Here is a 57,671-nt window from a genome sequence, read left to right on the forward strand (position 1 = left end):
GCCTCGTTGGTGATCACCACCGGACGCTCGAACAGCGTCGCATCCGAAACCCGCAGCAGCGTCTCCTGGAAGGTCGAGCGCGCCCCGAACAGCGACAGGAACTGCTTCGGATGCACCTCGCGCGAGGCCGGCCACAGCCGCGTGCCCGCGCCGCCACACATGATCAGGGGAATTATTCGCCGGTTCATCGATGCCTCAAGTCCTGTCGTGTCCGCAATCCTGGTTCAGCAAGAAGAGTGCCAAGACGACAACCGAAGTCCGCGCCCGAGCCCTTAACCCCTTCCAGTAAACACCATCGACTTCATCCGTGTGAAAGTGACCGAACGAGGACAAAGACACGGAATTCTCGGACGTAACATCTTCCTGATCGAAAGGACCGACTGTTGTGCGAACGGCAAGAACTCCACCGCGCAGGCGGATTGAAGCCGCCGCCCAGATCAGATCGCTGCATGACGCTCCGCTGGGAGGAACGAGGATGGAGCTGAACGGACCACGTGCCTCGGCGTACGCCTGCGCGCAGAAAAATTCACTCTCGGTGCCCGCCACAACCCACGGTAGGACGTTAGCAAACAGCTGAGGATATCCCAGAAATTGCTCAGCTTTCCGCCCGAGGGAAGCAGGTACGGGTACCAGCCGACTAGCCGACGCAGCCCGAAGGTGATATCTTTTCGACAGTTTCGTGGTGATAAAGCGGCGATATCCTCGGTCCGGGACGTCGCCAACACAAAGGCAGGAGGGACGGATCTTGATCTTGCTAATAATAGCAAGCGGCGTAGCCGGTCTTTTTCTTAGACGTTTTTTTCGCGCATATGCCCTTGTTCCAGCAACAGCTCTGTTGATGGTTCCGGCGTGGTATTTGGGCCTTCAGGGTGGTCTCGTGACCGGCGTGGCGGCATTCGTGGCCAGCGCTGTGGTGATGCAACTGTCTTATCTCGCGAGTCTGCTGACCTATCTCCTCGTCGAAAACCTTTCGCTGATCGAACAGGTGCAGTCGGAGGCATCCCCGCCACTGCCTGAAGCACGAGCCGTAATCTAGAATTTCCCGAGTTGCAGGACCGCTTGCGTGCTTGAGTCATCACGCTCTGATCCGGTCACTTGACCCCACCGTCCATCTTGCCGCCACTCGCGACGCACTTGGCGTAGTATGCGCGCTGATCGTGCCCCGATCCCTTGGCGCTTCCCGCTGCCGGATTTCCAGGCTCGCGCGGAGGAAATTGCTGGGCCATAAGGGCGCTGCATTTTCTGGCGAGTTCAGCCGTAAGCGCCAACGCACGATCCGGACATGAGCCGGTTGCGGTGCAGACGAGCGCAAGCAGCACGCATCCGTATTTCCAGTTGGCGAACATGATACCCTTCTTTGTCGGACCCGACTGATCGACGCGCCATTTCCCGCGTCGATGTTCCAATTATCTTAGCGGCTTTTGACCCGAGCGAAAGGCCGTGTTCTGATCCAAGCGGCCGGCGTGCGACGAAATCGATGAGTGTTCCGCACCGAAGCTGACACCGGACCGCTGGCACTGATTGTGAAGAACCATGCCACGACTTCACTGTCGACGGCGACGCAATCGATCCCAATAATGCATCGAGGGGATCGCTGCGGCCAACGGCAGCTTTTACGCCCGCCGCGGGAAACCTTGACCCTTTCCAAGAGAGAGTCGGAAACTCACTGGCAGACCAGACTTGTCACCTAGCTGCCCAAGGTTCTGCAGATGGAGGTACCTATGTTACCGCTCCTATTCTTGCTGATCGTTCCACTCCTTCTTGCTACGCCGGCGCTTGCACAAGGCACGCAGCAACAGCAGGGTGCTCAGCACCGCCAGAATGTCACGACGGGCTCGCGCAATCCTGTCGCAACCCAGCCGAGCAGCAATCCGTTCCGAAATCCCATCGGCCAAGGTGTGCCGCCAGCAGTATCGTCGAACCCCAACTTGAACAGCAACCGCACCAATCGTTAGGAGCGACGCTGCCGTCTTTCGCTCTTGCATTCGCGGCAGCGTGCACCATGGTGTCGGCGCCTGGCTAAAAGCTGTTCCGAGCCCTATTGGTGGAGCATGTAGTTGTGGAACTCCGCAAGATGAGCATCCACCGGTGCCGCGAAGTGGAGTAGCTCGGAATGATCCGCGGCCGCCAAGATTGCTTGGAGACTGTCGGATTGAGAAACTGCCGGACCATCCTGATGCGTGAAGGTATCAAGGGCGAGATGGACTGGGCTCGCCGATGGATTGGCGTGATCGAAGGCAAAGCCGTCGCCCGCCAGCCATGCAGCTGTCGGCGCCTGTGCGGCCGGCACCGGAATTGAGCCGAAATCAAATCCATCCTTGGGAGGATCGATGACCAGCGTGCCGCCGCTTCCGTCGCTCGAAAGATTGAACGCTGACTGAGTGTAATCGCCGACCAGCGACAGATGCGCAGCATGGTTTTGAGCATCGACCACGGTCAGCACGCCGCCAGATGTATCTCCCGCATAGGACGCCGACGTTCCGGCTCCGAAAGCGATATCCTTCAGGTCTATCTGGTTCGAGTTGGATGCGGTGCCATCGCCGCTCAGATGGTTCAATTTTCCCGTGAACTGGGACGCATGATCGAGCACCAACGTGCCGGTTGCGGCACTGAAGGTGATTGATCCGGAAGCGGCACCAGTCAATTCGAGCCTGGCGCCCGCCTCGATCGTGACCGACTGGCCCATATTGGCCAAGTCCAGGACGACCTTTCCGGAAATATCCAGGATTGTCGAAGGCGTGTTGATCACGCCGTCCCCGTTGAGGTCCTGATGGAAGACGGCTTCGGCTGACTTGAGTGACGCGTCGGTCCCCGATGCGCTATTCACCGGCTTGGACGAGAAGTTGCCGTTGTTATCCGTACTCCATACCGCGTACTGGCCGGAAACGGTATCCTTCCAGGCCACATGGTAGCCATCCGAAGTCGCTTCCGCACCGACCGGCGCCCAAGTGCCGAATTGCCCGGCAACGACGGGGGCACCGGCGTACTTCAACGATGGTCCCTGGCCGCCACCAATCGAGTCGAGCAAGTAGGTGTTGCCGAGTTTATCCAGGCTGGTCGCGCCGGATGCTTCGATCGATGTTGTCGATAGCATGCTTGGCGTCGTCAAGGTCGCCGGCGGCACGCCGATCACACCATCGCGATTCAAGTCCTGATGGAAGACGGTTTCGATCGATTCAAGTGATGAACTGGTTACCGACTCGTCGTTCAGTATCTTGGACGCAAAGTTGCCGTTGCTGTCGGTGGTCCAGACCGCGTAGTGACCAGTGACCGAATCCTTCCAGGCCACGTCGTAGCCGCTCGAGGTCGCCTCCGCAGCTACGGGCGACCATGTGCCGAACTGCCCCGCCGTGACCGTCGCACCGCCATATTTCAGCAGGACCGCCTTATCGGCGTTCGACATGTAATAGTTGCTTCCGACTCTGGTGAACGACGTTGTGCCGATCGCCTCGAGCGACGTACCGACCACCGCTGCAAGCACATTGGAGGACGAGCTTTGATTGCCGACCTCGTCTGTCGAGGTCGCGGAAAGCTTGTGCGCTCCTGTGGCGAGCGAGCCGGTGTTGATGCTCCAGCTACCGTTGGATGCCGCGACCGTAGTGCCGAGCAGAACCGCTCCGTCGTATAATTTAACGATGCTTCCGGCTTCCGCTGCACCGGACGCGGTGACGGTGCTCCCGGACGCGAGCATGGCCGAGACGAGGCTCGGCGCCACGGGTGCCTGCGTATCGACTGTCACGTTCAACGTCGCTGACGCGGCGCTGAGATTTCCGAGGGCATCGGCGGCCTTGCCGGTGAGGATATGGCTGCCGTCGGACAACGTTCCCGTCGCAAACGACCAAGCGCCTGTTGCGTCGGCGATCGTGGTTCCGATCAGGGTTGCCTGATCGAAAATTTCGACGGTGACGCCAGCCTGCGCGCTCCCCGTCAAGGTCAGCTGATTTACGGCGGTAAAGCCCGATGCGTCCACATGACTGCCGGCTGCGAACGAGGCCGTTGGAGCCGCGAGCCCCGTCATGGTCATCGGCGTATTCCAGTCGGTGACGAACGAGACGTCTGACGAGGTCAGCTGGCTGACGCCAACCAGTTTGAGCGTATCGGTCCCTCTTGCATAGTGGACGGTCCAGACGTCGCCGACATTCGTCAAGTAAGCGGAGGCGTCGTAGCCCTTTAGCGTCAGCTTGTCCTGCTCGGCACTGGTGGGCGTTAGAACATGGAAGTCGGCAATCGTGACGTTGCCGCTGCCCGGGGTGTAGACGAACGTGTCGTTGCCCGCGCCTCCGAAAATCCAGTCATTGCCACCGCCCCCGTTGAGCGTGTCGTCGCCGCTCGAGCCCACGATGCGGTTAGCCAACTGGTTGCCGGTGCCGGTGACCCCGCCCAGCATCATGGTCAGATTCTCGACGTTGTCCGGCAACGTATAGGACGACCAGGCTTCGACACTATCGATGCCGCCGCCGCGGTTCTCGACAATCTTCTGGTTCACGTTACTGACGCCGTAGGTGTCGTCGCCGGTCCATCCGACCATCGTGTCGTCGGTATTGAATGCCGTGATCTTGTCGTTAGCCGAGGTCCCATAGACCATGTGGCTGCTGGCGCTTCCGTTGATCCAGGATGTAATTATGCCGCCGACAGGGAGCGAACCGGGAAGCTGGAAATCGTCGCTGGTAAGCGACGAGATCATGGTGTTACGGAAAACAAGAGTGTCCTGGCTCGTCAGCGCCAGGTAGACGTCGTTCCCGACCTGGGTCATCGCCGCCTGGATGTCGCTGAACGAGGTGAATGCAAAGCCGTTGAGCTGAACCACGTCGTGCCCTGCCCCGGAACCCGGCGTGAAATCCGTTATGATGTCCGAACCGTCGCCGGCATTGATGACGAAGGTATCCGCGCCGCCGCCGCCGGTCAGGATGTCGTTGCCGAGCCCGCCGGTGATGACGTTTGCGCCGTCATTGCCGGTGATGATGTTGGACTGCGAGTTGCCGGTGGCGCCGATCGCAGCCGTTCCGGTCAGCGTCAGGTTCTCGACATAGTCGCGGAGCGTGTAGGTGACGGACGACTTCACCGTATCAATGCCGCCGCCATAGCCTTCCACGATCTTGGCGTTCGGATCGGAGACGAGATAGGTGTCGTCGCCGGCGCCGCCGGTCAAGGTGTCGGCCCCTCCTCCTCCGTCGATCAGATCGTTACCCGATGTGCCGGTCAGGGTGTCAGCGCTCGCGGTTCCTGTGATCATGCCGGTCGGAGTTGCACTGGCGAGCAGCGAATAATTCGCCAGCGTGTATTCCGGCAGTTGATACGCGGTAATTGAATCGATGCTCACGTTTGCCGTCGCGTCGGGGGTGGCATTGCCGGCCCAGCTCCCGCCCATGGCAAGGTTGGCGATCATGTACATCGCCGTGTTCATGTCGGAGGGAGTTGCTACCTGCCCTACCTCGGCGCCATCCACGAAAAAGGTCAGCGTGTACGGCGTCCACTCCACCGCGAACGTATGCTGGCCCGCAGTCAGGTTGGCCGTATTCGACCAATATCCCTGATCAGGCGTGGTCGAGGATCGGAGCCCCCAATGGGACTGGTCCGGATGCGTGCCGAGCCCCTCGAGCACGTCGAGCTCGGTGGCAAGGCCATGCGGGTTGGTGGGCAGCATCCAGAAGGCGGGCCATGCGCCGGGCGTGCCGGACAAGGTGGCTGTCATCTGAAAATAGCCATAGGTCTGGACGAAGCTGTTCTGGGTCGAGATCATGCCCGACGAGAACTGATGGCCGCCGACATAGGCCGCGTCGCTCGAAGGCAACGGCTGCGCGGTGATGACGAGATGGCCATCCTGGATCGAGAACGGATCAAGGCCGAGCGACGCCGGAGCCTGGCTTCCCGGCAATCCTGAAAAGCTCGGATCGACGTAGATCTGCTGCTCGCCGGCGAGCGAGTAGCTCGCCGCTCCACTCCAGGCATAGCTCGTGCGCCAGGTCATGTGCGGGTCCTGACCCGCGGAAAGCGTGTTGAAATCGTCGTTGAAGGTCTGCACCAGGTCGGTGCGGTGCGTGACTATGTTGACGTTTGCCGCGGTGAAGTCCGTGATCTTGGTATTGTTGAGTCTGAGGGTTTCGCCACTGCCGAGCGTGAGGACGGTATCGGTACCGACCTGCTTCATGGCAGCGATGACGTCCGATAGCGTCTGAAAGCCGGTATCGTTGAGTTGCAGGATGTCGCCGCCGACGCCGGCAGTGAATCCGCTAATGATATCGTTGCCGTTGCCAGGAGCGATAATGAAGGTGTCGATGCCGCCGAGGCCGTTGAGCACGTCATTGCCCTTGCCGCCATCCATGACGTTGTTGCCGGCATTGCCGACAATGATGTTGTCGAGGTCGTTGCCGGTCGCAGGCGATGCGTCGCTGCCACCGAGGATCAAGTTTTCGACATTCGGCGCATTGACGAGGCTGTAGCCGTCGATCATCCCGTCGTAGACGGTATCGATACCCTGGCCTGCCTGTTCGACGACCTTGGTGTTGTGGTCGAACATGAAGTAGCTATCGTCTCCCGTGCCCCCGATCAATGTGACGCCGGTTCCGGACGCTTGCAGCGAGTCATTCATCGCTCCGCCGGTCAACGTGCCGCCGGCCAGGACCGAGAGCGCCGCTGTGTTCGGCGAGGCGCTGCCCTGAAGCGGATTGTCGAGGACGACATTGGACGCGACGAGAGAAGATAGAGTGACATTCTGCAACGTCAGGGTTTCAGTGCTCGACAGCGAGACGACCGTGTCGGAACCTACCTGCCTGGCGGCCGCAAGGAAGGTCGCAAATGTTGCGAACCCGTAATTCTGAACACGCAGCACGTCACCGCCGACGCCGGTCTGAAAGTCGCTGATGGTGTCAGAGCCATAGCCCTTCGAAATTGCGAAGATGTCGTTGCCTGCTCCTCCGGTGAGAAGATCGTTTCCCGCGCCGCCGAAGAGAATGTCTGATCCGGAAGTTCCGGCGATGACGCTCGCATTGGTTGGGTTTGCTGTCATGATGGATTGTGCTCCTTTGACACCACAACCACCACGAAGGCGTTCAAGCCGACTTATGAATTTCGGGAAAAATTGAAGCGTGCGCGATGCTTGCTTCGAGGAACTCTCAACTGAGAGCTTTGATGCGCCACCGCGTGCCAACGAGTTCCGCGAAGGAACAGAGTGTGCAGTGACGAATCATAGCGTTTTCGAGCGAAACGGATGCCGGTTCGCATGAGGAAAATGCGTCGCAGTCAATTCGACGTGCGAATCCGTTACTCATCACAGGTTTCGCGAGCGCCTTCAGCTTTAAGTCTAAACCGTAATACTACGGTCGGAACTGAGCGCGCGCAGTCGCGGATTTCGAAATCCGATCCGCGCCGAACTGCCGCGAGACAGCGCAGGTTCAATGTCCGGCTCGAAGGGCTCCCACCCGAAGACTCCGGGCAAACAGACTGCTGGAATCCGCCTGCAGCATCGCCGGAGATCCCTCCGCGCAAACCCGGCCGGCCTCAAGGCACACCACGTGATCCGCGTCGAGCACTGACTCCAGGCGGTGCGTAATGAGCAGCAAGGTTCGCCCTTTGAGCTGCAGCTGGATTGCGCGCTTGATGCTCTCCTCCAGCGAGCGATCGAGCGCGCTCATGGCCTCGTCGAGGATCAAGAAATCCGGATTGCGGACGATCGCGCGGGCCAGTCCGATCCGCTGACGCTGTCCGCCCGAAAAGCGCATGCCGTGCTGTCCGATCCAGGTGTTGTACCTGTCGGGCAGCGCCTCGACGACTTCCGAAATGCCTGCCACGCGCAACGCGTGCAGGATCTCCTCCTCCGAGGCGTCGTTCTTGGACATGCGAACGTTGTCGATCACAGTGCCTTCCACAAGGTCGACGTCCTGGCCGGCAATCGCAAGCAGGCCAAGCCAATCGGTCCGGCGGAGATCTTCGATAGGACAGCCGTCCACCCTGATGCTTCCCTCGGTCGCCGAATAAAGTCCAAGCAGAAGGTTCACGATGGTGGTCTTTCCTGCCCCGCTCGCGCCGACGAGCGCGGTGATCTTGCCGGCCGGAATGTCAAAGGAGACATCGTGGAGCGCGCGCTCGGATTCCGCGTTGTAGCGGAAGGTCACGTTGCGGAACGAGACGTTGCCGCTCAGCCTGTTGATGGCGATGTGTCCGGGCTTCGGGTAATCCTTGCCGTCCTTCTCCAGCATGAGACGGATCGAACGCAGCTGCGGCTCGATTTGCGCCATATACAACAGGCTGGTCTCCAGCTCCCGCATATGCGGCTGCAATCGATAGAGCAAGGCTACCGCCGTAAGGCTGGTCGCAAACCCGATTCCCCACAAGTCGGCGGAAGCGATGACGAGGCAAAGCACCACCAGATAGCCAACTTCCGTGAGCGGGGAAACCAGCGCGGAAAGACGCGCGAGTCCCAGCGCGACCCGGCGCGCCTCCGCTGACGCACCCTCGAAGCGCTGCTGATGCACCCTCTCCTGGCCATACGCACGGATCGTACGCATGCCTTGAAGGGTCATCAGCATGTGTTCCCCCAGTCTCTGATGGACCACCTTCACCCCGCCGCCGAGTTCCTGCATCGGCCTGGAAAGGAGACGCAGCCCGGCCGACACGACCATCGAAGCGGCGATAGCCATCACCGTAATCTTCACCGAGAGCGCGAAGAGAAATGACACGAAGAGGAAGATCGAACAGGAGCTGACGATGATGCGGGTCAGGTTGCTGTAAGCCCCGGAGATCAACCATGTCTCGGTCCCCAGCACCTCCATGAGATAGGCCTCGTCATGGCGCTGAAAGAACGAATATGAGGTCGACAGATATTGTAAATGGACGCGGTTGCGCGCGACTTCGTTGATCTGCTCGCCGACGTGCGCGCTGATCAGCGTATTTGCAAAGGCCAGCGCGCCGCGAATCACGATGAGAAGAAGCACCACCAGCGCGGTTTCGGTCGAACTATGAAACCAGCCGGTCGCGTGCCGGAGCGCATCACCCAGGACGCCGCTCGTCGACGTGGCAAGCTCTACCTGCCCCATGGCGAGATAGAAGAAGAGCAGCACCAGTGTAATCCCGACCGTTTCCGCCAGCGACGAGGCAAGGCCAAGCACGATCAGCGTGGGCGTCGCCCAACGCGGTAGCGGAGCCACCTTGAGGAGCCGCCACAATTCGGCCAATGCGGCACGCCGCGCCGCTCTCGGCCTTGTCATGTCGTCTGCGTCTTCTGCCATCGAGATTGCTTGGGGTCGCCGATCAGGAACGACGGCGATGGCCGTCGCAGCTCTTTGTGTCGCATATTGCGGAAGGTCCAGCGCGTGGCCGAGGCAATATCCCGCGGCAAGTCAAGTGCGACAACCTTGACGGCCAGGGAAGGATTGCGCCGGGCCAACAGCACGATGACCGATGCAAAGTACCTCAATTGGCCGCCCATCAGCGCTCTTCGAAGCAGCCATCGGGCGTAGTTGCAGATCCCCCGGTCCAGCAAGGCGATACGATCGGGATGGCGAGCCGCCATCTCGTCCGCAACCAGCATCCAGGAACGGAACATCCGTGTCATGTCGCTGGACATGTTGTCCGGCAGATAGCGGTACCCGATCTCATAATCAGGAACCACCGCGAAGTGATACGCTTCCGCGACACGGCAATAGAACAGCAGATCCTCACAGCCCTGCGCGCCTGACGCCCGCAAGCCGCTCTCGAACCCGTTCGCAGCGACCAGGGCCTCTCTGCGCACCATCGCCGAACTTCCATTGCCGATGAAATTGCCTTCGAACAGATAGTCCAACACCTCGCCTGCATGAAACACCGGATCGGACTTGACGCTCACGCGGCTGTTCGCATCGATCCAGGCGTACCAACTGTAGACGAGGCCCGTCCGCTCTCCTCCGGCAATCATGGCCTGAAGCTGGCGCTCGACCTTGGAAGGCGCCCACAAGTCATCGGCATCGATGAAGGCGATGAATTCGGCGCTGGCGGCCCGCCATCCGGCATTGCGGGCGGCTGCCACGCCGGCGTTATCCTGCCTTATGATCGTGATACGGGGATCCCGATCCGCATGCAGCGCGGCGACGGCAACCGTGTCGTCAGTCGAGCCGTCGTCCACCACGATGATTTCGAGCCGTTCGTGCGACTGGGACCTTACGCTGCGAAGCGTTTCGTCGATCGTTGCTTCGGCGTTGAAGGCCGGAATGACCACACTGACCAGATGCGCACTTGTGCTCATTGATACTGCTCCAGACAGTGCACAAACGCTTCCAGACTGTGATCGCCCCTCACTTCGATGCGCGGAAGGTCGAGCAGATCATCTTTCAAGCCGGCGGCCCGGTCGACCGTGTTGAACACGGCCTTGTAGCCGCATTCCGCCGCGAGAATTCTGAACCGTTGATCGGTGCATCCAAATGGAGCCGCAAGCGACGTCGTCGGCCGCCCCAGCCACGTCTCCAGTTGGAGACGGGACCGCAGCAGTTCTTCGGCCAGCTCCGAGCTCGAAAGCCGATCGCTTCGCGGATGGCGCGCGAGGTGACTGCCAAACATCGCTCCTTCGCCGGCAAGCGCGACAATCCTGTCGGCATCCATCAGCGGCGCGGGTGTTCCGAACGATCTATCCCACTCCGCCCGCCCGCCCGCCAGATCGGTCACGATGAACACTTCTGCGGACAGATCATTGGCTTTCAAGATCGGCCAGGCCTGCTCGGCAAAATCCTCATATCCGTCGTCGAAGGTGATCAACAGCGGCCTGCCCTCGAACGAGTAGTCGTTGGCGACAAACCACGCCAGCTGCTCCGAGTTGATGGTGTGGTAGCCGTTCCTTCGCAACCACAGCATCTGCTCGGCAAACGTGTCCGGATTGACGCGGTAGCGCGCAAGCGCTTCCGGCCCATCGGTCGCAATGCGATGATACATCAGGACCGGAACGTGTGTGCGCCGCTCCGATTGCCGGACTTCCGACCGCCGCCTGACGGCGCCGTTCCGTACAATAAATCGTGCGACCTCTCTTTCAATCGGCGCCGCGATCGGTGCGAACGTCACCTGCGGATCCGGCGCGACCTCGCCAGGCTTCGGCCGCCTGTAGCGATCGACGCGATAGAGGTCGGTCTGTATCGATGATTCAAGCGCAAGATCCGGCAGTCTTGCCATTACCCGCGCAATCGTCCCGGCTCCGTACTGATTCTCCCAATCGAATCCGGTCCGGGATTTGTCGTCGTTCAAGACGAAACTGTGAGCCGTGATGAGATGACCGCCGGGACGCAAGGCCCGCGCGACTTTCTCTGCAACAAGCGCCAATTCGGTCTCGTCATTCAGGAAGTAAAGCACCTCGGAGCAGCAGATGAGATCCATCTCGCCGGGGAGAGGATCGGCCGATAGATCAAGCTTGTGAAACTCTACGTTGCGAATACCGCTGCATCGCAGGCCAGCCCGTTCGAGTGCCGTCGACGAAATATCGAATGCCAGGAGGTGCCCGACCTTCCCAGCCAGTTGCTGGCTGAAGTGTCCTTCCGCGCAGGCGAGTTCCATGGCACGTTCCGCCGGTTCAGGCGGCAGCAGTTCCAGTTGCCGCTGGTATTTCTCCTGCTCATAGGGCGAGCCGTAGTTCCAGGGATCCTCCTTTTGGAAGAACCGTTCCCAGAACAACTCACGCCCAATTTCGCTTGGACTATCTTCAAAGGCATGGTTCTGCCGGTTGCCCCACATCGGCGAACTCGAAGCGGGTCTTGACCGGACCCCACGCAACATGCGGTCTTGCAACACCTGCAGCCGATACTGGTGACTGTCCGGGTTGCTGCGGGCAAACTCTCGAAGCCGTCTTATCAACTTGGCAGGCCGGCTCTGACGTTGAAGTCCCCGGGGCCTATGTGCCGGAGGCTCCAAATGGCCGAGGTGCTCGTCAACAAGTTTTGTCCAAAAGTCGGAATCTACGGTGCCGAGCACTCCGACGTCGAACAAGGCCAGCACCTCTGGCCCATCGCAAATGTAGACGTAGAGTCGGTCAATATGACTGGGCGGGCATAGCTCCGGAAGCTGCCGCAGGTCGACCCGAAGGCCGAGTGTCAGCGCCAACTCCCGTGGAGCCGAAAGGTCATCGTAGTCCAGCAGCACGCGCTCAAATCGATACTGGACCTTTCGGGCTGCTGCCGGATCGCTCCAGGCTTGCCCGATTGCGGCGATCAATTCGGTCACACGCGCGCCAAACTGAGCCCAGCGGCCGGCCAGTCGTGCAGGCGTTGTTCGCGCCCCCACTGCGAGTGCGTCGAGCAGGCAAAAGGCGATCTGGTCCGCTGCTGTCTCCGATTGAGGTATGCCGGTCAACAATTCTGTTGAAGGAAGGCTCCACTTTCCGCGAGCGCAATCTATGCCGCAGCACCAAAGTGCAAAATAGGCGCGCGCTGCCGCCAGCGGTCTGCCGTGAGCGGCCGATGCTCCGTTTCGATACGTGGGCGCCGGATTTTGCACCCGCGCATCGGTGGAGAATCCGCGAGTGATAACGGCATTCCCATCGACAAGCATTTGCTGGACATCGCTGGACAGGGAATGCTCACTCGACCAGTAATAGCTGAGCAACTCGTCGACGTGAATCCAGCGGCCGCCGCTTCGCGCAATCCGCTGCCACAGATCCCATTCCTCGCAGGTGCGCAGATCGACGTCGAAGCCACCGACTTCCTGCACTGCGCTCTTTTTGACAAGGACACCGTGAACGGCCACCGGACAGCTGCGCGCAAAAGCTTCAAACGGATTGTTTGCAACGACTGCATTGCGATACCGGGGCGTTTGGCCGCCGTCCGGCATGACCCGACAATGATCGCAGCAGGCGGCGATCGCAGAGGGATTTTCATCCAGCGCCGCGTTCATTTTGGCCAGAAATTGCGCGTCGATCCAGTCGTCGCTATCGAGGAACAGAATCCGTTCTCCGTTTGCGCGGGACAGGCCGACATTGCGGGCTGTCGATACACCCCGCCCAATGGATTTCAGTGCAATGAAGCGGGCATCCCGCGCCGCATAGCCATCAACGATTGCCGGCGTTGCATCGACTGAGCCGTCGTCAACTATCAGCGCCTCCCATCTCGGGGCGCTTTGGGCCAGCAGGCTCTCAAGGGTTCGAGCAATGGTCTTCTCGGCATCGCGAGCGGCGATCACGATCGAAGTGAGCGAACCGGCCGTCATCTGCGCTTCCCCTCGCGATGATAGAAGCGGATGCCGGAGACGCAGCCGGCTATCTCCTCGTTGAGAAAGCGGTCTTCAATACGCTTGCGACCAAACGCTCTGCGAAGCAGCCGATACGAGTACCATTTCGGTAGATACAGATACGCACGCATGCGGTTTTCCGGGAGCCCGGTTCGCTCATATTGAACCAGCAGTGCCGCAACGTGGCCTCGCATGTAGTAGTAGATCTGGCTCGCGAGCCCCTCCACCGTCCGTCGGTGAGAGTGGAAAGCCACGGAGGATGGTACGTAGCGACACTCGTGGCCGCTTGCGAGCAACCGGTACCAATATTCCGAGTCTCCAGAACAGCCCGCCTGACCGACATCGAGACGGTCGTCAAACAGGCCGACTTTTTCAAACACGTCGCGGCGGAAAGCCATGCTGGCTCCGGCCCCGATCTCCCATGCCGGAAAAGCGCCGTTGAAGCACGAACTGTCGAAGTCCTGCTCGCGATAACCTCTGCCAAACCCCCAGTAGGTCTCGAAGTGCCGTTGCGCCTCTGTTGCGAGTTCTGCCGGGAGCACGAGCCCGGTCACGGCGGCGATCTGTGGCCGGTCGAACGCGGCTACCAGCCGTTCCAGCCAATGGGGATGAAGCAGCACGTCGTCGTCGGTGAAGGCGACGATGTCGCCGGTTGCGCGAAGCACGCCGGCATTACGCGCGACGTCGAGCCCCGGCCGGTCTTCGCGTATGTAAGTGACTCCCGCTGCCAATGCGACATCGCGCGTCCGCCGGTCCCGCGACGCGTTGTCGACCACGACGATCTCGCGCGGCCGGCAGCTCTGCCTCGGCAACGACGCAAGGCATGCAGCCAGTTCATCCGGCCGGTCTCGCGTGCAGATCACCACGCTGGCCGAGACAGTAGGCTTGACCTGTCTTTGCAGTTCGCCCTCGATCGCCAGAAGATAGTCGGAGTCGATATGATCGATGCTTGAGCCGATCCGTTGCCCCTGGTGCGCCAGCACATGGCCGATCGGACGGTCACCGTACCAGAACACGGTCATGCCCTCACGCGCTTCTGCTCCAGCAATGTCCGCCGGCGACGTCACGGAAATGTGGGTGACGCCCTCGCCTAACGGCAGGTCCGCGATGAAAGCGAGCATGGTCATTTCGTTGCCGTGTCAGACGGGCGGATGACGGTCGCGCCACTGCAGCGCGGTCTTGATGATAAAGTCGATACCGGAGTATTGTGGACGCCAGTCGAGTTCTCGCTCGGCCTTCCCGAACGATGCGACGAGCTTGGCGGGATCGCCCTCACGGCGCGGGCCGCGCCGCACGACCGGCTTCCTCCCGGCGACACGCTCCACCGCCTCGATCAACTCGAGCACGCTGGTGCCAACGCCGGTACCCAGATTGAACACATGTGTACCGCCCTGTCCGAGCAGCATTTCTCCCGCAACCAAGTGGGCCCGCGCAAGATCGTTGACATGGATGTAGTCCCTGATCGCGCTGCCATCAGGCGTTGGAAAATCGGTGCCCATGATCGTAAATGGGCGATCGGTTCGGCGCCCTGCTTCGATCGCCAGCGGGATGGCATGTGTTTCGGGCTCGTGTCGCTCGCCTATTTCGCCCTCCGGATCGGCACCTGCCGCGTTGAAGTAGCGCAAGGAGGTCGATCCAATGCCGTAGGCCCTCCCGAAATCCTCCAACATCCGCTCGATGATCATCTTAGACCAGCCATACGGGTTGATCGGCGCCTGCGGATGGCTTTCATCAATGGGGATTTGCTGGGGGATACCGTAACTGGCACACGTGCTGGAGAAGAGGATGTGGCGGCACCCCGCCGCGCGCATGCCATTCAGCAGCGCTAGCGTTCCGGCCGTATTGTTTTCGTAGTAGATCGCTGGATCTTCGACCGACTCGCCGACGTAGGCAAAGGCCGCGAAATGCGCAACCAGATCCGGCTTGTACTTTTCCAGCGCTTCACGCACGGCAATCGGGTCGCGGACATCCGATTCCACCAGGGGACCCCAGCGCACCGCGTCGCGCCAGCCGCGCGAGAGATTGTCGAGCGTCACTACATTCCAGCCAGCCCCGGCAAATGTTTTGCAGCAGTGGGAGCCCACATATCCCGCACCGCCGGTGACCAGTACCGTCCTGGTCATGCCGTCTCTCCGGCGCGGTGAGCGGTGGGTCGGCGGTCAACCTCGGGTCTTACAAATCGTCGACGCAAGCATGCGCACAGTGACCACGAGACACGTCTGCGTACATACATCATAATGGACGGGCTTTCGAAAGCTTGAAGCACCTGAACTTGATACTGAGACTTGCAGTCGAAATTCGATTGGTTCACTTGGGCAAAGTCGGCAGGGACTTCGAGGCTGAAGCGACCTGTCACAAAAGCTATCAATCTAATTGCGGCTTCTTCGCGATACAGTAAAAATGGAACAGCTGCGCCAGTTCCAAAGCACGGGATCTCACTGAAGGGCGTCGCTCACAATCGTTCGCCCAGCGAACGTCAGGGAACCGATGCGTCGTTGGCATCACTTCGCCGAATTCTCTTGCGGACGTCGCCTGAAAATCGAGCAGACCCGAACGCAGAGGGTGCCGACATGCGGAATCCGCAAATCAGGTTCGCGTTGCTAACGCATCTCTGGTGGAACACAGGCGCCGAACCGGCCTGAATCGATCATGCGACGAGCAAAGCAACAACCATAGCGGCTGGCCGATGCAACAGGAGCGGACGTCGCGCCCAACATCGTTGTACAACATGTCGGCCCAACGCTTTGCCAGACGTCATTGAAGCGCCGTTCCCGGCCGGGTCAGGGCTTATCCTGCGCCAGCTCATCGGTCGGATAGAAGCGCGCCTTATGCGCTTCGGACAGAACCTCTCCGGTCGCCGATTTGACCTGTGCCGTCCATTGATAAACGCCAGGAGTGCACGGAGCGAAGGTTCGGAATGTTCCCGACGGCAGAACGCCATTCTCCGGAACCGGAAGCTCCTGTCCGCCCATTTCCCTGACACCTTGCGTCAGCGTGAGTAAAAGGATTTTGGCGCCTGCCGGAATACCACGAAGATGGAATTCCGGGTTTGGAAACAGCGTGACGCAGCCCTTGGCGCCGCGCCAGGAAAAATCCAGAGTCATCGGATCGGCAATAGCCGCATGGCAAGTTGCAAACCATCCGACGAGTGCGGCAGCAATCAACCTGGACGACATGGGAACCCCACGAATCGGATCTGCTACAGCGGCGCGTTGCGGAGACGTCTGGTAGACCTGCCTATGTGGCCGCTTTGAGGCAAGAACGCCTGACGCGACGACTTTTGATTTCGAGCCGAGGGCTGCTCGCCACGACCGCCACTTGGCATCGAATTTGAATTCACAACCGACACAAGAATTTCTTACTCGTCGAATAGAAGCCGCGATCATGAACCACTCCGCTGATGACCTAGATTCGCGCAGGGTGCCTCCAAAACATAAAAGCACGCCTGCACACTAACTGTGCGGCGTTCAACAAGGTTCGAAATTGAGAATAGTGCAAACCGAGGACAGACAACTCCGTGCCGACGCGTGGCCAGCGGTCTCGCGTCACGCGCACTCTCATGACGGCCACGTTTTGGTTGTGAGAATGATGGGGCTGTCATGAAGATCCTTGTACACGACTACGCTGGTCACCCGTTCCAGGTCGATCTCAGCCGCGAGCTGGCCGTCCGGGGACACAAGGTAAGCCACGCCTACTTCCACGGCGATCTCGGGCCAAAGGGCAAGCTCGAGAGATCGCCCGCCGATCCCGATCACCTGTCCTTTACAGGCGTCAAGCTGTCGCGCCCTTACGACAAGGCGTCCTTCGTGCGCCGCAGGTTCGACGACGTGGCCTACGGAAAGGCGGTTGCGAAACTGGTGCATTCGGACAAGCCGGACGTCGTCATATCAGGCAATACGCCGACGGAGGCGCAATCGGCCATCGTCAACGCCTGCAAGCAGAACGGCTCGAAGTTCGTGTTCTGGGTCCAGGATTTCTACAGCGTCGCCGTATCGCAGCTATTGCGCAAGAAGCTGGGACCACCCGGCGCCATGGTCGGAGCCTACTACCGGTTTCTGGAGCGGCGGCAGTTTCAGAGCTCCGATGCAGTCGTCGTCATTACGAATGCCTTCTCGCCTCTCGCAAGCAAGTGGACCGGCACCGAGGACAATGTCTTTGTGATCGAGAACTGGGGTGCGCTGAACGATATCGCCCCCTATCCAAAAGACAACGAATGGGCACGCCGTCATGGGCTGCACAACTCGTTCAACTTTCTCTATTCGGGCACGCTTGGGCTGAAGCATAATCCCGATCTCCTTGTACAGCTTGCCAAGGCTGTGAAGGGGCGCGCCAAAGTCGTGACCGTCAGCCAGGGTGTTGGCGTCGCGCACCTCGAGCAGGCCAAGGCCGAATTCGGGCTGGACAATCTCGTCCTGCTGCCGCTGCAGCCTTTTGCAGATCTTCCCAAGGTATTAGCGACCTCCGATGTCGCTGTCGCGACGATCGAACCGGAAGCGGGAATATTCTCGGTGCCCTCCAAGGTGCAGTCCTACTTCTGCGCCGGGCGCCCAGTTCTGCTTGCGGCGCCCAGGGAAAATCTCGCTTCCGATGTGGTTCGCCGCAATGGCGCCGGATTGGTCGTTGATCCCGTCGATCAGCCGGCCTTCCTCGAAGCTGCCCTTCGGCTTCTCGATGATGGAGCTTTGAGAGCAAATGCCGCCGCCAAAGCGCGATCATTTGCGCTCGACAATTACGACATCAAAACGGTAACCGACCGATTCGAAGTCGTATTCGACTACGCTATCGGTGCGAAAACTGCGGAAAGGAAGATCTAATGGCGACGAAGAACATGTCCACCGCTCTTGTGTGCGGCGCGGGTGGTTTCATTGGCGGGCACCTGGTCAAGCGGCTCAAGCGTGAAGGCTTCTGGGTGCGTGGCGTCGACCTGAAATTTCCGCCGTTCGCGGAAACGGAGGCCGATGATTTCGTTGTCGGCGATCTTCGTGACCAGAATTTCTGCAGACAGATCACCGACCGCAAGTTCGACGAGGTGTATCAGCTCGCCGCCGACATGGGTGGCGCCGGCTACATTTTCACCGGCGAGCATGATGCCGACGTGATGCACAATTCGGCGACCATCAATCTCAACATGCTTGATGCCTGTCAGAAGCGCAACGTGCGCGGCATGTTCTATTCGTCGTCGGCTTGCATGTATCCGGAACATAACCAAAAGGATCCCGACAATCCGAATTGCGCCGAGGATTCCGCCTATCCTGCTGCTCCCGACAGCGAATATGGTTGGGAGAAGCTGTTTTCTGAGAGATTATACCTCGCCTACAACCGAAACCATGGAATGCGAAACCGCGTCGCACGCTACCACAACATCTTCGGGCCCGAGGGCACCTGGGAAGGCGGCAAGGAGAAGGCACCCGCCGCCGTGTGCCGCAAGGTTGCCCAGGCTTCCAACCATGGCGAAGTCGAGATTTGGGGCGACGGCACCCAAACACGCTCGTTTCTTTATATCGATGAGTGCCTGGAAGGCACCATCCGCCTGACGCGGTCGGACTTCGAAGGTCCGGTCAACGTCGGATCGGAGGAGATGGTCACGATCAACCAGCTCGTCGATCTCGTGTCCGACATCGCCGGCAAGAAGGTTGTCAAGAAGCACATCCCCGGCCCGCTCGGCGTGCGCGGCCGCAATTCGGACAACCGCCTGATCGGCCAGAAGCTCGGCTGGAAGCCGTCCGCGACGCTCCGCTCCGGTCTCGAGAAGACCTATGAATGGATCGAACGGCAGGTTCGCAGCAATACCAGGGCCGCCGCCTAAAGGACGTCCTAACCAGCCGGGTTCACAAGACAGGAGAACGTTCGCACAGCAGATCAGACAATGGCCGGAACGATCATTTGGAAGGCTCAATAGTTGTAGCCAGTAGGAGCTTCGCAATGGTTGGTGACTTGATCTACGACGTCGGCCTGCACAAGGGCGAAGATACGGCGTTTTATCTCAAAAAGGGCTTCAAGGTTCTCGGGATCGAGGCCAACCCGGAACTCGTGCAACACTGCCGGGCGCGATTTCGCAACGAAGTCGCGAGCGGGCAATTGCAGATCATCGAGGGAGCCATCGCACCGGAGTCCGAAGGACCCACGATCACCTTCTACAAGAATTCGGACTCCGTGCTGAGCACCATCAACAAGAACAGGGCCGAGCGCACCGGAAAGTTGGGCCACAAGAGTGAATGCATCGTGCTGCCGCGCATTGACGTTGCCGACATCTACTGCTCCTGCGGAGTGCCTTATTTCCTCAAGGTCGACGTCGAGGGAGCCGACCAGTTGGTATTGGAGGGACTGAAGCAGCAGCCCAACCGCCCTCAATACATTTCGGTCGAGTCCGACAAGGTCGACTTCGATGAGGTTGTGGCCCAGCTCGACCTGCTGCGCGAGCTTGGCTACCGGAAGTTCAAGGCCGTGCAGCAGCAGCGAATCCCGGGATCGCGGGTCGAAGCCAGGGCGCTTGACGGCTCAACTGTCGCGCATGTTTTCGAGGGCGGCGCCTCCGGTCCATTTGGCGAAGATCTCGGCGATGATTGGCTGGACTTTGACGGCATCGTCCGTCGCTACCGGTCGATATTCCGGGATTATCGGTACTTCGGCGACGATTCCTTGCTGGCGGGGTTTCCGATTTTGGCCTTGCCGTTCAAGGCGGCCTACAAGCTCTGCACGGGCCAACGCGGCTCGCTGCCCGGATGGTACGATACCCATGCGAGTTTGTAGGCGACGCTCCCGACCGGTATCACTACCTCCGCAGAACTGGCCTTCATCCCCGCCGCCCAGTGACAAGCACAGGACATGATGGTGGTCGCTGATCCAACCAGGGAAATCGAAGTATCGATCGTCATCTGCACGCGCAATCGAGCGAGCCGCCTGTCAGGGACACTGGGCGCGCTGCGGGCGCTGCGCACCGACCATCGCTACGAGGTGATCTGGGTGGACAACGCATCGACCGACGATACGGCAGAAGTGCTGCACCGTGAATTCGCCGACGACGCGGTTTCGAGGTACATCCTCGGCGAGCGGATAGGACTGGGCGCGGCCCGCAATCTCGGCTGGCAAAACGCACGCGGCGCGATCGTCGCCTTCACAGATGACGACTGCTACCCCGCGCCCGACTACGTGGATGCGATGGTCGCAGCGTTTGCCGATCATCCCGGCGCCGGCGCAATCGGAGGCCGTATTCTGCTCCACAATCCGAAACACGCCAGGATCACGATCGAGGAAAGCGAAGCGCCGCGCCTCTATCCGAAACGAACCTTCGTCAGGGCCGGGACGCTGCAGGGTGCGAACCTCGCGTTCCGGCGCGAGGCCCTGCAGGCCATCGGGGGCATCGATCCCGAACTCGGCGCGGGCACGCGCTTCCCCTGCGAGGACATCGATGCGGTGACCGCGGTGCTTTGGGCGGGATTCGATGCCTGCTTCGATCCCCGTCCGACTGTCCAGCACGATCATGGCCGGGCCGAAGCGGAGGTGCCGGCGTTGCTCAATTCCTATGATCGCGGCCGTGGCAGCTTTTACGCCAAGTACATCCTGCGGCCCGATACCCGCGCCACCTTTGTCCTGCGCTGGCTCAGCTCCACCTGGCGCCGGCGCGACTGGCAAGGGCTTCGTACACTGCGGACCGAACTGCGAACGGCTGCACAGTATGCTATCGCGAAGCGCCGATTTGGAGCGCTTGCCCTCGCCTTCCCTCTGGGCCTTGTCGCCCTGGCCGTGCAGTCCGCCGTCTCATTTGGTTTCTCATCCAGGCGCCGCCTTCGGGCGACCAAGAGTCGTTGATGGCGCCGAGCGCAAGCAAGTGTGAGTTTCCCAGGCCTGATTTTTCCAGCGTAAGAAAGCGGAGATGACGCAGGCGACGCGAAGAACATTGCTCAAGGGCTCGGCCGGACTTGCGTTGACGACGATCGGCCCGCTGACGGTCTTCGACACGCCGGCCGCGGCTGATGCCGCGCTGTTGATAGGCGACGCCACCATCGTGGTCGTGGGAACAACGGTCGGCCCCGGGGAGCTTTGGGCGGATTTGCCCGTCAGGCTCAACTCGCCGGCCACCTATACGATCGTGCTGGAATACGAAACGTTCAGCGGAAGCGAGACAATCGGGATATTGCCAGGCGAGGCAACCGCCGGCGCCGACTTCGTCCTGTCCAAAGGGTTTCTGATCTTTCAACCCGGCGAGCAGGTCAAATTTGTGAAGCTCCGTCTTGTACGCCCGCTTCAAGCGGGCAAGTCGATCGTCTTCCAGATTTCGGATTTTGGATATCCTCTGTTCGGTCGTGCGCGCGCTGGTGGCGAGGTGCGACCGCGTAGCCAACCCTCGATCGCCGGTGCCCGTGTCAGTGACGATGTCGCGCTGCCGTCGCTGCCTTCCCGTGGCTCTGTGATCTTTTCCGATCGTCTGCTCGGCCGCGATTTCGCCAGCGACGACGGATTCACCGCCGGCGGCGCGCCGTGCTGGCAAAGCCGTCTTGCCACCGGACGCCGCCAGGAGGGCAACAGGGAATTGGGTTACTATGCCGACCCCTCGCTCAATCCGGAAACGACCGTGTGGGGAATAGACCCGGCAACCGGCTGCCGCTTCATTCAGGCCGAGCATCACCCGGACGGACTTTCGGATGGGCAAGGTGGCCAACTGGCGCCGGGCTGGCGCAAAGAGACGCCGTTCAGATTTTCCTCGGCGATGGTGACATCGCGCACCCTCTTCAACCGCATCACGCTCGACAGCTATGTCGAGTTCAATGTCAGGCTGATGAAGGTACCGGGCAGTTGGCCGGCGTTGTGGCTGTTGCCGCTCAAGCCCGGCTGGCCGCCGGAGATCGATGTCCTCGAAGCCTACATCACCGCATCGCCGCGGTATCGGGACGATGTCATATTCTCCAGCATTCACTGGGAGGGCGAGAAGGGACCCGACGCCCGCGGCGCCGCGATGCCGCTTGGCCTGGTTGAAGAAGGCGTCGACCTGTTTTCGCGGTTCAACCGCTTCGGCTGCCTCATCGGGAAGCAGAAAATCGTCTACTACCTCAACGACAAGCCCTATTGTGCTATGCCGAACCTGGTCGGCGCCGGGCCGTGGTACATGCTGATGGACGTTGCCGTGGGCGGTCCGGCGGGTGAGCCGAGCGATCCCAGCGCATTTCCCGCCAGAATGTATATCGATGGCGTAAAGGTGGTCCAGTTCTGAAAATCCGCGAGAGGCGTCGCCTCGTTCAACGATGAAAATCCCGTCGGATCTGATCGGCGGCTTCCTCGAGCTTCGAGACGGCCTTTGCGAGTGCAAAGTCGGAGCTGAGCACGGGCTCCATTTCACTGAGCCGCCGCAGTCCGCGCGCCGCGATGTAAGGCAGCGTGTTGTTGGCTGCCCCGACAGCCAGCTGAATCAGACCATTGTCACTCGACATCCAGTTGCCGTTCCTGCCCGTCTTCGAGACCCAGAGGTCGTGCAACGTCGCGGGAAAGGTCGCGTAGGGTTTGAGATCGATCCTGAGCGCGCCGGCCCAATCCGACCATTTGAATCGGTGAGATCGGTGGAACGGAAGAACCGGCACCCACGGAACCCGCAACGCGTCCGCGACAATGGCGCCATGCATCGCCTCGGTGATGACCGTGTTTGATGCCTGGATCATTTCGAGGACCCGGTCAACCGGCCACCGCGGATCGATCAGTTCGACATTGGCCAATTCACAAGCCTTGGGCCAGTTGCCGTTCAACAGGCTCTGCCAATGCGGGATGTAGCTGAACTTGAAGCGTTTCGGGACAACTTCCCTCAAGTGGCGATTGACCAACACCGCGGCATCGGCCGCGATCAGGCGCGCGTCGAGTCCCAACGCTTCCGCGGTCAGCGGCCCGCGCACGCAATAGACCTTCCAACGATCATCGAGTCGAGGGGGCGCAGTGTACTGCCCAAATCCCGAGCCAAAGACCACTTTCAAGGACTGCTGCGGATGATGGTCGAACAGGACTGACCCAATCGCGAGGAACAGGGTCAGATCGTCCTCATCGAAGAAACGCGGGAAAACCTTTGGCATGAGCACATTATTCAAATCGTCACCGAAGTTCGGTGCAGCGCTCCGATAGTAGTAAAGTTTCATGATCGCGCCTGACGCAGCATGGTCGAGTAGTATTGCACGGCTCCTCCGAACAGCGGACCCACGGCGGCACGTTTTCTGATTTGCCTGCGGATGTCGCGCGCGATCTCCACAACGGTCGCAGGCGCATGCGCAGTCAACAAGTGCTTGGCATAGACTGCCCCAGCACCGATGTCGTAGTAGTGCCCGCGAACGAACGCCTCGTCGTCGAAACGGCCGTGATCATGAGCGACGCTTGGCTCCGGGAAGTACCCGCCGGTCCAGCCGGCATACGACGCCCTGACCGCGACCTCCCATTCCTCGCCGGCAAACGGAGTCCCGGCCCCGAAGCGGTCATCGAACATGCCGGCATCGCTCAGGCACCGGCGCCTGAACGCCATATTGGACCCTTGAACAAACCCTCTCTGGACGAAGGTGGGCGAGGTGAGAATCTGTGTCGTGGTGCTGGTGTTACAGCCAAGCGGCGACTGCCGCGAGTCGTACGGCAGAATTCTTCCGGATCCAAAACCGAGGCGGGGATCCTGCGCGAATACCGCTTTCCAGGCAGTTGCAAAATCCTTCTCCGGATAACAATCGTCGTCGATGAACAGGATGACTTCGCCGGACGAGGCAGCGATCCCGGTATTTCGGCCGGCCGAGTTGCCCGGCTTCGTTTCGTGCATCGCGCGCCACAGATTCGGGTTGGCCCCGCAAAACTCCTGCATGGCGGTGAAGGTACCATCCGTCGACCCGTTGTCGACCAGCACAACCTCGATCGCGTCAGCTCCGTCCAATGCGCGAATATGATCCAGGCATTTGCGGACGGTCCTCATTCCATTTCGAGAGCATAGGACCAACGTTAGAGCAACTTCGCGCATTCTACTTGCTCGGGCCTTTATCAGGTTCGAAATCGAGGACACATGACGTCACTGACGTCTGACAGCATTATGGACATTAAGCGGTGGGGCGCAACCAGTGTGGTCAACCGGGCTTGGATGCAACCCCACGCTGGCCCTGTGACTTGTACGCAATTGAACCAGCAAGCAGCCTCGCAACGTCCATCGTACGGTCCCTGGCGATAACGAGCATCGCCCCGAGATACGAGGCCGCACCAACCGCAATGTTGACACCAAGCGCAAATACTGGCGGCAGTTCCGGAAGAAGATATCTGGTCGCTGCTATGCACGCGACCATGACCACGCAGGCGCCTGCTGGGCCGACGAAGACCCGCAAATATTCCGATACCGGTTCCGACAACAGCCGAGACGTCTTGATGACCGCAACCGGCCATCTGGCGACGGTTCCAACCAGCACGGCCGTCAGTAGCGTGGTCACGCCGAATTTCGACATCAGCAGCAGGATCACCAGTGTGACTATCCCGGCGGCAAGCTGGTAATAAAACCACCAATGAGCATGCCCGCGGCTGTTGATGAGGCTCCCCTGAATCACGCCGATGCAGGCCATCATACCGAGGCCACAGTACAACCGGATCGGCTCAACCGTATCGACCCAGCGCGATCCGAATATGACGGGAACCGCAAGGTCCGCCACCATCGCGAACCCGATAAAGACCGGAAACGACAACGCCGACGAGAGAAACGTCGCGAGCAGAAAGCCCTTTCTGACCCGATCCACATTTTCCTGAATAGCCGAGAACATCGGATGAGCTACTGTGCCGATCGGCGTCGCCAGGACGTTGAGGATCATCAGAAACAGGTTCCGCGAAAAGGCGTAGATGCCCGCTTGATGCGGCCCCAGATATAGTCCCACGATAGCGGGGTCAGCTTGAGTCGTTAAAGCCTGCATCGCTCGAGTGCCGGATGAAAACGCACCGTACCGCGCGAGCGACTTGAGCGCGTCCAGCCCGATCCGGAATTTCGGCCGCCAGCCCGCTCCCCACATGGCGGCCAGCGCAGCAGTCACGGATGAGGACAGTTGCGCGGTGAGGAGAGCCCAAACGCCGTAGCCGGCGACGAGAAGACCCACCGTCAGCGCCGCCGACACAAGCGTGGCGAGCAGCGTCCGGCCCGCGATCAGCTCAAAGGACATTCTTCGCGTGATGATGGCCTGTGGAACAATGCCGGCGGCATCCGCGAACAGCCTGAGTCCGGCGACCGGCAGCAACACGGCGATCCATTCGGAGCCTAGCATTCGGCTAAACGGTCCACTGCAAACCACGAGCACGGCATACGCGACCAGCGCGCAGGCCGATGCTACCCAGAAAGTCGAGTCGAGATGAATGTCATCGACCGACGATCTCTGAACGATCGCCTCGGCGAACCCGGTCGGCAACAACACCCCCAGCAGGGCAACCAAGCTGCCGGCAAGCGCCACAACACCGAACTCGCCCGGCCCGAGGTAGCGCGAAGTTACGAGGAAAACGAGAAAGCCCACGAGCGACGGAATGATCGAGTTGACCCCCGACCAGAACACGCCCCGGATTGCTCGAGCGGCATGTGTGCGCTTGCCGGGTTCGGTACCTACCATTTGCAGATCTCTTCCCAGCTCATGACGCGCCCGGCGCGCCAACAGGCTGTCACGACGAACATATGGAACAGTGCAAAGACCTGCTCTCGAGAAACTGATGGCCTAGGGGACAATTTCGGGTCCACGCCCAACGCGATTGCCATCAGACGGACCTAAGGACGGGATCAACGGTGCGCGCGGACCCCGACCACACGCCCTGCCCACCGCCAGCCAACCGAGCGGACAATTGGCAGGCAATCACAGCTAAAGATGCAAGAGGCACGCCCGTCCTTCACGATTTCGGTGCGGAACAAGTATCAACCCTCAACCAGCTCCGAAATGCGACCAAATTGTAGCCGATGATGTCAGACTCGGCCTTATCTGTTCCCCGCAGATCACAACTTCGCACGGTTTACGCGATCATCAATGCAAGCAACAGGACAGCAGCATGTCACCTACGCCCATCCCGTTGCTCGATCATGACCGCAAGCTGATTCGAGACGGCAGGGTTCATCACCTTGCGGCAGAACAGCAGTTCGCCGGAGCCATAGACGCCATCTATCCGCAACCGCGGATTGGCGCGAAACATCGCGATGTGACGATCGCCGATCTCCGACGGACTTGCTCCACCCCCGCTCCAATCCGAATAGGTGAGACTGCGCCGCATATTCGAACGAAACGGTGAATTCGCAAGGATGGTCTGGAACACCATTTCATCCGGGACATGGGTGTTCTTATAGAATCTCATGAGCCTGGGATGGTCCGCGGCAAATTTCTGGACGTAGGCGCAAGCATCGCGTGTCAGCGCCCACCACTGGTTGCCGGCGCAAGGCATAAGTTCACCAAAGTACTTCTTGTAGTTACGTGCCTTTGGCATTAGCCCAAATCCGCCGAGCAACCGACGCCCTTTGCCGGCACACGAACCAAGCGGTCCGGGCCGGCCCTTGTAGGTCGTCAAACGAGACAGCGGCTTCGCGGCCGCCGCGGACGGCATCGCCACTGAATCGATGAATTGAAGACCATTGTTCTCACTGAAGAAATTCTCGATCTCGGGCGCCGAACGCAGCGGATAGTCCGCGCCGCTGATCAGCACCAGATAATCGTAGCGGCGGGGCGCCGCCAACGCCGTCTCCATGAGCACAAGCGCAGCGCTGATCAACGAGTAGTCGCCCCAGTAGATCGGGATTCGGTTCGCGATGAAATGCGCATCGGAACCGACTGCGTGCACGAACGGACCGATCTCCACGCGGGCATCGATGTGCACAAACATGTCCGCAGCCGGAGACTGCAACTGACGGACAAGCCTTGAAAGCTGATCAGAATGACTGTGCGCAAGAATGAGATACGCAATATTCATCTGCCTGTCGTCCCGCATGACCACGCGATCGCACTAATGAGGGCAAGGCTCCGGCCGCAAAGCCGGCAACGTTTGTGGGACGGTCCCCGACGGTGACTAAAAGTCTCGTCGGTTCCAACACCGACGAACTCGCCAGAGACCGATGTTCAAAAGCCAACTGTTAACGCCGAGGGGGGCCGATGGGATCCCAAAAAGTTGACCTCACGACGCCTTTATTGCACGCCGCCTTGATTGCGGGGCATGTCCGCGTGAAGCGCATGGCCTGGCTGGTCGCGAAGGAGGTTGGCCCTCTCCTTCGACGTTTGCTCAAGAAATGGACACGGAAGTCGGCGTGTTAATCGGCCGCCGGCTGCGCCGCGCTGACAGACGCACTCGCCTCGCGCAATTGCTGGAGTGCAACTCCGCGTTTCGGCGCGAAACTTGTCAGGAAACGCGAGCGCAGCCACCGCGTCATGGGACGTTCGACCTTGAAGTAGGCGAAAAATCCAACCAGCAGCGAGGCAGCTGCGGCAAGAATTGCGAACGATACAAACTGCATCATGCCTTCCAACGGCAGACGAAGAAACGCCCGTCGAAACACGAACAGCGTCAGTGCGTGCGTAAGATAGATCGAATAACTCGCATCCCCCAGCAGCCTCGGCCAACGAACGTCTGGGATATTGAATGATCGCTCCGCGGCGACCGCGCCGATCATGATCAATACCGCGCACAGTCCATTTTGGAGAAACAGATGCGGGAGACGCAGCATATGAGCCGCGAACAACGCCAAGAAGCCTATCGGCAAAAGAAGCCAGACTTTGGGCATCCTTCCGCTCAGGAACAACCAGCCCAACACGATGCCGGCCGCAAACTCCAGCATCAGGGGGTGGGTATACATCAGCAGAGGGTGCGAGCAGGTACGAAAGATCGATTCTCCGGTAGACACAAAGTGTCCGAGGACGACGAGCACGGAAATCAGGCAAAGCGAAATCAGCAACGGTCTGCGAAAGAAGAGACCCACCGCAAAGATCAGGTAGAAATACATCTCGAAATACAGGGTCCAGCCTGGGTTTAACACCGGCCAAATCGTGCCGGAAAAGATCGTGCTGTGATGCGGAACGAACAGCGCGGAAAGGATCACGTCGTTGACGAATGTAACGCCGCGCTTGGCGGCACCAGACAGCAACAGGAGGCTGGCTGCGCAAAGCGTCAGGATCCAGTAGAGAGGCGCGACCCGAATAACACGCAATCCGACGAAGACCGTAGGCGCCTCAACCCGCGATGACACATACATCACCACGCCACTGATGATGAAAAAGATATCGACCCCGGCCTCGCCCATCTCGAACGTTCCGAACGGGTTGTAGAGATGCGGCCAGGGATTTCTGATGTGATGCAAAACCACCATCACGGATGCGACGCCGCGCAAGTACTGGATCGTCAAGAGCTGCGTTGATCTTTGATCGAGCGCCGTTCCAGGTCTCATTTGCCGCCACGCCAAGATAGAGAGAAATTGCGCCGGACCCGACGGCAGATACCGGACGGTTCCGAATCCGATTCACGGATAGTCACGGTTGCATAATCATCCGCTGCACGCGCGCGAGGCACACCGTTTCACAGCTTTGCCACAAACTTTTCGCTGAGAGTTCATTCCGACTTGGTGCTATGCATCCGTCAGGCCAACTGGGCATGCAATCTTGCCGCGGCCATCGCGCGATACGCAGCAACAAAGCCCATGACGTCCATGCGAGACAATCCATGTTGACCTTCATCATACCGGTTCGCCATCCGGCAAATTCCAAGAACTGGGATGCGCTCAAGGCGCGGCTAGCGCAAACCGTAACATCGATCTCGGGTCAGAATAGTGACCGCTGGCAAGCCATCATTGTGGCGAACGTCGGTGCTGACCTGCCGGCCCTGCCGAAAGGCTTTTCGGTCGAACGTGTCGATTTTCCGCCGAATCCAAAGTACGAACGCGGTGTCGCAGACGATGTCGAGGTCTTCTGGGATTTCGTTCGCATCGACAAGGGGCGTCGCGTGCGCGCAGGAATGCTGGCCGCACGAAACGCCACCTTTTTTATGATTGTCGACGATGATGATTTTGTCAGTTCCAAACTCGCCGACTACGTGGCCGAGCATCCCGACGAGAATGGATGGTACATAGACCGCGGCTACTTGTGGAGCGAAGGCAACCTAGTGCTCGGCGCCATCTCAAAGTTCTTCATGCTTTGCGGTACGTCCCACATCATCAATGCTCGTCTCTATGATCTCGAGAGACTCAGGGAAAACGATGCGGACGACTACATGAAGCGCACGCTTGGGAGTCACATTTCCGTCGCTCACGACCTGGCCGCAGCGGGAACTCCGTTGTCGCCCCTCCCCTTCTTCGGCGCGATCTATCGCGTCGGACATGCGGGGGCCCACAGCAGGTCATCCAGGCTGATCGCGACCTTCTTCAGCAAGGCGACGCTTGTCCATCCGATACGATTCGTCAAAACTGCGCTCTCGCTGAGGCTCTTGACGCCGAAGCTGCGACGCGAATTCTTCGGGGCCGGGCCCGCCTAGCGTCCCCAGAACGTCGGGTTGCGTGCAGAAAACGCGATAGACGCCGTACCGGGCTCCGTCAATGCGACTGTGCCTGGACATCGAGGTACAGCAGCTTGCACACGGTCGCCTTGGCCGGTTGCACCACGTCGGTACTGCACGTCGCCGGGCTGGATAGCGTCTCCTTTGCTCCGCTGCTGTTTGTCACCTCGGCGGCAAGCCTGCCAAACAATATGTAGCTCCCGGGGCGCTGAACGGCGGGCAGAGAAGCCACCACAATGGTGGAGCCGTCGGCTCGTCTTTTGTCAGGCTCGACCTGAAGTTTGACATTGGCGGACGACACGATGGATGAGGTTGCCTTGTCGTAAACGGTCAACTGAAGGGTCCGGTTGGACGGATAGTCTACCGGGATCTTGAGGGGAATTTCGACGTCAAGTTTGTCGCTTGCGCTTAGCGCCAGTACGCCAGAGTTGGGCTTCTTGCCCGCCACCGCCTTGCTGACGCCCAGGAACGCCGGCTTCGCCATGTCATTGAGCGGCGCCTCGTAGCCAAACTGCTTCGGATCCGGCGTCAACTCGCTCGGACCGCATTGCCGGCCGCCGCGTTCGGAGTTCGTATACTGACAAACGCGGAGGTAGTCGATCTTGAAGGTCTGGGGAAACGCCGCCTCGTCAATACCGTGCCGGCCCGCCCATTTTGTGCCGCCGACGGCAAAGTTGAGATCGACATGCGCCGGTGGTCCGAGCTTTCCGTCGCTGCGCAGCCACTGGTAATTGCGCGTGTAGATCAGCTTGCCGTCCCAGAACAGCGATATCTTGTCGGGCGCCCACACGTAGCCGACCGTGTGCCAGCCCTTATTGAGATCCTCGCTTCCATACATGTTCTGGTATTTGAGCTCGAAGGATCGATCGACATAGGTATATTGCTGCGGATTGAAGGGGGCCACCACATTCGAGTGCAACGAATTCGCCTTGTCCTCGACACCATTGATGACAAACTCGAAGATGTCGATCTCCGGCGGATGCCAGGTCTTGCCGTCGATATCGTAGTCCGCCTCGAGCCAGAACGCCGGCCAGACCCCTTTGGCGTTGGGCAGAAACACGCGTGCTTCGTAATACCCGTAGTAGAACGTTCGATGACTGCGGATCATGGCGGACTCGTACAGGCTGGCCGATCCGGGCATCTTCTTTGCAATCAGGTTGAGCACGCCGTCTGCCACCACGTGGCCGTCGCGATAGCGTTGGTTCTCGTCGTTGAAATGGTCCATCGTCTCGTTGTTGTAGAGATAACGCGTGGCCCATTTGGTGCGGTCGAGCTTGTCTCCGGTGAACTCGTCCGAAAACACGAGTTCCCATCCCGCCGACCGCGCCGTCGTCGAAGCCGCTGTCAGGAACATCAGTATCGGGAGAACGCGTTTAACAATCTCGGCAAGGACCATTCGGCGAGCCTTCTAACTAAGCGTGTGCAGTTTCGATGACGACGCTTCTATCCTCATCAGCAAGGCTCGCTCAAGTTGACAGCCTTGCAACGGTAGGACAGGTTAACTCCCACTCTAGGGATTTCCCGACAACCACCCATTCAAATTGACGAAATGGATGAAGACGGGGGATTGGTCTTGGATAAGACACGTCAAGCTTGGCCATGATGTGGTCGGACTGCCGAATTTGTGTCCGGAGAATGACGAAATTTACGGCAACACCACTGGCCCCGAGCAAGCAGCAAATCAAATGTGAGAGAAGTTGTGGCAACCGACGCTACCATACCGGCCTTCGTCATCAATCTTGATCGGGACGTTGAGCGATGGCAGGACATTTCGAGTGCGCTGACGCGGCTTGGAATCCCGTTTGATAGAATCCCTGCGATCGATGCCAGGAAGCGGATGACGCTCATTCGCCGCGTCATCCGCCGCGAATTCCACTTTGCTCCCGCCGGCCGTCCGATGAAGGCAGGCGAGATCGGCTGCTATCTCTCGCACATCGCCGCGCTGAAACGCATCGTGCGCAAGAACCTGCCGATGGCGGTCATTTTCGAGGACGACGCCACGTTCGATCAGCGCTTTCCACAATTCTACCGGCGCGATCTGCCGCACTTTCTGATGAAGAGCGATATTGTGAAGTTCGAGGGCATTCACTATGCGCACACATCCAAATCAGGCGTCTCGCTTGTCAAGGGCGAAACGGCCCAGCTCGTCGTTCCCCTGAAGCCTGCACTCGGGTCTGCCGCCTATGCCGTCACTCGCAAGGGTGCATTGGACCTGATAAGGGCACTGTCGGTCACCGACCGGCCACTGGATCACAAGCTCGTCTATTACGATCGGCATGGAATTGATTTCGCCGAGACCCAACCGTTTCTCGTCAGCCAGGCAGCCTACGAGAGCAGCATAGAGTTGCGGAACCTCGATGCTCCACCGTTACAGCCCGTGGAGCGGCTTCGTCAGGGGCTCGCCTCGATCGGCCGCGGCGCGAGGCGGATCGCCTACGTTGCAAGACTCCTGGTGAAGCGACGCCTGCTCGGAGCGAAATCTCCATCGGCCGCCTGATCCCACGCCACCGACGCATGCCTCGGCATCGGCCTGCCGTTCTGAGCGTTGTTTCGAGATCGAGCGATGAACAAGATTCTATGGATCGCCGGCCGCGTCCCCTCGCCGCTTTTTAGCGGCGACGCGCTCTATTCCGCGGGGATGCTCACCGCTCTGTCGAGAACCGAACGGGCTGCCGTAACGGTCATCGGCACACGGCGCGGGAGCGGGCCGATCGAGGATCGCCTGCTTCGCTTGCCCCGCACCACCTTCCCGGAGCCGCCGTTGCCGCGGCGGCATGGAATCCTGAGCCTGTTCACCTCGTTGCCACGAGACGCCTACAGTCTTGCACCACCGTCAATCGGAGCGGCCCTTGCCGAACTCCTGAAACAACGCTGGGACTGGATAGTGTTCGATCACGCGCGCTCCGCCGCGTTTCTGCCGATGGTATTGCAGCAGCGAAAGCAGGCCTCGATCTGCTACGTGGCGCATAACGCCGAGGGAAAGATCAGGCCCGAGATCGCAAAGGATTTCGCCAACCCGCTGCGCCGCTCAATCATGCGCTGGGATGCAGAGAAGTACCGACGACTGGAGCAAAGCCTCGTCGAGGCAGCCGACAGCATTGTCTGCATCACCGACGCCGATGCGGCCCATTTTGCGCGGTCCGGCAAGACCACGTTCGTGGTGCCGCCGATCTATCTCGGGACGATCGCGCCCGGCGATCGCATCGGGCCGGATCGGCCGAGGTCCATCCTGCTGCTGGGCTCATTCGAATGGGTGGCAAAACAGCGCAATCTGGAACACATAATTGGCGCTTTGCTTCCGGTGCTGAAATCCAAGGATGTCACCCTCGACGTGGTCGGAAACGTTCCGGAGGACATCAAGGCTCGTTATGCCCATGAACGACCGAGGCTTGTGTTCCATGGCCCAGTTGCAGATCTCTCCGGCGTGCTTGCGAAGTCGCGCGGTGGACTTGTTGCGGAAACGCTCGGCGGCGGGTTCAAGCTGAAGCTGCTGGATTACGCCTTCGCGAGGCTTCCCATCTTCGGACTTCGAACGGCGGTCGATGGTACCACTGCCGACGAGCAATCGGCGATGTATCTCGCCGACACCATGGAGGGCCTTGCAAATGCCATCATCGGCGGCGTCGACGACCTCGCCTCCCTCAACCGGAACCAGGCCCGGCTGTTCGAACTGATGTCGCACCGCTTCGGGCTTGAGCAGGGAACCAGGCGCCTCCGTGACATCCTGTTGCAAAAGACCGAGATGACGTCATGACCGGAACCGCATTTCGATCGTTTCGAACGACTGAACCGTGCTAGCGTGATCCCCATCCACCCGGGCGACAGTCGCGATGACTTTTGAGATTCAGGTTCCTCTTGGAGTAACGACAGGGACCGCGACATCGGCGGACAACGAACTCAGCAAGTCGGGGAGATTTGCCATATGGGCATCGATCATCTCCGTTCTGTTCCTGTCGCAGATTGCCTACAACATCAACGCGTTCCCGGCATCGACTGACCTCATATGTTATGCCGCGGTGACCGCGTATCTCTTGATCAGCGGCTTCGCTTCGATCGGGTTCCTGTCTCTGAGCCTTTTCATCGTCGCACTGGTGTTTGCCTGTTTCGGCACTGCGACCGCGACATCGTCGACGTCGTGGACTTCGCTGATGCTGCTTTTCGTTCTCTATGCTCCATTCGCCATTCGGTTGAAGGGAGATCCGCAGGCGGTCCACGAATACATACTGGCCGCCTACGTTTCGGCGGCAACCGTCATCGCGGGCATTGCCGTCGTGCAGATCGTGTTGGTCAACGCCACCAAGTCGTCGCTTCTGACCAACATCTATTTCAGCCTGCCCGAAGTCATTCGTGGCGCCGGGCGCTACACGTTCGTTCGCGAGGGCGGCGGAATTATCAAGGCAAACGGCTTTTTCCTCCGCGAGTCGGCTGATCTCTCGCTCGTCGTCGCCCTGGCGCTCGTCATCGAGTTCGGGTCGCGGGCAAGGCTGCGCACCATGGGCGTTCTCGCGGCCGGATTGCTTTGTTCGCTTTCGGGCACTGGCCTGCTCGCGATCACCGCCGGATTGTTGCTGCCGAGATCACTGGTTCGCATTCCGCTCTTCGTCGTCTATCTCGTCGCCCTGATTTTGGCGCTCTACCTGCTCTACAGTCTGAATATCCCGGGCTTGGACCTGTGGTTCGACCGGCTTTCCGAGTTTCAGACACCAAATACCAGCGCATACGCGCGCTTCGTAGCGCCGATGGAGATGGTCGGGCATAGCTTCGACAACGGCCCGCTTGCGACCTGGTTTGGGAACGGCGCCGGCAGCTATTTGAGAGACATCCAGCTGTATCGCGTGACCTATGAGGTCAACGACCCGACATGGGCAAAGCTGACCTACGAGTATGGCCTGCTCGGATTTGTCCTGATCGCAGCTATCCTTTTGCACCGATTGCATTCCAGCCGCCTGCGCGTGGAGATCTGCAACTTGCTGGTGTTCAGCTGGATCAGTGTCGGAGTCGTCCTGAAGCCAAGCTTCGCGCTGCTCGTTTGGTTGCTGACGCTGGTCGGGAACACAGCGCAGCAGCCGATCGAACGCGCACGGTCGCGGTAGTCGATCACTGCACCTCGCGACGTCGATCCCGCGCTTGTCGTGGAAGCGCCGCTCGCCTGGCACGTCGCGCCGGTTGAATGACGGAACACGCGGCGCAAAAAGAACGCATAGCTTCCACACGAACACCGAAGTCCGCAGGAAAAATGGCGACCACCGCGGAACGCCGGGCGCCGTGAAGCCGGCAGTCGCTGCTCATGCCGAGTTCAACCGAAATGCGATGGACACAGGTCCACGCATAAGGATGCAGCACGGAACCTTGCCGCCAGACATTGGTGGTCCCAGAGATCACTGGAGACAGCGTTGGCAAGGCTTATCTCGCTGCAATATTTGAGAGCGCTCGCGGCCTTCGGGGTTGTGGTCTTTCACGCGCAAGGCTTCACGTATGGTCGCGCGCTCGTCATCGGCAGCGCCGGCGTGGACGTCTTTTTCGTCGTCAGCGGATTCGTTATGTGGACCATGACTGCGTACCGCACACAGACACCGGCGGATTTCCTCCTGAACCGAATCATCAGGATTGTCCCGATGTACTGGTTCGTGACGCTTTCCTTTGTCTTCGCCGCGATGATCTTTCCGGCCTTGTTTCCGCGGCTGGTCGTCAGCGCCTGGCACACCCTCGCCTCACTTGTTTTCTTTCCGATGCGATCCCCGAGCAACGGCGAGATCTGGCCGGTGCTGGTGCCGGGCTGGACCCTGAACTACGAGATGTTTTTCTATGCCATTTTTGCCGCGGCACTGTTTCTCGAGAGCACCACGCGCCTGTGGTTCCTGCTTGGGGCTTTTTTCGCCCTGACCCTGGCGGGCCGCATCTATGCTGGCAGCAATCCCCCGATCGTCTTTTTCACCGATCCGATCATGCTCGAATTCCCGGCGGGGGTTCTGCTGGGCAGAGCGTTCGAGCAAGATCGCCCGCCGCCGTTGCGCTGGGGGTACATCTCCCTGGCGGCTGGTCTGCTGCTGTTTCTCGTTGCAGCCAGGCTCGGGATCGAATCGCCGCGCGTCGCGGTCTGGGGAATACCGGCGTTCCTGCTCGTCGCCGCGGCAGTCATCATCGAAAAGAACCAGGACGTTCCGCTTGTGCCTGCGTTAGCCCTGCTCGGCGATGCCTCATATTCGATCTACCTGACGCATACACTCACCATCTCTGCAGTCGCGAAGTTCAAGGCGTATTTCAACCCTGCGTCGTTCTTTGTCACCAGCCTCATTCTTTCCGCCATGGTCGGTGTTGCGGCATGGCGAATATTCGAGCGTCCGTTCACTGAGATTCTAAGGCCGCGCCTCAGGGTTCAACCCCATTTGGCCGAATAGGCGCGCCATTTCGTGCCGGCGCTCCACGGCTCGTAATTCGTTCACGCTGGCGCCCTTTTAACCACCCGAAGGATACTAAGCATGCGCTTCATCCATTGCGGGCGTGCCGTCGGCACATAGCGCCAGCTCACCACCGGACGGCGGAGACCGCGCGGCCCAAACAATGCGCAGATCATCCACAAAAGCAGCGACGTCCGCTGCGCCTTTGAAAAGCCTTGGGGAAACGCCAATGCCTTGAAGGTGGCGCAAACGATTTGAACCGCGCTGTCACCCGCGATCGGATGGATGTCAGGTCGCAGTGAGTATGATGCCGCGCGAAGGCACAGGAACAGCAAATTCCTGTTGAGTGCGTCCGCATCCACCGGCATGCCGGCGCTGCTTGCCACATCGGTGAAGAATTTATGACGCCGGCGGGTCAGGTCGACTTCCCGCGCGAAGCGGCTGTCGTCCAGATTCAGGTGCGCACCATGGTTCAACCCATGAACGCGATAGTCCACCAGCGGCTTTGGGATCGTGATCACGTCACCATACACAGGAGCCGCAGCGATAAGGTAGCTGTCGGGCGCTCGATCGACAAAGTCGGATTCAAACCCGAAGATGCGATCGACCACGGATCGTGGATACGCGCTGCCTGATCCTGGAGGCGTCGGATAGACGCCGGTGGTCGTGACCCATGTGTGAATTTCCCGGGGCGTGGGAATTGCGAAATATTGCGGCAAGATGCTGCCGGTCGGATTTCCCGTGGCGTCGATAACCCGCATTTGGAACTGAAACTTGCTTGCCGTGTCAGACCACACTGCCGCAATTTCAGTCATGACATCCGGATGAAGTGCATCATCCGAATCGAGAAATATCACGACATCGCCTTTGCAGCGGTGGAACCCGTTGACGCAAGACGGCATCTGGCCTGCATTGGCCTGGCTGATCAGCGTGATCCTGTCGGCGTAGGTCTTGATGACATCGAGCGAATTGTCCGTCGATCCATCATCAACGACGATCACCTCGACATTCGGCCAGCGAATGTCGAGCGCGCTCCTGACCGCAGCGCCTACATAATTGGCGTAATTGTGATTGGGAATTACGACCGACAGGGTCAGCTCATTCGTCACTTCGGGTTCCTCACCCATAGTCCAAGAGTAGCTTCTTATTTCGTATGCTTGCGGTGTGGCAACGAATTAAGTCGACGGGCACGCGCTTTGCCTCTCCGATCGCGCCGAAACTATGTCGTCGAACAGCGGATGTGTGGCCGCGCTTTTTCAACCGCCATGAAACTGTCGAATTATGGATAAAGATTGTGGCTAACAACAAAGAGGGGAAGCGAAAGCAAGTCGGGCAATGACCGTGTTGCCAAGATAAAGGAAACGGCTGTGTCCGCAGAGCTATATCGTGAACTCGCCTGGCTTCCGAAACCTCCCGCCGATTTCTCGATTCAGTGCAAGGAACTGGCAAACGGTTCCGGAGCGTCCCTCGGAAAAAAAATCAGAGCACTTGCAACGCATGCGCTCGATGAGCGGCAGCTGTCGAGGCTGGGTCGGACCATTCGCTCGCTGCAACTCAGCGGTGCATCTCTTGCGCCGCTCGCGCCCTTTCGCCTCGGCCTGATCGGCAACGGCACGCTCGACCTGATCGTGCCCGTGCTGGTTGCAACGGCTGCCCGTCACGGTTTTGCGCTCGAATGCGTCACGGGCGCTTACGATCAATTCCTGCAGGATGCGCTGCAGCCGGATTCCCTGCTCAACAAGGCCCGGCCGGACGCGGTCCTGCTCGCGCTCGATCACCGCGGACTGTCCGTGCAGCCGTGCCCGGGCAACGAGCAACTGGCCAGCGAAACCGTTGACGCGGCAATCGGACTTCTTGATTCGATCCGCGCGGGCGTGACGCGCCACAGCGGCGCGTTGTGCATCCTGCAAACGCTCGCCGCGCCGCCCGAAGGGCTGTTCGGATCCTTTGACCGCGCGCTGGTCGGCACGGCCCGCAATCTGGTCGATCGTGTCAATCAGAGGATTTCCCAGGCGGTGCTGCAGTCGACCGACATGGTGCTCGACGTCGCTGGCATCGCCGAGACGGTCGGCCTTGCCGACTGGCACTCGCCAGCCCAGTGGAATCTAGCCAAACTGCCGTTTGCAGACGCCTTTGTGCCGCTCTATGCCGAGCACGTCGCGCGCATCATCGGTGCCATGCGCGGCAAGAGCCGCCGGGTTCTCGTGCTTGATCTCGACAACACCGTCTGGGGCGGCGTGATCGGCGACGACGGCATGGAAGGCATCCAGATCGCGCAGGGCGATGCGACCGGCGAAGCGCATCTTTCGGTGCAGCAGCTCGCGCTGACCTTGCGTGCGCGCGGCATCGTACTCGCGGTGAGCTCGAAGAACACCGACAGCATTGCGCGCCGGCCGTTCAAGGAACACCCGGACATGCTGTTGAAAGAAGAGCATATCGCGGTATTCCAGGCCAATTGGAACGACAAGGCCACCAACATCCGCGCCATCGCAAAGGAGCTCGCGCTGGGTCTGGATTCCTTCGTTTTCCTGGATGACAACCCGGTCGAACGAGGCCTGATCCGCCAGGAGATCCCGGAGGTAGCGGTGCCCGAACTCGACACCGATCCGGCGACTTACGCCCGGGCGCTGGCCGCGGCCGGCTATTTCGAGGCGATCAACTTCTCCGAGGAGGATCGCGCGCGCGCCGAAATGTATCAGGCTAATGCGCGCCGGCTCAGCCTGCAAGGCCAGGCGACCGATCTGAATTCCTACCTGCGGTCACTGGAAATGCGTATCGTCTTCGGCGCCTTCGACCGGACGACGCGCGCCCGCGTCACCCAGCTCATCAACAAGAGCAACCAGTTCAACCTGACGACGCGCCGCTACACCGAATCCCAGGTCGAGCAGCTGGAGGCCGACGCCGGCGTCATGACGCTGCACGCGCGGCTGATCGACAAGTTCGGCGACAATGGCATCATCTGCGTGATCATCTGCCGCGAGACCCGTCGCGACACCTGGACGATCGACAGCTGGTTGATGAGTTGCCGAGTGCTCGGCCGCTGCGTCGAACAGGCCGTGCTGGCCGAGATCGTGTTGCAGGCGCGCGCCGCGGGCATCGCGACTTTGGAGGGTATCTATCTTCCGACCGACAGAAACGAGATGGTCCGCGACCATTATGGCAAACTGGGCTTCGCGCGCCTCGACGACGGTGCCGACGGAAGTGGCCGCTGGAAGCTCGTTACCGACGTCGAGCTGGAGGATCTTCCGATGACGGTTCAGCGCGAAGAGAAGCAGTTCGAGCCGGCCTGATCTGGTCAGATCGCCGACAATCCTGAACGACAATTTGGGACAGCTTCGAGCCTTACATCCATGAGTTTGACATCTCCCCTGTTCTTTGCGTTCCTCGCTACGGTGGTGGTCGCGTACCACGCCAGCGAATCGGTCGCCTACCGACGGTTCGTGCTTGGAGCGGCGAATGCCGTCTTCATCGCAAGCTACCTCAACGATGTCACGCAGGTGCTGCCGCTGATAGCCTTCCTGGCGCTTGGCTATGTCTGCGTGTCAGCGCTCTACCTCCGCCAGTCGGGCCTCCTGCTGGCGTCGGGCGTCGTCGCGATACTCTGTTGCTACATATTCCTGAAGCGCTTCTCGTTCTTCGAAGGGTTGGGCCAGCTTCCGTTCCCATATCTCACTGTCGGGCTTTCCTACATCCTGTTCCGGATTCTGCACATCATGATCGACGTGCGGTCGGGAGACATGACCGAGCGAATTGGGCCGCTGGCGTTCTTTCGCTTCACGTGCAACTTCCTGTGCTTCGTTTCCGGTCCGATCCAGCGCTATCAGGATTTCAGCGCGATGGACGGCAGGGCGGTCGTTCAGCTCGACGCGTCGGTGGTCTATGCTGCTTTCTCCAGGATCGCGACCGGCTATGTGAAATTCGTCATCGTCGCCGCGACCGCCGATTACGCCTTCACGTTCCTCAGTCCACATTTGCTGCAACCGAGCGGCCTGACGTTTCTCAAGCTGTGCGCCGTCTATGCGACGGTCGCATCGCTCTACACGGTCTATCTGTATTTCAACTTCTCTGGATACATGGACATCGTGATCGGGATCGGAATCCTGCTCGGACAAACGCTCCCGGAGAACTTCGACAGGCCGTTTTCGGCGCGCAGCTTTCTTGAATTCTGGCAGCGCTGGCACATGACGCTGTCGCAGTGGTTCAAGTTCTATCTCTTCAATCCGCTCCTGATGTTCCTGATGACCTGGCTCCCCTCGCCTGCGCTTACGTCCTACCTGGGCGTGCTGGCGTTTTTCATCACCTTCGGCGTGATGGGCGTCTGGCACGGCACGACGGCGGTGTTCGTCATTTACGGCCTGCTGATGGGTGCCGGCGCCAGCATCAACAAGCTCTGGCAGGTGGCCTGCACGGAACGTCTGGGCAAGAAGCGCTATCGCGCGCTAACCGAGTCCACCACCTACGTTTATTTGGCGCGTGGCCTAACCGTTGGCTATTTCGTGCTCGCACTGACCTGCCTGTGGGTCCCCGAACTGCCTCAATTCACGCATTTGCTGGCGCGGCTTGGCGTCGCCGGCGTTCTTGTCACTTTTGTCGTGGTGGCGGCGGCGTTCGCAATGGCGGCTTTGAGTCTGGACCTTATCCAGAACCGGATCCGCATCCCGGTTAGCCTGTCGGCGATCCAGAACGGCGAGATCACCAAGAATCTGCACCTGGCAGGCAAGATGATGGCGATCGTCGCCGTCGCGACCCTGCTGCATAAGGCTCCGGACTTCGTCTACAAGGCGTTCTGAAATTGAAATACATCCTTCGACAGACGGCGTTGACCCTGGTGTCATTCGCCTTTCTCTACGTGCTGCTCGCAGCCGCTTCGTTCGTCGTGTTTCCGGATCCATCGAGCGCCGGGCCGCGGGATTTCCAGGCTGCGGAACAAACGCTCTATATGACAGTTCCAAAATATGTCGTTCTCGGCCGCAGCGTGCTCGATAACCCGGACAGGAAAGTCATTCTGGTGGGAGCATCGAACACGGGCGTCGGATTCCGGCAGAAGCTCGTGCAGTCGAACCTCGGCTGCGCCCAGGTCAGCAACCTCGCGATGGGAGGTGCCAATATTTCCGAGGTCCGGCAGGTGATCAATCTGGTTCACGAGGTGCAGGGCGATCAGAAGCGCGGGCTGAACACCTTCGTCATCGGCCTCTGGTTTGGCATGTTCATCGATTCGGAGGTCAAATATTCGGAAGGCGACCGCCATCGCGGCGAGACCGATATCGACATCGAACGTTACCGATACGGCTTCTACCACCGCACGCCGGACGGTCCGGTCGCGGTGTTGCCCGCGAAATGGCTGGATGCCGGCGTGATGGCAATCCGACCTTTTCTGCTGCTCGAGAAGGCCGCCCGCCAGGCCCGAGCCGGCGTCAATCTCGTGCTCACCGGGCGCAGGACCGCCCAACGCACCGATGACGAGCGCGAAAGCGTCGTGATGTCGGACGCCGAGAAGAAGAAAGCGCTGCAGTACTGGAAGGAAACGATGGGGCGCGCGAACGATATTTCTCCTGCGCAGGTCGAAGTCCTGAGACAAACCATCCACGCGCTGCTGGACTCAGGCGAGAAGGTCGTGCTCGTCAACCTGCCGATTCCCGCATGGCATCGCGATGCAAGCCCTTATCAACCGAGCTACCTGCGGGCGTTGACCGACCTGCTTCAGGAGTTTGGCGAGCAGCCGAACTTCAGTTCACTGACCATGGACGACCTTGACAACGACCTCGACTATTCGGACGAGGTACATGCCAAGCGGCATCTGGCCGATATCTGGTCGACCAGGCTGGCGAGCAAACTGGATTCGTTCGTCTGCCTGGAGACCCCCGAGAAATCAGCGCCAAAGATCACCACGTTGCGTTCTTCGGAGCAGGTGACAACCGTTGCCCCGGGTAACAACTGACCGGCCGGTGATCCGGGCGCGATAGCACCGCCAACACAATCGACAAGGGATGATGCAATGGAAAAGGCCGAAGTTTACAGCAAGCTCACCGGTGTTTTTCGGGACGTATTTGACGAGGACGATCTGGCTCTCACGCCGCAAACGACCGCTGACGATGTCGACGGGTGGGACAGCCTGTCCCATATCCGCCTCGTGCTGGCTGTCTCCAAGGCCTTCGGCGTGAAATTCTCCGCGTCTGAGATCGGAACCCTCAAGAATGTCGGCGAGTTCGCCGATCTGATCGAGAAGAAAGCGTAAGAGGACGTGAACCCCGCCGCGAGCGACATCGCGCCGGCATCGGCTGCACTGACCTTCCATCACCTCGGGCTTGCAGTCGCAGCCCCGGAGGAGGCCTTTCGTTACCTGGCGTCACTCGGCTACATCGCGGGAAACACCGCTTTTGACCCGATACAGCGAGTCAATCTCGCCATGCGGCATCATCCCTTGATGCCGGACGTCGAAGTGATCTGGCCGGGCGACGGTCCCTCTCCGATCGACAAGCTAATCAAGCGAAGCGGCACCATGATCTACCACCTGTGCTACGCATGCCCTGATGTCGAACAGGCGCTGCATGCTCTGTCGGCATCCGGCGTCGAGATCGTGCCGGTCAGCGCACCGGCGCCGGCGATTCTGTTCGGCGGCCAGAACGTCTCGTTTCACCATGTCTCCGGTTTCGGCCTCATCGAACTTCTCGAGACCGGCGCTTGAGTCCTAAAGGCCGATCCCAGTTCGTGATGGGAGATCGCATGAACAACGCCAACCTTTCTCGCCACTTCGCCCAGGCCGGCCGCATCACATGCAGCCTGGCCCTCGCTGCCGTACTGTCTGAATCGGGAGCGCAAGCCCAGATCGTCGGCTTCGGAAGATCATCGGCCCCAATGTACGGAGGAACGGGAATGGCGCCGATGCCGGCGAATCCCTTCCCGCCGATGAAGGGCACCTATGCGCCCAGCCACAAGGCGCCGGATGGAACGGCCTGCATATCGGTCCATCCATCGACGCGTCCCCAAGTCATCAATCCGAAGATCATCGACCAGCTCGTGACGGTGAACAACACTTGCGGGCAATCCATCAACGTTCAGGTCTGCTATGCCGGCAGCTCGGACTGCATCACGGTTGCCTTGAGCGGCTATCAGAAGCTGCAAAGGATCCTCGGCATCTCTGCCGGGTCAACCGCATTCCGCTACGAGTATCGCGAGTTGTATTGATGGCGCCTGCAACACCGATCGCGGTCAGTGTCGGCCCAAGCGCAGCGGAAATTCACCGCGCCGGGTCCAGCTGCTTCGCACGAACAGAGCCCTGAGCCGCATGTCCAACCCCACTCAGGCTTTCGTATTCGGAGGTGCCGGCTTCATCGGAACACATCTGATGAAGCAGCTCATCGCGTCCGGAACATACGATCGCATTGTCGCCCTGGATATCGGCAAACCGCGGACCCTGGTCGCGGGCGTTGAATATGTCCATCACGATGTCCGCGAGCCGGTCGACCCGGAGCTCGCGCGAGGAGAGCCGGCCGACATCTTCAACCTGGCGGCGATCCACACCACGCCGGGCCATCCGGATGGCGAGTACTACTACACCAACGTCCTCGGCGCGGTGAACGTGTGCCGGTTTGCCAACGAGACCGGCAGCCGGAACATCACTTTCACGAGCTCGATATCGATCTACGGCCCGAGCGAAGCACCGCTCGACGAAGACTCCCAGCCGGCGCCGGCGAGCGCCTACGGGCGCTCCAAGCTCTCGGCCGAGGCCATCCATAAGCTCTGGCAATCGGAGGATCCCGCAAGACGACTGACGATCGTCCGCCCCGCCGTTATCTACGGCCTTTATGAACAGGGGAATTTCACGCGGTTGTCGAGGCTGCTGGAAAGGCGTGCGTTCGTCTATCCCGGCCGGACCGACACGATCAAGTCATGCGGCTATGTTAAGGACCTGATCTCGTCGATGCTGTTCATGGCCTCTCGCAACGACAGCGTATCGATCTACAATTTCTGCTACGAGCATCGCTACACGATCAGCGAGATCTGCGCGGCCTTCTCTCAGGCTGCCGGCTACACGAAGCCGACGCTGACCATTCCGGTGTGGTTCATGAATTTGGCTGTCCTGCCGTTCGAGATGCTGCACAAGGTCGGCATCAAGACCGGGATCAACCGCGAGCGGATCCGGAAGTTGTGGTTCTCCACGAACATCCTGCCTAAACGCCTCGTCGCCAACGGGTTCAGGTTCGAACACGACGTGCCGAGCTCGCTCAACGAATGGAAACGTGACTCCCGCATCAAAGACTTCGATTGATGATCGCGATCGGGTTTGGGGCGGATTTGGGGCAAAGATTCTCATTCTGGCACTTGGAACCCGACGCGGCAGGCTGGCGCTAACGTTCCCCTCGCGATCTCCGATAATCATCGTCTTGAGCATTGTCGGCTTTGACGGAAGGCTGCCCAGATTGCTGTTTCAACCCGCTCTTCACGCAAACCGGTGGCCACTTCGGCCGAAAACGCCGTGGAGCTGCGCTCCGGTGCCGTTGCTCGAGGCACGGTGACGCAAAAATGGAACAAAGCCTGACAGTCGCGATTGCCTTCAATCGGTTTGCTCGCGCCTTTCATTTCTCCTGTCATTTTTCTCGCGGATGTCACGCCTTTCGCGGTATCGCTATTGACCGGCACGGGAATTGCTCATTCAACGTTCGGCCCGGGCCGCACTTAACCAAGCGTTGTGGCCCTGAACTGGTACACGTTGCCAATCGCTGCGCTGAAAATCTTGAACGGGTTCCGAAGTTGTATGATGCACCGCACTCTTGCTGACACATTTATTTGGCACGTTCAGCCCGCTGGTGCGTTCAGCGTGCGCTGACGCGCTTTGGCTTGCTTCGCCAAAGCACACTCCAGGACCTCCTGTCAGGTAGACGAGCCGGATGCTCCAAACTCGAATCACACCCCCTCGCGAGATCGAAACTCCTGCTCAGGAGTCGCCTTCACTGGAGCAGACGATTTCTACGGCAGTCGCGCTGATTGGCCGCCAGTATCCCGTGATGATTTTCGTGCTGTGCCTGTGCATCGGCTTCGCCGGCGTCTATTTGCTCACGGCACCGAAGCGATTTACCGGCACCGCCGTACTCTTGATCGACAGCCGCAAGATGCAGGGGCTGCAGACCCAAGCCCCGGCGGGCGGCGATAGTCCGATCGATTCGGCGATGGTCGACAGCCAGGTCGAAGTCCTCAAGTCGGAGACCATTGCAACCTCCGTCATCAAGCAATTGAACCTGCTCAATTCGCCGGAGTTCACCGCCAACGAAGGCGGACTGCTCTCCAGCATCTCCGACCTGTTTTCCGGACTGTTTCCCGAACAGCGCCCGTCCGAAGACGCTCTGATGCGTACCGCAATTGGAAAGTTGATCGGCAATCTCTCGATCAAGCGCGTTGGCCTGAGCTATGTTATCGAAATATCGTATCAGGCGCTTTCACCCGAACAGGCTGCGCGGGTCGCCAATGCGGTGGCCGAAGGCTACATCAACGATTCACTGGAATCAAAATATCAAGCATCGCGGCGGGCGGCGGTTTGGTTGCAGGATCGATTGAAGGAACTGCGGACGCAGGCTTCCACAGCCGAACGCGCGGTCGTCGACTTCAAGGCCAAGAACAACATCGTCGATGCCGGCGGGCGGCTCCTCACCGAGCAGCAACTCGCGGAAATCAACAGCTCGCTGACTCAGGCCCGCGCTCAGCGCGCCGAGGCGCAGGCCAAGCTCGAGCGGATTACGGCCATTCTGAATGCGGACGACAACGACTCCAAGGTCATCCTGAATGACCTGGCGACCGTGACCGACACGATGAACAATCCGGTTATCACCAAGTTGCGCCAGACCTATCTCGATTATGCCGCGCGGCAAGCCGACTGGTCGAATCGATACGGACCGACTCACCTTGCGGTCGTCAATCTGCGCAACCAGATGCGCGAAATCAGGCATTCGATCACCGAGGAGCTGCGTCGCACGGCCGAAGTGTACAAGAGCGACCTCGCGATCGCGAAAGCGCGCGAGGAGTCAGGTCAGAAGAGCCTGAACGATACGATCGCGCTCTCCAACGGCACCAACCAGGCGCAAATCGCGTTGCGCGATCTGGAAAGCAACGCGCAGAGCGCCCGGGCGCTTTCCGACAACTTCCTCCAGCTCTACATGGTCTCGGTTCAGCAGCAATCGTTTCCGATTACCGAAGCGCGTGTGATCACACAGGCATCCAACGCTCCCAACAAGACATCGCCCAAGACAACGCTCGTCCTGCTGGCAACGCTGATCGGCGGCGCAATCCTTGCCGGGGGCGTCGCTATCCTGCTCGACATGCTGGACCGCGTATTTCGAACAGTATCCCAGGTCGAGAGCCATCTTCACACCAGCTGCCTTGCTTCGATCCCAGCGATCGGCAGCGAGCAGAGCATGGGTCTATCCGGGCGTCCTTTGCTGTCCAAGGCAGGACGGCTGTTCAACAGGCGACCGAAAAAACCCCAGCCGCTGGCGGCGAAGCCGGTCCCCGCGTCGGCTTCGGGTCTGCCGCTGGGACGATCCGATATCGGGGCCCATATCCCGCAACCGCATCGCGACCGTCTGCTGACTGCCAACGACAGCGTCGGCAGATACGTGATCGATTCGCCCTTCTCGCGCTTTGCCGAGGGCTTTCGTTCGATCAAGCTGGCATGCGATCTCAGGGGTGACGAATCGTCCAACAAGGTCGTCGGCATTACCTCGGGCCTCCCCAATGAAGGCAAATCCACGATCAGCGAGGCGCTCGCCCAAACCGTGGCGCAAAGCGGTTGTCGCACACTGCTGATCGACGGCGACATCCGAAATCCAAGCCTTACCGCGCGGATGGCCCCCTCGGCGAAGATGGGCTTGATCGATGTCGTCCTGGGCAGGGTTGATTGGACGGAAGCAGTTTGGATCGATCCGCAAACCAATCTGCATTTCTTGCCCTGCGTGGTGAATTTTCGGTTTTCCAACTCGAGCGACCTGCTGGCCTCGCAGCAGATGGAAAACCTGTTCCAGCAGCTACGTCAGTACTATGATCGCATCATTCTCGATCTCAGCCCGCTGGCGCCTGTCGTCGACGTTCGGGCGACCGGAGCGCTCGCGGACTCCTATATCCTCGTCATCGAGTGGGCGAAGTCGAAAGTCGATATCGTCGAGCGCGTGCTCTGTGAAACGCCGATTGTGCGCGAACGTATGCTAGGCGCGGTTCTTAACAAGGTGAACATGTCGGTGATGAGCCGCTACGACACATACGGCGCGGCCTACTACCGCAATCGATACTACAAGAGGTACGGCTACGTCGATTGACGTCCAAAGGCTCGATCCGAATGTGCAGCAGTATTCCGCGATGATCGTGCCCCAGATCCGGTCGTGCTTGCCGTGTGGTCCGGAACATACGGTCCGGAACGTGGGATCTAACGCGGCCTGTTCGCACGCTGCTCGACCAAAGTCAGATCCAGCTCGCTGACCTCGAGCGGCAAACCCAATCAATGAAATGGGCCTCGATGCCGGGTTGTTCGTTCTCGCCGGTAGAGCGGGCGCGGCCACGGCGTCGAGCCAGTTTTCGAACGGGCCGGCAGCAAGACCTCCGCCGTCACGGCGACCGCCGCGTGCCGGTGGCCAATTGGTGCCGCGAGGCGCTGCCGAACGGGCCGCCCTTCCTTCTGCCGACCGAATCCGCGGGTCAAGTCCCGCGAATTCATATTGTCGTCCAGGCATGCCGCCGCGCTGGAATGATTGACGCGCCAGCCGTCACTGGCGCGTGCTGATTTTCAGGATCTGCGCATTGTTCGCGGTAACGATCGTGTCGTTCGCGGTACCGATCACCAATCGAGTGAATTGCAGGAACTTTGCCGTGTCGACGGTGGCGGCGTTCGCGGCGAACAGCACGTCCTTGTCCCGCATTTCGAAGTTGCTTGCCAGGAAGAAGGCGGCCGGATCCCGGAAGTCTGCGTTATAGACCACGGGCACCAGCGGCCCGACGTACTTGGAGCAGTCGACGCCCAGTCGTTCCGCCAACTCGCGCGGCTCGCGCCTATAGACATAGACGCCCGCGGGCTCGGCCTGCGCATCAATCAGGCCGCCGGCCTTGGCCATCGCCTGCGCCATGTTGATCTTCCACATATCGAACGGGAACTGCGCCTGCCCTCCGAAATTTCCTCCCACCGTAAACGCCCCAAAGGCGAGGAAGACCTGCGGTTCGCGGTAGACATAGATGGTGTCGCCGGGATGGATCCAGATATTGTTGGCAGGTTGATACACCAAGGCTCCGAACGGAACCGTTGCCTTCTTGCCGCCGCGCTCCAGCGTCACCCAGCTCTCCCAGCCCGGCCCCGACAGCCCGCCGGCGCGTGCGATCAAGTCAAGTATCCGCTCGCCGGCCGCATTGGCCGTCAAACGGGCTGGCGATCTCACTTCGCCCAGCACGCTGACGAGCGAGGTGTTCTGCGTGATCAGGGACACCACCACCTGTGGCTCGATGGCGCGGTTTCCGATCGCCTTCACGATGTCCTGCTGAATCTCGACCGGCGTGCGGCCGTTGGCCTTCACCGTGCCCGCGTAGGGAACCGAAATGTACCCATTCAAGTCAACGTTTTGGTTTGGCAGGGCTACGAAGTTGCCTGGCCGCACGCCGGCCTCTGCCGGGATAAACAAGCCTCCTGCAGCAGCTTCAAAGATCGATACGGCCACAGTGTCCCCAATGCCAAACCTGATGCCTGCGGGCGGCCGGCGATCAGGAAATGACCCCGCGATTGCGCCGGGGCCGTATTCCTTCAGGATATCGACAACGGTCGGTGTGAGCTTGACCAGTTCGTAATCCGGCCCCGATCTCGTGACCTGGCTCTTGATGACATGATCTTCCGGACCGGACATGGGCATGATCGCGCACCCCGCTGAAGACAGCAGAATGCCGAGCAAGACTCCCCATACTAAAACACTGCGTCTCAAGACTGATCCCCATCACTCGCCAATTCGGGCCAACCCAAATCCCCAAAGTGGCGCAAACGAAGCCGCTGGACATGGTCAGAATAAGGTCGCAGCAACAATAAGAGCATGCTGTTGCAGCGCAGATACAGCCGCGCTGCCCACTCAATCATGAATTAGGCAGAAGCGTGCCCAGTTTGCATCTCGTCTATGCGCGGGTTCCAGATGGTTCGGCGCTCGCTGATGCAACGACCAAGGGCAGTTCCGCTGATCGGACGCTATGGCCGTTTCGGCACGAGACAATCTCGCGTGAACCGCTGTCCAAAAAAGCAGCATCAGGCCGGCACAGGGCAGACAAAGTTGCACGCTGCAATGGACCGTGTTTCTGATCCATGGTGTTCGGTAAGGGTGGAGAGTCTTGTTCCAGTGCGTGTTCCGTCTGCGCTTGTCGTGTTGGCTGTAACCCTGCTCTGCGCGGCTCTATCGGTTGCAGCCGCGGGTTATGTACGGGCTGAGCCGCCGGTTCCGGGCATGCTGGACTGCAAGTCCGGCGTCAGCCCCGAACGGCGTCAACGGTGCGATGAAGAGGCCTTCAGACAGGTTGAGACCGGCAGTGAATCGACGCGGCTCGAGGGCGGATGGCGATTGGTCAAGAGCCGAAATCCTGAAGGCGGCGCCGATGCCATTTCGGTGATGCATGTTGTCGATAGCGCCAAATCGGATACACGCCTTGCGGGTTTGAGTCTGCAATGCGCGAAGGACGGTGTTGAAGTCGTGCTCATCGTTCTCGAACCGCTGCCACGCTCGCCGCGGCCGAAGGTGGTCCTGACAACAGGAGAAGGGCGGGCGGAATTCGAAGGGTCCGTGGTCCAGGGAGGCGCGGCGGTGCGACTGCCCGCGGACGCGTCAAGGCTTGCGGCCAGCGACTGGCAGACCGCACCCGAACTTTCGGTCGAAATCGGAACCGAGCCGACAGCGATCCGTGGAACGGTGCCGATTGCCGGATTGGCTGCGGCTCTCCTTTACTTGTCGCAAAACTGCCATGCCCGATAAATTGGCCGGTCACTGGAACTTTCATGCCCGCGCAGTTCCCGTGCATCGACTGCGTCGGCCAGTTAGCGCGTCACGGACTGATGATGCGGCTCCTCGCGGGTATCGACCACACCTTCTCAACTATCGGTGCTATCGGGGGCCGGCATTGGCGGCGCGTGTTCGCCTATGCGACATTCGCCGCCGTGTACGCTTGGTCGCGGTAGCCACCGCCCTCACGTTAATCTCCATGCAGCATCGAAGTCTCAGATTTTGTCGATCGCCTCCTACCTTCTGATCGCATTACTGACCGCGATCCCGATCTTGGCAATCGCAACCGGCGCTTTCGCACAGCACGCGGTCGCGCTTGTCGCCGCCATTATCTTGGCCATGGCGGCAAGGGACGCCGACGACCTCGAGTCCACCGCGCAGTTGCTGAAGCGATTTTCATTCGCGATACTGATCCCGATCGTCTGGATGGCGCTGCAAACTTTTCCGGCTCCCTTTTCCTCGCTCGCAAATCCGATCTGGTCGGCGACCTCGACCGCATTGAACGAACCCTCGCTGCCGGGGCGCATCAGCATTGACCCCGGCGCGACATTGCGAAGCTTATTTTTCTATCTGACCAGCGTGTCGCTGGTGGTGTCGACCGTCATCGTCGCCAAGGATCGTCACCGGGCCGAAACGATCCTGTTCGTGTTGAGCGCGGTAACGACCTTCATGTCGGTCGAAGTCCTGCTCGGCCGGCTCGGTTGGTTCGCAAGCCTGATTCCCGACATAGGAGCGCCCACGAGCCCGTTTCCGGCAGCAGCCACGCTCGCCATATTGGCAAATGGTGCGCTCGTTGCCAGGGCACTCGAACGACACCAGCATCAACAGGACATGTATAATTCGGCTTCGCTCCCGTTTTGGCTCGGGGTTCTCTCCTGTCTGTCCGGAATTGCCGTGGCGTTCGCGGCAATCGCGACACTCGCACGAGGGACTTTGTTGGCGGTCACCGGCCTGGGATTGACGGTCATGGTCTTCATCGCCGCCGTCCGCCGCCTGGGATTTCGCTCCTGGCCGTCGGCGATTTTGTTTGTGGTGCTTGCGGCAATGGCCGCCTCCATGGCGGTGCCGCACTTTCAGTCAGGCGGCTCTGGCCTGCTGGGATTCGTCGGCTTCGTCCCGGAAGAAGTTGCATTAGCAGAACGCCTGCTCGCTGATGCCCCGTGGTTGGGAAATGGCGTTGGAACGTTCGGGCTGATATCGAGGGCCTATCAGGATTTTGGCACCGGGGCGCTGGCAGCTCCGCCTTCAACCGCGGTCTTGATCGCGATCGAGTCAGGACGTTGGGCGCTCGTGGTCCTGGCTGGCATCGCCGCCCAGCTTTTCTTCGTTACATTTCGGGGCGCGATTCGGCGGGGACGCGATTCCTTCTTTTCGGCGGCTGCGGCTGCCGGCGTTCTGGCTGTACTCTGCGAAAGCTTCCTAGATTCGAGCCTTTCAAGCTCCTCCATCCAGATCATCGTGGCTGTCATGGTCGGGCTGGGACTTGCACAAGCCGCCGGCCGGACCAGCAACGTCAAAAGACCAGGTGACATGCCAGCGCCATAAGACGGCATTACGTTGGGCTGTGGCGTTTTCGAGCGAAGTGGCCACCGGTTCGCGTGAAGAAAACGCTTCAAAGCAAGAATCCAGAGCGTCCGGTTCTTAGAACCGATAATGCTCCAGTTCGCCGGGAATGACGTCTTTGAAAAGATTTCGCACCCTTCTAATGGCGCTGGCGCTGGCCATCGGATGTTATGCAATCGCTTCGGCCATGGCAGAGATGACGGCGCTGAAGCGCTCTGCATTCCCGGCCGATCCATCCAAGATTAGCTCGCCCTCGGCTGAAGAAGTGCCCTCCTTGCTGGCAACGCTCTCTCCTTTCAGATCGGAGCTGGAAAGCAATCATGCCTTGATCGCCGCGCTGCAGGCGATCGAGTCCGGCCGGAAGAAGCCGGCGAGCGTACAATCCGCAGAGCATGCCGCCGCTCTCGGCAGGGTCAGGCAGACGCTATCGATCTCGCCCTACAATCCAGAACTGTGGCTAGCGCTGGCGCTGCTCCAGGCCCAGCGCGACCCGCACGATCCGGTCGTGATCGAGGCTCTGAAGATGGCGTATTTTACCGGGCCGAACGACGCACGATTGATGCCGGTGCGGCTTGACATAGCGGGCCGCTTCGATGCGCTCTCTATTCCGGACATCAAGGACCTTGCACGCAATGACGTTCAGCTGATCATGACCCGCAGGCCCGAGCTGAAACCTGCGATCGTGTCGGCCTATCGGCGGGCCTCCGACCTCGGCAAGGCTTTTCTGCAAGACGCGGTTCAATCGATCGATCCGGCGTTCGCTCAGACACTGCGTGGCTAAAATGCGGACACGAAACGGCCACGGAATGCGCGGTGGCCGGGATCGCGGCGAAAGGCACAAACGGACTTACTGATCCGTCTCGGTCACACTTCTCTCAAATTTTCCGACGGCAATATGCGTCCGGTTGCTCGTTCCGCCGCGACGGTCTAAGCTCGATCGCAATCAGGGGAACTAATGCGATGTTACGATCCTGCGTCGGCCTTGTCGCGCTCGCCTCGACTGTGATCATTTCTGTTATGCCGGCGCATTCGGCCGATTATGCCGCCTATCCGCGAAAGGCTCGGTCTGCAGCAAGCGTTCTGCAGATCGATCGTGGGCCGAGTCCCTATTGCGGTCCGATATGCGGTTGCCCGGAGGCAGTCTATGTGAGGCATCGATCGCTCGTGGCGGCCTATCCTTACACCTTTGATCCGCGCACCAAGAGCGACGTCCCGCCCTATCACTATGGCCCGAGCCGGACTTACGTCAGGTATGTGAATCCCCGCAATCCTGATCTGGTGTTTCAATACTGAGCCGGCGCAGATGTTGTTTGCGGCCCGCCAACTTCTCGGCTGTCTTTCATTCCGATGGTCGGCACGGCCGCGCGCCCGTGCAAATGCGCTGTTGGCGGCACGTCATGCGTCGTGAGCGGTTGGCCACGGCTCACGAGCGCCGCGCGGCATCACGTGTTCTGATCGTTCACGGAAATTGAAGCTCTCGAAAGAATGGCGGTGCGGTTCATTGGCGGATGGCGCGCGCGATGAATTCGGACGGCGCGGCGGGCGTGACGATTCGGATGTGCTGGCCTGTGAGTTGGACATGTAGCGCGCGTACATCAGATGGTGTTCGCGAAGTTTCCGCGAGCGCCGCGCCCGCGTCGCATAGCCGAGAGCGAATCCGGCAAGAAAGCTCGCCGCCAAGATCAGAGCTGGAAGCATGGGACGTCCGTACAGCGCCAGGGCCAGGATATGTTTCCCATATTACGCCGGCATCACGATTCTTGATGACGAAAGAATGTTCATTTGCTCAATTTTTTGTGCGACGCAACGTGCTGCGACAAGGGCAAGCGACGATGCGCGAATTTACCGAAGATCAGCCGGTGCCTATAAGACCGAAGCGGCATTTTTTGCCGATCGTGTGGCCGCTCAGCCCCTTTCGCGCGTGCTTTGGCGCAGCCACGGGCGGGCGGAAAATCTTGGTTCGCGAGACTTGCCTCGCGGTTGCGATGCGTCAGGGCTAACATGTTCGGATACCTTCGCGGGAGTTCCCGCCGCCAGATGTTGTCTCCGCTCAGATCTCGACGGTCGACGGGAAAGCCGAGACTTCCGGAAGGGGTAAGGATCTACGCGATGACCGACATTCATGGTTGCGCACATCTGCTCAAGCAGATGCTGCGGGTCATCGACGCAGACATGGCGCGCAGCCGTCCGCGCTACGCCATCGAGGTTTACATGGGCGATTACGTTGACCGCGGCCCGGATTCACGGGCAACGCTCGACATCCTCATCAACCGCAGCCGCAGAGGCAACACGGTCTTCCTGAAGGGAAACCACGAGGTCTTTCTCGGAAATGTCCTGCGCGACCCGTCGCTTCTGACCCAATGGCTGCACGTCGGCGGACTGTACACGCTGACGTCCTACGGGCTAACTCCCTCGCCCACCCCTGGGGATGACGAACGCCGCGCATTGGTGCAGGAATTAGCGCGCGTGATGCCGCGCCAGCACCTGGAGTTTCTCAGAAGACTGCGGCTGACATTCACCTGCGGCGACTTCCTCTTCGTCCACGCCGGCGTCCGCCCTGGCGTACCGTTAGCCGAACAGCAGGAGGCTGACCTGTTGTGGATTCGTGAGGAGTTTCTGCAAAGCCGCAAGAACTTCGGGAAGTACGTCGTGCACGGCCATACGCCGGTGCGCCATCCCGAGCTGCTGAAGAACCGTGCCAATATCGACACGGGTGCCTATGCGACCGGCAACCTCACACTGATGACGATCCAGGGCAACAGCATGCTCGCTGTTTGACGCCCCTGCCCGCCGCGCCGACCGGCTGATCGGCGCACCCATTCGTCGGCAGACAAGCTGACGTTCGACATCGAGATCGACCGCACGATCAGCCTCAATAGGCTTCCTGATCCATCAACGCGATCGCGGTCCGGAAGAGGATCCGGATGTCGAGCAAGATGCTCCAGTTGCTCACATACCAGACGTCATACTCGACGCGCTTCTCCATCAGGTCGATGGTCGGCGTTTCGCCGCGGAACCCGTTGACCTGGGCCCAACCGGTCAGGCCGGGTTTCATGTGGTGCCGGTAGACATATTTGCTGATCAGCTGGTCGTAATAATTGTCATGGGCGAGCGCGTGCGGCCGCGGCCCCACCAGCGACATCTCGCCGCGCAGCACGTTCCATAGCTGTGGCAATTCGTCGATGCTGGTCTTGCGCAGGAAGCGCCCGACCCGGGTCACCCGCGAATCCTGCTTCGTGGCCTGCGTGACCGTGCTGCCGTTCTCGGTCACAGTCATGCTGCGAAACTTCCAGATCTGGAACGGCCTGCCATTGAAGCCGCGACGCGACTGACGGAAGATGATCGGGCCGGCCGTATCGAGCTTGACCAGGATTGCAGCCGTGGTGATGAGCGGCGCCAACATCAGCAACGCAAAGGAGGCGAGTCCGATGTCGAGGCAGCGCTTCTGAGCCCGTTCCAGAACCGTCAGAGGCGGCCGCTGAATCTCGATCGCGACGGTTCCGCTGACTGGCAGGTACGGCCGCGACACCAGATCGGCAATCGGGAAATCGGGCAGCAGGCGGATCGGCTGTGGAACCATCCGCAGATGCTGGCTGAGCCTCTGCAGCATCGGTAATTCGTTCCAGTCGATCGCGACCAGATACTCGTCGATGTCGGCGGCGCGCGACTGCCTGATCACCTCGCAGATCTGCTCGTTCCAGGCCTTGTCATCCAGTTCCGGACTCGCGTCGAGCACGAAATGTCGCACGACGTCGAAACCATGCTTGCGAAGGTCCTTGAAACGGTTCGATGTGAAATCCAGCGCGCGCAGGCTGAGCAGAATGACCTTGCGGTCGATCAATCGCTCTTTCGCGTAGGCCGACGACAAACCGTAGTGCCAGACCAGGCGATGCGCAACGAGGCCGACCGCTCCCAACAGCGCGAACAGGATGATCGTGCCGCGGGACAGATTGGCCGTCGACTTCAGCAGGAATGCGGCGACCGCGAGCGTCGTGAGCGCAAACAACCAGGTGACGACGGCCTTGCGCGTCAGCCAAGGCGTATTTAACAACCTGTGATTGTCATAGATGCCCTGAAAATAGGCAGCGAGGACGAACACCATGCCGACGATCAATCCGGCGCCGACCGAATTGTCGGACTCCATGGGCGAATTCATGAAGTTGCGATAAAGCGCGCTCGCCGCCATGTAGCTCAGCAGGATGAGGAGGAAGTCGCCGGCAATGATGAAGAGCTGAAACGGTCTCTGCAGTGATGTACCGCGGTTCGGCGCCAGTACGTGGAAACCATCGGAGCCATACATGGTAGCAGACATGCCAGACCTCTCACTTCAACGGCGCAGGCCGCGGAAACAAAAATTAACAAACGCAAAAAGCGCGAAAGGAAAAGGCGCGTTGATTGGAAAAGGGTCTCGCATCAAACCTTGCTGACGAGGTTTGGATTCACGCGGATCGCTTGCGGACGTTGTTTATCAAACGAAGCGATATTGTGGCACCGCATCAAGAAAAGCAAACTCGTTCTCGCATTGCAAGATTGTGACGCACAGCATCGATCACAGCTTGATGCATCATCAATCAATTCGTGATGCACGAACGTTCACAGCCAGGGAAAAACTTTCCGTGCATTGGGATCGCACAACGAAGATTCATCAGTTCCATGGCTTGGTCACGCCAATGTGCACATCACCGAGAAGCGGGCTTGCAGGCGCGACGATGATGGTAACCGAAAATGCATTGCTTCTCCGCGCGTAGAGCAATCCGCGTGCAGTCTTGGTGTCAGAACAATTTGACTTACGCCCTTAAACCCATCTTAGGCGGGCGCCCTTAGGCATGTGGCGTCAAGGAGTAACATATGTGACTACGCTGGCAGTCTGCAGTGCATTGATTGGATTGGGTCTCGGAATTCGGTTTCGCTTTTTCGTTTTGCTTCCGTTCCTTGCCTTGGGGGCGATCGGGCTTATTGTCCTTGCGATTGTACAGGATTGGCCTCTCGCGCAGACGATGTGGTCCCTCATCGCATACGGCGTGCCCTTGCAGATCGGTTTTGCGATCAGCGGGCTGGTGAGGCATGCGATGGGCCCCGCGATCGTCGACGGCCGCGCGGCGCGACCCGAAAGCCCGAAGCTCCGTTGAGGTCACGGCGCGGGGCACTCCAGCAATTGCCGGCTCCTTCGCGGCTGACGCGGACTGATCCGGAGCATGTACCGCTGAAAACTCGCCTCGCGCCTGGGGCATTTCACAGCTAGAAGAATGGGTTCCCGGCGAATCATTTCGCATTTGCCCTTCGGACGGCGGGGGTCGCCGTCCGCATGCAGAGTCCTGATCCACCTGATGCTGTCAGCGCTGCGACAATTGACCTCGACGACCAAGCCGCGGCTACCGGACGGAATCCGGATCTACGCGATCAGCGATATTCACGGCTGCGCCCATCTGCTGAAGGAGATGCTTGAGGTGATCGACGCAGACATCGCGCGCAGCCGGCCGCATCGGGCGGTCGAAGTCTATATGGGCGACTACATCGACCGCGGCCCCGACACACGTCACACCCTCGACCTCCTGATCGAACGCGCTCGCCGCGGCAACGCGGTTTTCCTGAAAGGAAATCATGAGGCCATTCTCGCCAATGTGGCGCGCGACCCTTCCCGCGTTCCCGATTGGTTTCGGATCGGCGGGCTGCAGACGCTGATGTCCTACGGTCTTTCAGCGTCCAGGAACCCTCACGAGGAGGAACAGCGCACGCTGATCAAGGCGTTGGCGGCGGCGATGCCGCCGCTCCATCGCGCATTTCTCGACAGGTTGCGGCTCACCTTCACATGCGGCGATTTCTTCTTCGTCCATGCCGGGGTGCGTCCGGGAACGCCGCTATCGGAACAGCGCGAACAGGATCTGCTCTGGATCCGCGACGAGTTTCTCCGCAGCAAGAAGAACTTTGGCAAATATATCGTGCACGGGCATACGCCGGTTCGCACCGCCGAGATCCTGCCCAATCGCGCCAATATCGATACCGGCGCCTATGCGACCGGAAACCTGACGCTGCTGTCAATCCAGGGATCGCGCCTGGT

Annotated in this window: 45 protein-coding genes (1 of these 45 running past the window's edge); 26 read left to right on the top strand and 19 right to left on the bottom strand. The window is 59.9% G+C overall.

Annotation, left to right across the window (positions count from 1 at the left end):
- Positions 1–188 (bottom strand): sugar phosphate nucleotidyltransferase (locus JQ553_RS32300; RefSeq protein ID WP_249144769.1); only part of this gene is annotated, 188 nt, incomplete at its 3' end.
- A gap of 557 nt (positions 189–745) precedes the next feature.
- On the opposite strand from JQ553_RS32300, the gene JQ553_RS32305 reads away from it, so the two are divergent.
- The gene (locus tag JQ553_RS32305; protein WP_212504122.1) at positions 746–1,036 is read left to right on the top strand and encodes a hypothetical protein; all 291 of its coding nucleotides are present in this window, start codon (positions 746–748) and stop codon (positions 1,034–1,036) included.
- Between the two features lie 55 nt (positions 1,037–1,091).
- Here JQ553_RS32305 and JQ553_RS32310 read toward each other — a convergent pair whose 3' ends face one another.
- From JQ553_RS32310 to JQ553_RS32345, 8 genes are all read right to left on the bottom strand, one after another.
- Positions 1,092–1,346 (bottom strand): hypothetical protein, encoded by a 255-nt coding sequence (locus tag JQ553_RS32310; protein WP_249144771.1) that lies wholly within the window; start codon positions 1,344–1,346, stop codon positions 1,092–1,094.
- A 692-nt stretch (positions 1,347–2,038) separates the two neighbouring features.
- A complete protein-coding gene (locus tag JQ553_RS32315; RefSeq protein ID WP_212504123.1) occupies positions 2,039–7,006 on the bottom strand; it encodes an Ig-like domain-containing protein in 4,968 nt (1,655 codons plus the stop codon).
- Between the two features lie 385 nt (positions 7,007–7,391).
- Entirely contained in the window at positions 7,392–9,203 is a 1,812-nt protein-coding gene (locus tag JQ553_RS32320) for an ABC transporter ATP-binding protein (protein WP_249144772.1), read from the bottom strand.
- Positions 9,200–10,189, bottom strand: coding sequence for a glycosyltransferase family 2 protein (locus tag JQ553_RS32325; RefSeq protein ID WP_312015220.1), 990 nt, complete (start codon positions 10,187–10,189; stop codon positions 9,200–9,202). Before JQ553_RS32325 ends, JQ553_RS32320 begins: the two co-directional genes overlap by 4 nt.
- A gap of 23 nt (positions 10,190–10,212) precedes the next feature.
- Positions 10,213–13,152 carry a trifunctional glycosyltransferase/class I SAM-dependent methyltransferase/polysaccharide deacetylase gene (locus JQ553_RS32330; protein ID WP_212504126.1) on the bottom strand — a complete coding sequence of 980 codons (2,940 nt, stop codon included), beginning with the start codon at positions 13,150–13,152 and terminating at the stop codon, positions 10,213–10,215.
- Positions 13,149–14,294: a glycosyltransferase family 2 protein gene (locus tag JQ553_RS32335; protein ID WP_249144775.1), complete on the bottom strand. Its 1,146-nt coding sequence runs from the start codon at positions 14,292–14,294 to the stop codon at positions 13,149–13,151. The genes JQ553_RS32330 and JQ553_RS32335 overlap by 4 nt, the downstream gene beginning before the upstream one ends.
- Before the next feature lie 18 nt (positions 14,295–14,312).
- On the bottom strand, positions 14,313–15,296 hold the full coding sequence (gene galE / locus JQ553_RS32340) for a UDP-glucose 4-epimerase GalE (RefSeq protein WP_212504128.1): 984 nt from the start codon (positions 15,294–15,296) through the stop codon (positions 14,313–14,315).
- Between the two features lie 657 nt (positions 15,297–15,953).
- Complete coding sequence (locus tag JQ553_RS32345) at positions 15,954–16,559, bottom strand: hypothetical protein (protein WP_212504129.1); 606 nt, start codon at positions 16,557–16,559, stop codon at positions 15,954–15,956.
- A gap of 213 nt (positions 16,560–16,772) precedes the next feature.
- On the opposite strand from JQ553_RS32345, the gene JQ553_RS32350 reads away from it, so the two are divergent.
- The 5 genes from JQ553_RS32350 to JQ553_RS32370 all read left to right on the top strand — a co-directional run bounded on the left by JQ553_RS32350 (position 16,773) and on the right by JQ553_RS32370 (position 22,381).
- The gene (locus tag JQ553_RS32350) at positions 16,773–17,987 is read left to right on the top strand and encodes a glycosyltransferase family 4 protein (RefSeq protein ID WP_212504130.1); all 1,215 of its coding nucleotides are present in this window, start codon (positions 16,773–16,775) and stop codon (positions 17,985–17,987) included.
- A complete protein-coding gene (locus JQ553_RS32355; protein WP_249144777.1) occupies positions 17,987–18,979 on the top strand; it encodes an NAD-dependent epimerase/dehydratase family protein in 993 nt (330 codons plus the stop codon). Before JQ553_RS32350 ends, JQ553_RS32355 begins: the two co-directional genes overlap by 1 nt.
- Before the next feature lie 116 nt (positions 18,980–19,095).
- On the top strand, positions 19,096–19,923 hold the full coding sequence (locus JQ553_RS32360; RefSeq protein WP_212504131.1) for an FkbM family methyltransferase: 828 nt from the start codon (positions 19,096–19,098) through the stop codon (positions 19,921–19,923).
- A gap of 81 nt (positions 19,924–20,004) precedes the next feature.
- Positions 20,005–20,982, top strand: a complete 978-nt coding sequence (locus JQ553_RS32365) for a glycosyltransferase family 2 protein (RefSeq protein WP_212504132.1) — start codon at positions 20,005–20,007, stop codon at positions 20,980–20,982.
- 64 nt (positions 20,983–21,046) lie between these two features.
- Positions 21,047–22,381: a family 16 glycosylhydrolase gene (locus JQ553_RS32370; RefSeq protein ID WP_212504133.1), complete on the top strand. Its 1,335-nt coding sequence runs from the start codon at positions 21,047–21,049 to the stop codon at positions 22,379–22,381.
- Positions 22,382–22,406: 25 nt separating this feature from the next.
- Here the strand turns inward: JQ553_RS32370 and JQ553_RS32375 are convergent, their stop codons facing one another.
- From JQ553_RS32375 to JQ553_RS32395, 5 genes are all read right to left on the bottom strand, one after another.
- On the bottom strand, positions 22,407–23,225 hold the full coding sequence (locus tag JQ553_RS32375; RefSeq protein ID WP_212504134.1) for a polysaccharide pyruvyl transferase family protein: 819 nt from the start codon (positions 23,223–23,225) through the stop codon (positions 22,407–22,409).
- A gap of 59 nt (positions 23,226–23,284) precedes the next feature.
- Positions 23,285–24,184 carry a glycosyltransferase family 2 protein gene (locus tag JQ553_RS32380; protein WP_212504135.1) on the bottom strand — a complete coding sequence of 300 codons (900 nt, stop codon included), beginning with the start codon at positions 24,182–24,184 and terminating at the stop codon, positions 23,285–23,287.
- Between the two features lie 61 nt (positions 24,185–24,245).
- Entirely contained in the window at positions 24,246–25,751 is a 1,506-nt protein-coding gene (locus JQ553_RS32385; RefSeq protein ID WP_212504136.1) for a lipopolysaccharide biosynthesis protein, read from the bottom strand.
- Positions 25,752–26,181: 430 nt separating this feature from the next.
- Complete coding sequence (locus tag JQ553_RS32390; protein ID WP_312015221.1) at positions 26,182–27,105, bottom strand: beta-1,6-N-acetylglucosaminyltransferase; 924 nt, start codon at positions 27,103–27,105, stop codon at positions 26,182–26,184.
- A 316-nt stretch (positions 27,106–27,421) separates the two neighbouring features.
- Positions 27,422–28,510, bottom strand: coding sequence for an acyltransferase (locus tag JQ553_RS32395; protein WP_212504138.1), 1,089 nt, complete (start codon positions 28,508–28,510; stop codon positions 27,422–27,424).
- 314 nt (positions 28,511–28,824) lie between these two features.
- Between JQ553_RS32395 and JQ553_RS32400 the strand changes: the two genes are divergently transcribed.
- The gene (locus JQ553_RS32400; protein ID WP_212504139.1) at positions 28,825–29,631 is read left to right on the top strand and encodes a galactosyl transferase; all 807 of its coding nucleotides are present in this window, start codon (positions 28,825–28,827) and stop codon (positions 29,629–29,631) included.
- A 58-nt stretch (positions 29,632–29,689) separates the two neighbouring features.
- Here JQ553_RS32400 and JQ553_RS32405 read toward each other — a convergent pair whose 3' ends face one another.
- Complete coding sequence (locus JQ553_RS32405) at positions 29,690–30,955, bottom strand: family 16 glycosylhydrolase (RefSeq protein ID WP_212504140.1); 1,266 nt, start codon at positions 30,953–30,955, stop codon at positions 29,690–29,692.
- Positions 30,956–31,351: 396 nt separating this feature from the next.
- Between JQ553_RS32405 and JQ553_RS32410 the strand changes: the two genes are divergently transcribed.
- From JQ553_RS32410 to JQ553_RS32425, 4 genes are all read left to right on the top strand, one after another.
- Complete coding sequence (locus JQ553_RS32410) at positions 31,352–32,149, top strand: glycosyltransferase family 25 protein (protein ID WP_212504141.1); 798 nt, start codon at positions 31,352–31,354, stop codon at positions 32,147–32,149.
- Positions 32,150–32,215: 66 nt separating this feature from the next.
- Complete coding sequence (locus JQ553_RS32415; RefSeq protein WP_212504142.1) at positions 32,216–33,406, top strand: glycosyltransferase; 1,191 nt, start codon at positions 32,216–32,218, stop codon at positions 33,404–33,406.
- 76 nt (positions 33,407–33,482) lie between these two features.
- Complete coding sequence (locus JQ553_RS32420; protein ID WP_212504143.1) at positions 33,483–34,745, top strand: hypothetical protein; 1,263 nt, start codon at positions 33,483–33,485, stop codon at positions 34,743–34,745.
- A 300-nt stretch (positions 34,746–35,045) separates the two neighbouring features.
- Positions 35,046–36,050 (top strand): acyltransferase, encoded by a 1,005-nt coding sequence (locus JQ553_RS32425; protein ID WP_212504144.1) that lies wholly within the window; start codon positions 35,046–35,048, stop codon positions 36,048–36,050.
- A gap of 41 nt (positions 36,051–36,091) precedes the next feature.
- Here the strand turns inward: JQ553_RS32425 and JQ553_RS32430 are convergent, their stop codons facing one another.
- The gene (locus JQ553_RS32430; protein ID WP_249144782.1) at positions 36,092–37,177 is read right to left on the bottom strand and encodes a glycosyltransferase family 2 protein; all 1,086 of its coding nucleotides are present in this window, start codon (positions 37,175–37,177) and stop codon (positions 36,092–36,094) included.
- A 240-nt stretch (positions 37,178–37,417) separates the two neighbouring features.
- Between JQ553_RS32430 and JQ553_RS35175 the strand changes: the two genes are divergently transcribed.
- From JQ553_RS35175 to JQ553_RS32465, 7 genes are all read left to right on the top strand, one after another.
- The gene (locus tag JQ553_RS35175; RefSeq protein WP_212504146.1) at positions 37,418–39,340 is read left to right on the top strand and encodes an HAD family hydrolase; all 1,923 of its coding nucleotides are present in this window, start codon (positions 37,418–37,420) and stop codon (positions 39,338–39,340) included.
- A gap of 60 nt (positions 39,341–39,400) precedes the next feature.
- Positions 39,401–40,840 carry an MBOAT family O-acyltransferase gene (locus tag JQ553_RS32440; protein WP_212504147.1) on the top strand — a complete coding sequence of 480 codons (1,440 nt, stop codon included), beginning with the start codon at positions 39,401–39,403 and terminating at the stop codon, positions 40,838–40,840.
- A 2-nt stretch (positions 40,841–40,842) separates the two neighbouring features.
- Complete coding sequence (locus tag JQ553_RS32445; RefSeq protein WP_212504148.1) at positions 40,843–41,988, top strand: hypothetical protein; 1,146 nt, start codon at positions 40,843–40,845, stop codon at positions 41,986–41,988.
- A 57-nt stretch (positions 41,989–42,045) separates the two neighbouring features.
- Positions 42,046–42,285 carry an acyl carrier protein gene (locus tag JQ553_RS32450; protein WP_212504149.1) on the top strand — a complete coding sequence of 80 codons (240 nt, stop codon included), beginning with the start codon at positions 42,046–42,048 and terminating at the stop codon, positions 42,283–42,285.
- A 6-nt stretch (positions 42,286–42,291) separates the two neighbouring features.
- Complete coding sequence (locus JQ553_RS32455) at positions 42,292–42,735, top strand: VOC family protein (RefSeq protein WP_212504150.1); 444 nt, start codon at positions 42,292–42,294, stop codon at positions 42,733–42,735.
- A gap of 38 nt (positions 42,736–42,773) precedes the next feature.
- Positions 42,774–43,235, top strand: a complete 462-nt coding sequence (locus JQ553_RS32460; RefSeq protein ID WP_212504151.1) for a hypothetical protein — start codon at positions 42,774–42,776, stop codon at positions 43,233–43,235.
- A gap of 100 nt (positions 43,236–43,335) precedes the next feature.
- Positions 43,336–44,319 carry an NAD(P)-dependent oxidoreductase gene (locus JQ553_RS32465; protein WP_212504152.1) on the top strand — a complete coding sequence of 328 codons (984 nt, stop codon included), beginning with the start codon at positions 43,336–43,338 and terminating at the stop codon, positions 44,317–44,319.
- Between the two features lie 107 nt (positions 44,320–44,426).
- Here JQ553_RS32465 and JQ553_RS32470 read toward each other — a convergent pair whose 3' ends face one another.
- The gene (locus JQ553_RS32470) at positions 44,427–44,690 is read right to left on the bottom strand and encodes a hypothetical protein (protein ID WP_212504153.1); all 264 of its coding nucleotides are present in this window, start codon (positions 44,688–44,690) and stop codon (positions 44,427–44,429) included.
- 248 nt (positions 44,691–44,938) lie between these two features.
- On the opposite strand from JQ553_RS32470, the gene JQ553_RS32475 reads away from it, so the two are divergent.
- On the top strand, positions 44,939–47,353 hold the full coding sequence (locus JQ553_RS32475; protein ID WP_212504154.1) for a polysaccharide biosynthesis tyrosine autokinase: 2,415 nt from the start codon (positions 44,939–44,941) through the stop codon (positions 47,351–47,353).
- 444 nt (positions 47,354–47,797) lie between these two features.
- Here the strand turns inward: JQ553_RS32475 and JQ553_RS32480 are convergent, their stop codons facing one another.
- A complete protein-coding gene (locus JQ553_RS32480) occupies positions 47,798–48,964 on the bottom strand; it encodes a polysaccharide biosynthesis/export family protein (RefSeq protein WP_249144786.1) in 1,167 nt (388 codons plus the stop codon).
- A gap of 537 nt (positions 48,965–49,501) precedes the next feature.
- On the opposite strand from JQ553_RS32480, the gene JQ553_RS32485 reads away from it, so the two are divergent.
- The 5 genes from JQ553_RS32485 (at position 49,502) to JQ553_RS32505 (ending at position 54,391) form a co-directional block, all read left to right on the top strand.
- Positions 49,502–50,023: a hypothetical protein gene (locus JQ553_RS32485; protein ID WP_212504155.1), complete on the top strand. Its 522-nt coding sequence runs from the start codon at positions 49,502–49,504 to the stop codon at positions 50,021–50,023.
- A 453-nt stretch (positions 50,024–50,476) separates the two neighbouring features.
- Positions 50,477–51,595, top strand: coding sequence for a hypothetical protein (locus JQ553_RS32490; RefSeq protein ID WP_212504156.1), 1,119 nt, complete (start codon positions 50,477–50,479; stop codon positions 51,593–51,595).
- A gap of 160 nt (positions 51,596–51,755) precedes the next feature.
- Entirely contained in the window at positions 51,756–52,394 is a 639-nt protein-coding gene (locus JQ553_RS32495; protein ID WP_212504157.1) for a hypothetical protein, read from the top strand.
- A gap of 179 nt (positions 52,395–52,573) precedes the next feature.
- Positions 52,574–52,906: a hypothetical protein gene (locus JQ553_RS32500; protein WP_212504158.1), complete on the top strand. Its 333-nt coding sequence runs from the start codon at positions 52,574–52,576 to the stop codon at positions 52,904–52,906.
- A 744-nt stretch (positions 52,907–53,650) separates the two neighbouring features.
- Positions 53,651–54,391, top strand: a complete 741-nt coding sequence (locus tag JQ553_RS32505) for a metallophosphoesterase (RefSeq protein ID WP_212504159.1) — start codon at positions 53,651–53,653, stop codon at positions 54,389–54,391.
- Positions 54,392–54,485: 94 nt separating this feature from the next.
- Here JQ553_RS32505 and JQ553_RS32510 read toward each other — a convergent pair whose 3' ends face one another.
- Positions 54,486–55,925 carry an undecaprenyl-phosphate glucose phosphotransferase gene (locus JQ553_RS32510; protein WP_212504160.1) on the bottom strand — a complete coding sequence of 480 codons (1,440 nt, stop codon included), beginning with the start codon at positions 55,923–55,925 and terminating at the stop codon, positions 54,486–54,488.
- Positions 55,926–56,610: 685 nt separating this feature from the next.
- Here JQ553_RS32510 and JQ553_RS35010 point away from each other — a divergent pair.
- Positions 56,611–56,742: a hypothetical protein gene (locus JQ553_RS35010; protein ID WP_283817311.1), complete on the top strand. Its 132-nt coding sequence runs from the start codon at positions 56,611–56,613 to the stop codon at positions 56,740–56,742.
- A gap of 198 nt (positions 56,743–56,940) precedes the next feature.
- A protein-coding gene (locus tag JQ553_RS32515; RefSeq protein ID WP_212504161.1) for a metallophosphoesterase family protein crosses the window boundary here: on the top strand, positions 56,941–57,671 show its 5' portion. Its footprint extends 10 nt past the window's final position; 731 of the gene's 741 nt are visible here — the first part of the coding sequence; the start codon lies at positions 56,941–56,943; its stop codon lies off the right edge, out of view.

It is taken from the genome of Bradyrhizobium lablabi, assembly GCF_018131005.1.
Taxonomy (GTDB): Bacteria; Pseudomonadota; Alphaproteobacteria; order Rhizobiales; family Xanthobacteraceae; genus Bradyrhizobium; species Bradyrhizobium lablabi_D.

What these genes read in the sequence shown, in the direction of transcription:
- JQ553_RS32310 (WP_249144771.1), bottom strand. Translation starts at nt 1,346, where the DNA reads ATGTTCGCCAACTGGAAATACGGATGCGTGCTGCTTGCGCTCGTCTGC.
- JQ553_RS32315 (WP_212504123.1), bottom strand. Translation starts at nt 7,006, where the DNA reads ATGACAGCAAACCCAACCAATGCGAGCGTCATCGCCGGAACTTCCGGA.
- JQ553_RS32320 (WP_249144772.1), bottom strand. Translation starts at nt 9,203, where the DNA reads ATGACAAGGCCGAGAGCGGCGCGGCGTGCCGCATTGGCCGAATTGTGG.
- JQ553_RS32330 (WP_212504126.1), bottom strand. Translation starts at nt 13,152, where the DNA reads ATGACGGCCGGTTCGCTCACTTCGATCGTGATCGCCGCTCGCGATGCC.
- JQ553_RS32335 (WP_249144775.1), bottom strand. Translation starts at nt 14,294, where the DNA reads ATGCTCGCTTTCATCGCGGACCTGCCGTTAGGCGAGGGCGTCACCCAC.
- galE (WP_212504128.1), bottom strand. Translation starts at nt 15,296, where the DNA reads ATGACCAGGACGGTACTGGTCACCGGCGGTGCGGGATATGTGGGCTCC.
- JQ553_RS32345 (WP_212504129.1), bottom strand. Translation starts at nt 16,559, where the DNA reads ATGATCGCGGCTTCTATTCGACGAGTAAGAAATTCTTGTGTCGGTTGT.
- JQ553_RS32350 (WP_212504130.1), top strand. Translation starts at nt 16,773, where the DNA reads ATGAAGATCCTTGTACACGACTACGCTGGTCACCCGTTCCAGGTCGAT.
- JQ553_RS32355 (WP_249144777.1), top strand. Translation starts at nt 17,987, where the DNA reads ATGGCGACGAAGAACATGTCCACCGCTCTTGTGTGCGGCGCGGGTGGT.
- JQ553_RS32360 (WP_212504131.1), top strand. Translation starts at nt 19,096, where the DNA reads ATGGTTGGTGACTTGATCTACGACGTCGGCCTGCACAAGGGCGAAGAT.
- JQ553_RS32370 (WP_212504133.1), top strand. Translation starts at nt 21,047, where the DNA reads ATGACGCAGGCGACGCGAAGAACATTGCTCAAGGGCTCGGCCGGACTT.
- JQ553_RS32375 (WP_212504134.1), bottom strand. Translation starts at nt 23,225, where the DNA reads ATGCCAAAGGTTTTCCCGCGTTTCTTCGATGAGGACGATCTGACCCTG.
- JQ553_RS32385 (WP_212504136.1), bottom strand. Translation starts at nt 25,751, where the DNA reads ATGGTAGGTACCGAACCCGGCAAGCGCACACATGCCGCTCGAGCAATC.
- JQ553_RS32390 (WP_312015221.1), bottom strand. Translation starts at nt 27,105, where the DNA reads ATGCGGGACGACAGGCAGATGAATATTGCGTATCTCATTCTTGCGCAC.
- JQ553_RS32400 (WP_212504139.1), top strand. Translation starts at nt 28,825, where the DNA reads ATGTTGACCTTCATCATACCGGTTCGCCATCCGGCAAATTCCAAGAAC.
- JQ553_RS32415 (WP_212504142.1), top strand. Translation starts at nt 32,216, where the DNA reads ATGAACAAGATTCTATGGATCGCCGGCCGCGTCCCCTCGCCGCTTTTT.
- JQ553_RS32420 (WP_212504143.1), top strand. Translation starts at nt 33,483, where the DNA reads ATGACTTTTGAGATTCAGGTTCCTCTTGGAGTAACGACAGGGACCGCG.
- JQ553_RS32430 (WP_249144782.1), bottom strand. Translation starts at nt 37,177, where the DNA reads ATGGGTGAGGAACCCGAAGTGACGAATGAGCTGACCCTGTCGGTCGTA.
- JQ553_RS32440 (WP_212504147.1), top strand. Translation starts at nt 39,401, where the DNA reads ATGAGTTTGACATCTCCCCTGTTCTTTGCGTTCCTCGCTACGGTGGTG.
- JQ553_RS32450 (WP_212504149.1), top strand. Translation starts at nt 42,046, where the DNA reads ATGGAAAAGGCCGAAGTTTACAGCAAGCTCACCGGTGTTTTTCGGGAC.
- JQ553_RS32460 (WP_212504151.1), top strand. Translation starts at nt 42,774, where the DNA reads ATGAACAACGCCAACCTTTCTCGCCACTTCGCCCAGGCCGGCCGCATC.
- JQ553_RS32465 (WP_212504152.1), top strand. Translation starts at nt 43,336, where the DNA reads ATGTCCAACCCCACTCAGGCTTTCGTATTCGGAGGTGCCGGCTTCATC.
- JQ553_RS32475 (WP_212504154.1), top strand. Translation starts at nt 44,939, where the DNA reads ATGCTCCAAACTCGAATCACACCCCCTCGCGAGATCGAAACTCCTGCT.
- JQ553_RS32485 (WP_212504155.1), top strand. Translation starts at nt 49,502, where the DNA reads ATGCTGGACTGCAAGTCCGGCGTCAGCCCCGAACGGCGTCAACGGTGC.
- JQ553_RS32490 (WP_212504156.1), top strand. Translation starts at nt 50,477, where the DNA reads ATGGCGCTGCAAACTTTTCCGGCTCCCTTTTCCTCGCTCGCAAATCCG.
- JQ553_RS32495 (WP_212504157.1), top strand. Translation starts at nt 51,756, where the DNA reads ATGGCGCTGGCGCTGGCCATCGGATGTTATGCAATCGCTTCGGCCATG.
- JQ553_RS32500 (WP_212504158.1), top strand. Translation starts at nt 52,574, where the DNA reads ATGTTACGATCCTGCGTCGGCCTTGTCGCGCTCGCCTCGACTGTGATC.
- JQ553_RS32505 (WP_212504159.1), top strand. Translation starts at nt 53,651, where the DNA reads ATGTTGTCTCCGCTCAGATCTCGACGGTCGACGGGAAAGCCGAGACTT.
- JQ553_RS32510 (WP_212504160.1), bottom strand. Translation starts at nt 55,925, where the DNA reads ATGTCTGCTACCATGTATGGCTCCGATGGTTTCCACGTACTGGCGCCG.
- JQ553_RS35010 (WP_283817311.1), top strand. Translation starts at nt 56,611, where the DNA reads ATGTGGTCCCTCATCGCATACGGCGTGCCCTTGCAGATCGGTTTTGCG.